Origin of the sequence: Chryseomicrobium palamuruense, assembly GCF_042649045.1 — a bacterium.
GTDB lineage: Bacteria > Bacillota > Bacilli > Bacillales_A > Planococcaceae > Chryseomicrobium > Chryseomicrobium palamuruense.
Map to the genome: position 1 here is coordinate 336,847 of NZ_JBHSEF010000009.1, position 57,671 is coordinate 394,517.

Sequence of the window (57,671 nt, forward strand, 5' to 3'; positions counted from 1 at the left end):
AGACTGCTGCAACCTATGCGGAAGCTTCACCGCCGCGTAGCTTTAATTGGTCGTGGAAAGTTCTGAAATTTATTCCAAACGCCTTTTGGATAACACTCGCCATTGTTTTGATTCTAGCAATTGTTACGCCAATCTATTTCTGGAACTTCCTCGGAGGAAGTACATTTACGGAAGAAAAAAGTGCGATTGTGGAGCGACTGAATAATCTAGAAGAGCTCGCAACGGCAGAATCGGTGACAAAAGTGATTATTGAGCGTGAAGACAATGAATTGTTCGGCCAAGAAATTGGTGTCAACTTACCCGGGACGCTTCGTAAAGTTCTTGTCGTAGTACCAGGACAAGTCCGTGCGGGAATTGATTTTGCGGGAATTACAGAAAATGATATCGAGTTAGATGAAGAAACGAAAACCGCCACGTTGACCATTCCGAAACCGCAAATTCTGGGAGACCCGACGATTATCTTTGATCAAGTAGAAATCCACTCATTTGAAGGGTTACTTCGTGGACAACCTGATATTTCAGAGGCCTATGAGCTTGCTGAAGAAGCCCAGGCATTGATGATCAAAGAATCGGAGCAGCAAGGCCTGTTGACACTGGCGGAAGCAAATGCAGGGAAGACCCTAAACGAAATGTTCCAACTCGTAGGGTATGACGTAACCATCGAATTCAAGGAGTGAGTCCATGCCAAAATGGAAAGACGTGCTGCAAGACGAATGGGAAGCACCCTATTTTCTTAAGTTGAAAGAACGACTCAACCTAGAGTATGAAAGTAAAACGATCTTCCCGGAATGGGATGACGTCTTAAATGCGCTAAAATACACAGCCTATGATGATGTGAAAGTCGTTATTCTCGGACAAGACCCATACCACGGAAAAGGGCAAGCGCATGGTCTGAGTTTCTCTGTACAACCCGGCACGCCACTTCCGCCGTCACTCAGAAATATGTATAAAGAACTGCAGAGTGACCTTGGTTGTACGCGTCAGGATGGCGACCTTCGCAGTTGGGCTGCTCAAGGCATCCTGCTACTGAATACCGTACTGACCGTTGAAGAAGGTAATGCGCATTCCCATAAAGGATGGGGCTGGGAAACGTTTACGGATGCGGTGATTCGTGCAGTATCTGAGAAAGAGGAGCCGGTGATTTTCGTATTGTGGGGACGTCCTGCCCAGACGAAGAAAGCTCTCATTGATACTGAGAAGCATCTCATCCTCGAATCGGTGCACCCTAGTCCACTCAGTGCATCGCGAGGATTTTTCGGAAGTCGCCCGTATTCGCAAATCAATGCAAAGCTGGAAGAGTGGGGAAGAGAACCCATTGATTTTTGCCGCTAAGTGAGTTAGCATAACGGTGAAAAAGGAGAGGACCGCAGATGATCAGTTATCAACAAGTGGCTGAACAGCTACATGCCTATACACAACGTCTTCAAACCGCAACAACAGACGCCGAGCGAAGAGAGTGCTTTGCGGCTATTCGTGCGTTATGTGATGTGGGACTTGCAGGTGGAACTGGAACAACTCAGATGGTCTCACCTGTAGCTCAGATGACTGCACCACCATCGCCTTCTGTGCAGACTCAAGCGACACCCGCCGTCCCCCTCAGTGGCAAACGGTTCGAAGAAGACGATGCGAACGGGGATTCACTATTTGATTTTTAACGGAAAGAAGGTCGTTTGATCATGAAGTTATTTTTAATTGCCGGAGCCATTAATGGATTCTTAGCTGTCGCACTTGGTGCTTTTGGTGCCCACGCACTGAAAGAGCGATTGACAGAACGCTACCTTGCCATTTGGGAGACCGCGGTTCAGTATCAAATGTTTCATGCAATTGCATTGATTGCAATTGGTATCTTGTTGCATCCGAATTTACTCGGCGCAAGCGGGATTTTAAACGGAGCAGGTTATGCGATTTTAATTGGAATCATCATCTTTTCTGGAAGCCTATTTGTTCTTGCTTTAAGCGGAGTCGGGATTCTCGGAGCCATCACTCCAATCGGTGGCGTGGCATTTCTGGTCGGCTGGATCTTACTGATCGTAGCCGTTGTGAAATCTGCCATCTAAATGCAAAAAAATCCGACCTCTCATGGGTCGGATTTTTATATGTAGCTAGAGAATGAAGCAGCACAAGACCGAAGACTTCTAGTGGATCAGAGTGCCTTCGAGACCCCGCACGGGGGAGCAAAGCGTAAATATAAATGTTAAAAAGGCTGCTCCAGAAACTCCGAGAAAATCAGGCGCGCCCAATGAGGCGTTCTTTGCCTCAATGGGTGCGAATGATTTTGGAGTGTGTTTCTAGCCTTTGCAACAGGATAACACTTTGGGTAACCCGGAGGAGGCTTGAGGGTGCGACCACAGAAAAGCGAAGGTCTTGTGCTGCTTCATGAATATTAAATTTCGAAGAATGCTTTACGCTTCTCTGCATCCAGATACGTTCCTACGAAGAACGAGCCGAACTCACCGTAGCGCGCACTGACTTCATCAAAACGCATTTCATAGACAAGTTTCTTAAACTGTAAGACGTCGTCTGCAAACAAAGTTACGCCCCACTCGAAATCATCAAAACCAATGGAACCGGAAATGATTTGTTTTACTTTCCCTGCGTACTGACGGCCAATCATACCGTGGCTGCGCATCATTGCTTTGCGGTCATCCATCGATAGCATGTACCAGTTGTCCTCGCCTTGACGACGCTTATCCATTGGATAGAAGCAGACGTACGGTGTGCGTGGCAATTCCGGGTATAGACGTGCACGTACATGCGGGTTTTGATAAGGATCTTCGTTCGACTCGCCTGCTAAGTAGTTTGATAACTCAACAACAGACACATACGAATATGCCGGAATGGTGTATTCCGCGATCGCTAATTTATTGAAGCGGTTTTCAATCGTGTGTAACTCGTCCATTGTCGGGCGAAGTGTCATTAGCATAAAGTCCGCTTTTTGACCGACAACCGTATAAAATGCATGGGCGCCTTCTTTTGCATCATCTACTTTTTGCATGTCCTCTAAAAAGTGCAAAAATTCATCCGTCGCGGCTTGGCGTTCTTCCGCAGAGATTTGCTTCCAAGAAGACCAGTCCATCGTACGGAAATCATGCAGGACGTACCAGCCATCTAATGTAATTGCTGCTTCGTTCATATATAAACACTCCTTTAATTACTTTCAACACCCTCAGTTTACCATATTCCCAACAGCCCTATCTATCCAAAGCACAGCGCGGCATGACAAACTGTGACTAAATCATGTATTCTTGCAGTAGTAGATGCTGAGGAGGAACAGACATGACGCATTTTATTGAGGAAGTGAAGGATACGCTGCGAGGTCATAAGAAGACAATCGTCTTACCGGAAGGAAGCGACCCACGCATTCAAGAAGCAGCACTCCGCTTAAAAGAAGAAGGTATTATTGAGCCGATTGTCATTGGGGAGGTTCCAGAACTGGCTTCAAAAGGTATTACCGTGCTTCATCCTGAAAGCTACCCGGACTTGGATGCGCTTGTCGAGGCCTTTGTAGAGCGCCGTAATGGGAAGACGTCGGCTGAAGAGGCGCGTGAGCTGCTTAAACAAGTTAACTATTTTGGCACATTGCTCGTCTATACCGGAAAAGCTGATGGCCTTGTTAGTGGCGCTGCCCATACGACAGCAGATACGGTTCGTCCTGCATTACAGATCATTAAAACCAAGCCGGGTATTAAGAAAACAAGTGGTGCGTTCATTATGGTGAAAGAGGACACTCGGTTCGTCTTTGCTGATTGTGCGATCACGATTGCACCCGATAGTGACGACCTTGCGGAAATTGCTTTAGAAGGGGCGAAGACAGCGAAATCGTTTGGCATCGATCCAAAAGTGGCTCTCTTATCTTTTTCTACAAAAGGTTCTGCTGTCTCTCCGGAAACCGAAAAAGTCGCCAAAGCACTTGAAATCGTCAAAGAAAAAAATCCAACACTTGCTGTCGATGGGGAGCTCCAGTTTGATGCGAGTCTCGTACCAGCTATTGGCGAGAAGAAAGCACCAGGCTCAGCAGTTGCAGGTCACGCGAACGTCTTTGTTTTCCCGTCCCTCGAAGCTGGAAACATTGGCTATAAAATTGCCGAACGTCTCGGTGGGTTTGAAGCGATTGGCCCGATTCTGCAAGGACTTAATCAACCTGTCAATGACCTATCCCGCGGCTGCTCAGCAGATGACGTTTACAAACTCAGCTATTTAACAGCTGCCCAAAGTCTAAAATAAGAAAGAAGTTACATTATGAATTTATTACAACGCCCCTTGTGGCGCTTCTGGGACGAGTCCCTCAGTGCTCAATCCCGTTCCGCACTTGAATCCTTCGCGGCAGATGATACCCTATGCCATTCTGTAGGCCTACTCGGTTCTCCGCCAACACTCCGGACGTGGGTGCACCGCCAGACTGTGGTACTCGGTATTCAAGACCACCGGTTGCCATTTGTGGAAGAAGGAATGGAGTACTTACGTACGCAAGGGTTTACTCCTATTGTCCGGAACTCAGGTGGCCTTGCCGTCGTGCTCGATGAGGGTGTGTTGAACCTGTCGCTCGTCTTTTCTGAGGAGGAGCAGGGAATCGATATTCCTGCAGGGTACGAAGCTATGGTCGATTTTGTGCGACTAATGCTCCCGGAAGTGGCGGACGACATAGAAGCCTACGAGATAGTGGGCTCTTATTGTCCCGGAGATTATGACCTAAGTATCCGCGGCAAGAAGTTCGCAGGCATCTCCCAGCGCCGAATCCGGAAGGGGATTGCCGTCCAGATTTATTTATGTGTCGAAGGAAGCGGTAGCGAACGCGCCGAGATGATTCGTGTCTTTTACGAGCAAGCGCTTCAAGGGGAAGAAACGAAGTTCACGTACCCACAGATTCGTCCGGAAGTGATGGCGTCTCTCGCGGAACTCACGGGCCTTCCGCTCACCGTGCAAGAGCTCGTCATCCGCAGCTACCAAGTGCTGCACGCCATCGCAGATGACGTACGCCTGCAGTCACTGTCAGAAAGCGAACTCGAACTCTATCACGGCTACTTGACCCGCGTCGTCGAACGCAACCATAAGATGCTCACAAACTAACAAAAGCGCTGCTCCTCACATATGAGGAAGCGGCGCTTTTAGTTTGGTGTGGAAGATGAAATAGATTGGGGATCCATTTGAGTGGGTTACCCGGTCCATTCCGGATAGGTCTCTCCCATCTGTATAGGAAAAGCATGATGGGTAAAAATCTTCCTAGCAAGGGATTTGGCAATCCACTAGTTCCTGTGGGTGTCCTTTGGACTGTCTAGTAAACTGTCCTATTACCTGTCTGTTAGATCTGCTCTACCCGGACCAGATTCCCGTTATGCTCCATTTGGAACTGCGTGCGGTCTGGGAGTTCTTGACCAAGCGCCACTAATTGGCGAGCCCGGTCCATCATCACCATGAACTCTTCACGTTCTTGTCGTAGAAGAAAGTTTTCGCGTTCGGCCGCTTGCAAGCGCTGCTCCAGTTCATCCGCGCGCTTCGCCGTCAACTGATGTAGCTGTTCAACACGCGTGTTCGAGCCTTCACTGCGTTGCAGGCGTGCCAGGTACGCAATGACAATATCAAGAGATAGGGAACTAAGAGGGAACGAACGGTTCTCTTCCTCTGTTGATTGAGTCAGGTAGCGTAAATTAGCCGCACGCGAAGCTTTTCCCATCAGTTTCAGTTTCTCTTTCCGAGCTTCTTTTGCTTCTTCCACTTGTTCCTCGAACTGGTGCCGCACTACTGCATTCCAGCGGAACCCACACGCAGCCGCTGTGCGTTTCATCTTGTTTCCGGCTTCCTCAAATGCATTGAGCTGGGTGCTACCTTCACGAATGTGGCGGAGCACGATGTCTGCTAGCTGAATATCAGCTTCTTCTTGCCAAGCATCTTGACGCGTTTTTGTCATGTCCATTCCTCTTTTCTCTTCGGTTCTAGTATCTAGCATAGGCAGTTTCGAAGACTTTTATTCACATAATTTTCGCTTGATAGTGAATACTTCCTGCGCTACAATAGCATCTAGTTTAAAACTATGAAGAAAAGAGTTGTGGATCCTATGGCCAATCATTTTCGTGTCTGTACTGAATGTGATGCCGTGCAATTGAAAACTTTGCTTCCAAGGTTAAAAGAACTTGATCCGGAAGCTGAAATAGAAGTCAAAGAATGCCAGTCATATTGTGGACCCGGCCGCAAAAAGACATTCACCTTTGTGAACAATCGTCCAGTCGCTGCCCTCTCCGAGGACGAGCTCATGGACAAAGTCGTAGCTAAGCTCGAATCTCAAGGCATGATGCCCACACGTTAACAGTCTGATCGGAATCTTCCGCAGGCTGTTTTATATTTTTAAAGGAAACGATGTTCGATTTGTCGAAGACAAGGGTATAGAAAAAGAGCAGTACGGAAGTCCCTTTTCATCCAAATCAAACTTCCTTATACTTAGAGAACAGCTCAAACAGGACGGTGAAAAAATGACCGCATATGCACAACAAAAGCTCGCGGAAGAAAAAGTATTTAAAGACCCTGTACACCGCTACATACATATTCGTGACCAAGTGATTTGGGACGTCATCGGGGCAAAAGAATTTCAGCGACTTCGCCGGATTCGTCAGCTGGGCACTACGTTTCTCGTGTTTCACGGTGCAGAACATAGCCGGTTCAGTCACTCGTTAGGTGTCTACGAAATCGTCCGCCGCATCGTCGATAGTAGTTTCGCCGGACGCTCGGAATGGGATGACAGCGAGCGACTTGTCGTCCTGTGCGCCGCGCTCCTTCATGACCTAGGCCATGGACCGTTTTCCCATGCGTTTGAAAATGTCTTCCTCCTTGATCATGAGAACTTTACGCAAGCCATCTTACTTGGAGATACAGAAGTCAATGCGATTCTCCGCCGTGTCAGTGACGATTTTCCACAAAAAGTAGCTGACGTCATTGCCAAGACCTATCCAAACAAACAAGTAGTCAGTTTGATTTCTAGCCAGATCGATGCCGATCGCATGGATTACTTGCAACGTGACGCCTACTTCACTGGCGTCAGCTATGGACATTTTGATATGGAACGAATTCTACGAGTGATGCGTCCACGAGAAGACCAAGTCGTCATCAAATCGAGCGGAATGCATGCAGTGGAAGACTATATCATGAGCCGTTATCAAATGTACTGGCAAGTGTACTTTCATCCCGTATCCCGAAGTGCTGAAGTGATTTTGACGAAAGCTTTGCACCGGGCAAAGAAATTGAGTGAAGATGGGTACACGTTCAAACATGAACCGACTCACTTCCTGAGTTTTTTCGATGGCAGTTTTACACTCGAAGACTATGTGGCTCTAGATGAGAGCGTTCTGCTTACGTATTTCCAGCTGTGGACAAAAGAAGAAGATGAGATTTTAGCAGATTTGTGTTCGCGTTTTATGTACCGCAAACTGTTCCAATACATTGAATTCGACCCGGCGAAAGATTTTATGAAGATGCGGGAGCTTGAGCAGCTCTTTGCGGAAGCAGGTGTCGACCCTGCGTACTATTTAGTGTTCGATTCCTCATCCGATTTACCGTACGATTTTTACCGTCCTGGTGAAGAAGGCGAACGTATCCCGATTCATTTACTAATGCCTTCTGGCGAAATTCGGGAACTGTCCCGTCAATCTGAAATCGTTGTAGCTGTCTCAGGAAAACGACGATCGGATCATAAATTGTATTTCCCCGCAGAACGCTTGCAGGGAAATTCCCCGAAACTCCAGCGTATTCGTGACTTATTAGGACTAGAGGAGGTGTAATGATGCTACAAGACCACGCAAGCATTGTGCGTTTTATTGCGGCAGCTGAGGGCATTACCGGCCGAAAGAAACTTCAAAAAATGATGTATATTGCGAAGAAGCTCGAGTATCCGGTAAAAGAAAAATACGAGTTCCACATGTACGGCCCATATTCAGAAGAACTGACGGCACGTGTGGAGGAACTGTGCAACATGGGCTTCCTTATGGAGAAAAAAGAGGACATGGGCGCGTATACACAGTATTCGTACACGACCACGACGGAAAGTGAGGCTTTCATGGATCTGGCTCCGGAACTGAATGGCCAATTCAGCGAATGCATTTCGCAAATGAAAGAGAAGTCTTCCCGTTTCTTAGAGCTGGTGGCGACGCTGTTCTACTTCGACGATTTGGAGCGCGACGCACAGATTGAGAAAGTACATATCGTCAAAGGGAAACTCAACTTCACCCCGGACGAGTTCGATGAAGCGTTCGCGTTTATGGAAAGTTTGAAGCGGAATGACTGTTAGGTAAGTTAATAAATAGTCATTTGGATATAATCATGAATCTTCCCCAAACCCTTCGCTTTCCGAAGCGAGAATCCCCAAGCCTCCTCCGGGTTACCCAAAGTGTTATCCAGTTGTAAAGGCTAGAAACACACTCCAAAATCATTCGCACCCATTGAGGCAAAGAACGCCTCATTGGGTCCGCCTGATTTTCTCGGAGTTTCTGGAGCAGCCTTTTTAACATTTATATTTGCGCTTTGCTCCACCGTGCGGGGTCTCGTGAATCCTCTGATGCTTCAGGAGTCTTCGGGTTTGTGAAAGATTCATTCTCTTGTGAGCCAAACTTTATACTATTGAACAATCCTATTGAAGAAGGTGAAGCATTACGACATGTGATGGGAGCTTGCACGATTCCTAAAGAAGGTTTGAATAAGAGAAATTGGAAAACGGAAGATATTGTTTTTAGAAAAAAAGACATAAGAATAGGGCGAGGGCATGCAACAAATATCCGCATGTCCTCGCCCTATTTTTCTTTCCTCAATTAACACAATATATATTTGAAGTTTATTTGACTCCCATATTCTATTCTTGCTTCGATTTATTGATCGCTCAAACGCTTGCCGGCAACGGCGTAGTGGTTCTTCGGCATTTCTTCGATGAACACTACGACTTTCTCAGCTGGTGCATCAACCGTTTCCGTAACAGCAGCCGTCACACGCTCGACCAACGCTTTCTTTTGCTCTTCCGTGCGACCTTCTAACATTTTCACAGTAACATATGGCATATTTCTTCCTCCTTCGTGTACTCATTCGGTATACTAAGAACTATCTTACCATAGAGGAAGGAGAGAACGATATATGGCAGATGAACAAAAACCAAAACAAAAAATTGGCTTTACGATTATTAAAAATGACCCGACCGATGGCCACAAAGGATATGGCATCGGATCGTTATCTTTAGAAAATGTATCTCCCGTCATCGTAGATGTGGAAGAAGGGGTAGCCCGTGTTGAAATTGGCGCGATGCATGCACGAAGCGATACGGAACGCGGAATCAAGTTTACGACGAACCGAGAAGACTCCGCAGGTGGAAAACCCTACTGGCTCGTTTGGGTCACAATTGATCAACTTCCGGAAGGTCCATACTACGCAGGAATGGCTTCATGCGAAATGGTTATCAATCGTGAAAAACGTCGAGGGTACAAGCTTTTAGCTGATCACGTCAATCGTATGGACAAGTCCATGAAACGCAAATTCTTACTAGAAAATTTGGATGAGCGTTCCAAGGTGATCTTGCGAGATTTCCTTCAATCGCATGACCCTATGATATGGGAGCGTAGTCCGGATGAGTTAAAAGAAGCGCTCGCAACTTCTGACTAAACTGTGACAATTTCAAATCCGGTTGAATTTCACGCGTAAAGAAAGTAAAATGATGTTAAAGCTTACGTAACTGTAATGCTGGGACACGACGCTCTTTTACCAGTATGCATTACCCGTACACACTCGTAAAAGCAGGCGTCAGACCCCCGAATGGCCGGAAACCATTCGGGGGTTTATTTATTTTAGATGCGAAACAGCATTTCGACCCACGGTCCGACCGTGCCACCGACCGTGCCGCTGTCCTACCCGCGAACCCACCCGACGTCCCTGGGTTGAACCCACGGTCCGACCGTGCCACCGACCGTGCCGCTGTCCTACCCGCGAACCCACCCGATGTCCCTGGGTTGAACCCACGGTCCGACCGTGCCACCGACCGTGCCACCGACCGTGCCACGTTCCCACCCACCACCCCACCCACACATCTAATCTAGCCAGTCGAAGGGGTTTAGAGGCCACTTATTCATATCTGCTTCTACTTTCTCTCCGCGTAGCTCCGTGCAAGATTTTGTAGGGACGTTGGCACGCGAGACATAGAGGTAGCGCTGATTCGGGCAGGCGTCATTTGCGAGGCCGCCGGTTTCGATGTCGACGAGGACGCCAGTGACGCCACTTGGAACATTGAAGGCGGTGCGAGCTTTTCCTTTATGCACGCTTTCCATAAACGTTGCCCAGATTTGTTTCGTCACGTGCGCGGCATTCGCGGTATCGACTTGCCGTCCTTCGTCAAAGCCGTTCCAGACGCCTGCGGTCACTTCCGGGCTAAAGCCAATAAAATACTGATCCGACAATGTCGTCCCGGATTTCGCAGCGTATTGCCGTCCGAGTTTCGGCGCAATCATGGAGCCTGTGACAGGAGAGTAATCGTTATAAACGGAATCAAAGACTCCGGTCATCATATGCGTCACTTGGAATGCATGCGCTTCTGAAATGGCTTGTTTTGATTTCGGTACCTCGTCCATCGCATCATAAATGACCGTGCCGTCTCGGTCTTTAATCTGCTTCACATAGCGCGCCGGTTGATAGTGGCCTAAATTCCGAATCGATGTATATGCATTGGTTAAATTAAGGAGAGACATTTCACTCGTCCCTAAGGCAGAAGCAGGGGCCTGTGTCACTTTCGCACCCGTATGGAATTGGTCCAGCACACGCTGGAAAGACGCATACCCGATTTCCTCGAGCGTTTTTACGGCATAGATATTATCAGAGATGGCGAGAGCTTGTGCCATCGAAATCGGATGGTCAGCAAACTTTCCGTTCACATTTTTCGGTGTATACGTCTTTCGTCCGTCGTCATAGGGAAACTTGGTGGCTCCCACATCTAAAAAGGTAAGCGGCGTAAATTTGTTCTCAAGTGCAGCGGCGTACAACAACGGTTTAATCGCAGAACCTGGTTGACGCTTTGCCTGTGTGACCCGGTTAAAAGGGCTTGTTGAAAAATCACGTCCACCTACTTGCGCCGTAACAAAGTGGCCATCCGCGTCCTGGCTCACAAATCCCACTTGCAGTTCGGAGACCGGCATCCACTGAGCAATCGCCTGTTCGGCTGCTTCTTGATAGGTAGGACGAAGAGCTGTTACAATCGTAAATCCACCCATCTCAAGATGATGCCCTTTTCGGTCGAGAATCTTCTCCGCTTCCTTCCGAGCCTCTTCCATATAATAAGGAGCCACTGCCGTTTCTTTTTGGGCATCCGTCAAAAATGTCACCGGTATATTTTTCGAGCGGATGTACAATTCTTCCGGAATCTTACCATCACTGCGCATTTCTGAAAGAACAAGTTGTTTCCGAGCCTCCGCCTTTTCCGGGTTAATAAAAGGAGAATACACACTCGGGCCTTTTGGAATCGCAGCTAATTGTGCCGCTTCTTCAAGGGTCAATACACTTGCGGACTTGCCGTAGTACGTCTGGCTTGCAGCTTCTACGCCGTAAGCTCCGTGCCCGAAATAAACGGTATTCAAATAGCCTTCCAAAATCGTTTTCTTGTCATACGCATGTTCAATCCGGTAGGCATACACCGCTTCTTTAATCTTGCGGCTCCAGGTCTTTTCATTGGTCAAAAATAAGGTACGAGCGTATTGCTGGGTAATGGTGCTCGCGCCTTGCACTTTTTTTCGTGCTTTCACGTCAGCCAACACCGCTCCAGCAATCCGCGTATAATCGAATCCGTTATGGTCATAAAATTCCTGATCTTCGATGGCGATAACGGCCATCGGGAGGTACGGGGACATGTCATCGAGCGTGATCCATTTGCGCCGTTCTTCGCTGTACCGTGTAGCTACCGGATTTTCCATCGTGTCCGTGTACGTATTTGCCGTAGGGACAGCGAGAATAGGAGGTCCCATAAGTAAAGTATGCCCGTGAAGTACTCCAAATCCTCCGCCTGCAATCCCGAGCAAGAAAAGGGACATAATTAATCCTTTTCGAAACCAGGACTTTCGTTTCTTTCTTCGTCGGATGTGTGCACGTTTCATGGACGTTTCCCTCCCTTTCCTCTAGTATGGAAATGGAACAGGCGAAATAAACGGAAAACAGTTGCACTTTTTGAAAAAACCTGTATAGTTTGTCTGTATTTTATTTTTTCACTAATGGAAGGAGATAGATAAATGAGCGGAAACTGGTATACAGAAAAGCAAACTGAAAACTTTGGAATTACGATGAAGATAAATAAAACGTTGCACGTTGAACAGACGGAGTGGCAATTCTTAGAGATGGCGGAAACAGCAGAATGGGGCAACATGTTGTTCCTTGACGGCATGGTCATGACATCTCAAAAAGATGAATTCGTTTACCACGAAATGGTGGCACATGTGCCATTGTTCACACACCCGAACCCAGAAAACGTACTTGTCGTTGGTGGAGGAGACGGTGGGGTTATTCGTGAAGTAATGAAACACCCGAAAGTGAAGAAAGCAACGCTAGTTGATATAGATGGAAAAGTCATCGAGTACTCAAAGAAATATCTACCGGAAATCGCTGGGGAACTCGACAACCCACGAGTAGAAGTTATCGTTGGCGACGGCTTCATGCACATTGCGAAATCGGAAAACGAATACGACGTTATTATGGTCGATTCAACAGAACCTATGGGACCTGCTGTAGACTTATTTACAAAAGGATTCTATGCGGGCATCCACAAAGCTCTTAAGGAAGACGGTCTATTCGTAGCACAGTCGGACAACCCGTGGTTCAAAGCGGACCTCATCAAACAAGTACAAAGTGATGTGAAGGAAATTTTCCCAATCACAAAATTGTACACAGCGAACATCCCAACCTACCCGTCAGGTCTATGGTGCTTCACGATTGGATCGAAAAAACATGATCCATTAGATGTTCCTGCTGAACAGTTCCATGACATCGACACAAAATACTACACAAAAGAACTTCACAGTGCCGCCTTCGTCTTGCCGAAATTTGTGAAGGACTTAGCAGGTGAATAAGATGAGATTTGATGAAGCCTATAGTGGAAACGTCTTTATTAAAAGTAAGCAGGATTACGAGAACGCGCAGGCGGTAATTTACGGCATGCCGATGGACTGGACCGTCAGTTACCGTCCGGGCTCACGCTTTGGCCCGCAGCGTATCCGTGAAGTATCAATTGGTCTTGAAGAGTACAGCCCGTACCTGGACCGCGAGTTAGACGACCTGAATTATTTCGACGCTGGAGACATCCCACTACCTTTTGGTAACGCGGAAAAGAGCCTTGAATTGATTGGGGGCTTCATTCGTCAACTTTTACAAGACGGCAAAGTGCCTGTCGGAATGGGCGGCGAGCACTTAGTGTCTTGGCCGGTCATGAAAGAAGTAGCAGCGGTTCACAAAGACCTTGCCATCATTCACATGGATGCACACACGGACCTACGCGTCGAGTATGAGGGGGAGCCTCTTTCTCACTCCACACCTATTCGTAAGATTGCCGAGCACATCGGGCCACACAACGTCTATTCATTCGGAATCCGTTCCGGAATGAAAGAAGAGTTCGAATGGGCAAAGGAAAACGGAATGGAAATCGCGAAGTTTGAAGTGTTAGAGCCACTAAAAAACGTGTTGCCAAAACTTGAAGGACGTCCGGTTTATGTAACAATTGACATTGACGTACTCGACCCAGCGCACGCGCCGGGAACAGGAACAGTGGACTGCGGCGGCATCACGAGCCGTGAACTACTGGCATCGATCCATGCAATCGCGAACTCTGGAGTCAACGTCGTCGGATTCGACCTTGTCGAAGTCGCACCAATCTACGACTCGTCCGAACAAACAGTCAACACCGCTTCCAAGCTGATTCGTGAAATGTTGTTAGGGTGGGTTAAGTAAGATTTAGATCTAGATGCGTAAGGCGTTCGTTCAGAAATATCGTGAAAACCGAGCGCACCAAATGAGGCGCTGTTTGCCTTTCTGGAGATCCCGTCTTAGTGAAGGGGTTTCTAGCGTTCGCAACTTGATTCCATCTAGATGCGGAGCAGGCTGTTCTGAAATTCTGTCAAATGCCAGCGTGGACAGGGAGGCGCCCTTTGCCTCAATGGACGCGATGGCATTTGGCATGGATTTCAAGCCTGCGCAACTCGATTACACCGAGATGTGGAGCGACCTGCTCCAGAAACGGATGGAATAGAGGGAGAGAATAGGGCGTTTCCTATTCTCTCCCTCTTTTTATATTTTGAGAAGAAGCACATGACGTCATGAATTGACCATTTCCACTTGTTTGGTATCAATCAAGCACCCATTTGGTATCATTGGAACCCGTGTTTGGGTCGATTAAGAGACCAAATCACTCTCATTCTTTTAGAAATCCTCAGGATGAGTTGGTTTTGGTATCAATAACCGCATCCTTTGGTATCAATGAGCCGCCTATTTGGGTCACTTGTCTTTTTCTACACCCTACTGAGATGACACTGCGACGACCCGGTTGGACCCAGGGGCGCCGAGTAGGAACGGGGGTAGGAAAGCGGGTGGGTTCGCGACACGGTCGAACCCAGGGTCGTCGAGTAGGAACACGGGTGGGAACGCGACAGTTCCAAGAGTTATTCTATGACTGGCAACAAACCAAGTCCCCGTTTTACTTGGCCGTTGCAGATATCGATTTCTTCAAAAAAAGTGAACGATGAGTATGGTCATCCGGTTGGAGATCTCGTACTGAAACAACTCGCATCGCGCTTGAAAGCAGAAATGAAGAGTCTTGGTGGAGTGGCTGCACGTATTGGAAGCGAAGAGTTTGCGGTGCTGCTTCCGGGGGAAGCGGAAGATGTGGTACAAGAAAATTTGGATGCGGTTCGGCATGCGATTGCCTCAAAAGACTTCACCATTTCCGATGACCTGTTGCTACCGATCACCATCAGTATTGGCGCAGCTGGTTTCCCGCGCCACAAAGAAACGCTCACAGAACTCTACAAAGCAGCAGACAACGAACTATATATCGCCAAACAGAGTGGTCGCAACTGTGTGCGCGTACGAAACGGGAATGCCCCTGTGCCATCAATTTAGAAAAGCGAAGAGTACACTTCCGGATTTTTCGCTTTTTTGAATTCCGGAATGACCGTCTCTTCACATTCACTTTAAAAAATCGTATACTTATAAGGTTATCTACAAAAAGTAAACAGAAGAAAAGAGGGCTTGAGATGACCGAACAGGCAGGGATTCCGATTCAGCTGAAGATTGTGTCAACCTTCAAGCATCCCGGTACCAAAATGACGCAAGATCGCACACGTGCTTCCGGCACGATGTATCATAGAGAACAAAAACGCTTCCTTCGCTTTGAAGAAGTCACGGAAGAAGTCACCCAGACACTCGTGAAGTTTGAAGGCTCTGGAGGATTCATACGACGGCGTGGCGTCGCGGATATGCGTATTGAATTCGAACTCGGTCGTAAGACAAAAGGACATTACACGATGCATGGCCATACGATGCCACTCGAGGTGTTCACGAATCGAATCGTCCATACAGAAGGACACGACCTGATTGAATATTCCCTATATCAAGACAACCAAAAAATGGGCGATTACACTATCGACTATCACTATACGGAGGTAACGGAATGAATGCTGTTGAACAAGTACAACAATCCATTAAAGATGCAATAAAAGCAGCGGTTGCCGCAACCGGACTCGCGGGCGACCAAGAAGTTGAGGTTCATTTAGAAGCACCTCGCGTGAAAGAGAACGGTGACTACGCAACAAACGTAGCAATGCAGTTAACCAAAATTGCGAAACAAAATCCACGTGCTATCGCAGAACAGATCTTGGCAAACCTTCAAACCGAAGGCACACCCATTGATTCTATGGAAATTGCAGGGCCTGGATTCATCAACATCCGCACAAAAAAAGACTACTTACAACAAGTCGTCAACACCGCGTTCACGGCAGGTTCTGCCTACGGACGTAGTGACGCAGGCGAAGGCGAGAAAGTTCAAGTCGAGTTCGTATCGGCCAACCCAACAGGCGACCTTCACTTAGGACACGCACGTGGGGCTTCTGTCGGAGATTCGTTATGTAACGTCCTTGATTTTGCTGGCTACGACGTGAGCCGCGAGTACTATATTAATGATGCCGGAAACCAAATTCACAACTTGGCACTATCTCTTGAAGCGCGATATTTCCAGGCACTTGGTCAAGACAAAGAGATGCCAGAAGATGGCTACCATGGTCAAGATATCATCGACATGGCAAACGCTCTAGTTGAAGCGGATGGCGACAAATATACATCTCTATCGGACGAAGCGCGCTATGACTTCTTCCGCCAGTTTGGCTTGAAGAAAGAGCTTGAAAAATTACAGACGGACCTGGCTGACTTCCGCGTGAACTTCGACGAATGGTTCTCAGAAACGTCTCTTTACGAGAACGGTAAAATTGACGTCGCACTTGATAAGTTACGTGCAAATGGTCACATCTACGAAGAAGAAGGCGCGACCTGGTTCCGCTCAACGACGTTTGGCGATGACAAAGACCGCGTGCTGATCAAGCAGGACGGCAGCTACACGTACTTGACGCCGGACCTTGCGTATCATGAAGACAAAATCAACCGTGGTTTTGAAAAACTGATCAACATCTGGGGCGCTGACCATCACGGCTACATCCCTCGTATGAAAGCAGCAATCCAAGCATTGGGTTATGACCGCGACACATTAGAAGTCAGCGTCATCCAAATGGTGCAGCTGTATAAAGACGGCGAAAAGATGAAGATGAGTAAACGGACAGGAAAAGCCGTGACAATGCGTGAATTAGTAGAAGAAGTGGGCTTAGATGCTGTTCGTTATTTCTTCGGTATGCGTTCAGGCGATTCCCACATGGACTTTGACCTGGATCTCGCCGTTTCTCAATCGAATGAAAACCCTGTGTATTACGCACAGTACGCACACGCGCGTATTTGTTCGATTCTTCGTGCAGCAGACGAACAAGGAGTTTCGGCAACTGTCGAGCACCTGAACTTGCTGACGGATGAAAAAGAAGAAGACCTAATGAAAAAAATCGGCGACTTCCCGCAAGTGGTGGCAGATGCAGCGAAACTTCGCTCGCCACACCGTGTGGCGACGTACATTCAAGAACTGGCTGCAAACTTCCACAGTTTCTATAATGCCAACAAAGTATTGGATCCGGAAGCGCCAGAATTAACATCTGCTCGTTTAGCATTAATTTCTGCGACACGCCAGACACTTGAAAACGCATTAAAATTATTAGGGGTTTCCGCTCCTGAGAAAATGTAGTACGATACACTTAATACAACAAGGTGCTCAAGTAACGGATTGCTTGAGGTAAAAGGGAAGCTGGTGAAAGTCCAGCACGGTCCCGCCACTGTAAGCGACCACGGTCGTAAGCCAGGAAACCTGCCTTGTTGAATGCGCCGTGAACCTACGAGGATGGGTTGGGGAAAATCGGATATTTCTATGCTTTCTTGCCGGTTTATACCTAGTTTTACCCGTTTTCCCTGTAGGGGAAGGCGGGTTTTTTTACATACTATATCGAGGAAGAAGGCGTACAGAAATGAAAAAGTGGTTAATCAGTTTACTCGCAGTCATGCTATTGGCAGGATGTACCGAAGAAACTCAGGAGACACAAACTCCGGAAACAGAGACAGAAGACGTAGCATCAGAAGATGTAGCATCAGGAGATAGTGAAGTCACATTCCCACTAACCGTGACAGACAGTGTAGGTAACGAAGTGACGATTGAAGAAGCTCCGGATTCGATTATTTCGATGATTCCAAGTAATACAGAAATCTTGTTTGCGCTCGGTCTAGACGAAGAAGTTGTCGGCGTGACGGATTACGACAATTATCCGGAAGCAGCTACGACAAAAGAAAAGATTGGCGCGTTTGAGTTTAATATTGAAAAAATGACGGCCCTTCAACCGGACTTGATTTTAGCACATGAATCCAGCTGGTCTACTGCTGAAGCAGGCCTTCAGCCGTTAATAGATGCTGGTGTACCAATTTATGTCGTCGACAATGCGATGAGCTTTGAAGATACTTATGGCACGATTGAAGCTATTGGTGCTGTAACAGGCAAAGCGGAAGAAGCGGCAACGATTGTGAGTGACATGCAAGCCCAAGTCGAGGAAATTACGGCGCAACTTGAAGCCGTAGAAACAAAGAAGACCGTGTTTATCGAATCGTCAGGCGACCCTGAAATCTATACGGCTGGACAAGGGACATTGATGCAGGAACTGCTTGACCGTATTAACGCGGAAAACTTAGTAGCGGACCAAGAAGGTTGGCTCCTGATGAACGGGGAAGAGATTGTATCTCGCAACCCGGACGTCATCGTATTGACGTATAATTACATTGAAAATGCTGTTGATGCTGTTAAGGCGCGTCCTGGTTTTGATCAAATCACAGCCGTTCAGCAAGACGCAGTTGTCCAAGTAAATGAAGACATCGTGACACGTCCGGGGCCACGTCTTGCAGAAGCTTTACAAGAGCTTGCGCGTGCAGTGTACCCAGAAGTCATGAATGACTAAAAGACCGCTCGGCTGGATTGTATCGCTCTTGCTGCTCGCGCTCTCGTTTTGGCTTGGCATCTCCATCGGTGCTGTCCAGATTCCACTGAGTACACTGTGGGGAGGGAGCGAGGATACAACAGCTACAACGATTGTCTGGAATATCCGGATGCCTCGCGTCTTCCTGGCAGCCCTTGTGGGAGCGGCGTTAGCAGTAGCAGGAGCCTCTTTCCAGGCACTTTTGAAAAACCCACTCGCCGACCCTTACACTTTAGGTGTTTCTTCCGGTGCCTCGGTCGGTGCTGTGGCTACCTTATTTTTTGGATTATCGATTCCGTTTGTTGGCATGTTTACACTCCCGCTTCTTAGTATGGTGGGGGCACTGGTGACACTTCTTCTCGTCTTGACATTTGCGCGTGCGATGGATAAATCGCTACGTATGGAGACGATCATTCTAACGGGAATCATCACGAGTTCCTTTTTCGGTGCGATGATTTCCTTAATGATTGCACTGACAGGAGAGGAACTGCGTCAAATTATTGGTTGGTTACTTGGAAGTGTCGCTATGCGGACGTGGGTCCATGTCCAAATGATCGCGCCTTTCGTTGTTGTTGCAGGAGGCTGGCTCTTGTTCCGGGCGCGTGATTTAAACGCGCTTCAGCTCGGAGAAGACCGTGCGCACCACTTAGGTGTGAATGTGGCCCTCGTGAAAAAGGAAGTCCTGATTGGTGGGTCGGTGTTAACCGGTGCAGCAGTTGCCGTATCAGGTACGATTGGGTTTGTTGGACTCGTCGTTCCTCACATGACTCGGCTTTTGTTTGGGGCGGACAATCGACATGTGTTGCCGCTCAGTATGATCAACGGCGCATCGTTACTTATTTTATGTGACCTGGTCGCCCGGACGATCATTGAACCGACAGAACTGCCGATTGGTGTAATGACGGCACTACTCGGTGCCCCAGTCTTTGCGTGGATCTTCTTTCGCCAACGAACGAAAGGAGCGAGATAGATGCTACATGTCGAAAACGTCAGCGGTGGGTATACGTTTCCAATCTTGAAAGACGTCTCCTTTCATTTGGCTCCCGGACAGATTCTTGGGGTCCTTGGTCCCAACGGAAGTGGGAAGTCGACTCTTCTGAAGCTCGTAAGTGGCATTTTGAAGCCGGAAGCGGGCACGGTGACTATTGCAGGAAAAGAGTTGGCTTCGTACCGTGCGAAGCAACTCGCAAAAGTAATGGCGGTGCTTCCTCAACTGCATCCGCAAGCGTTCGGGATGACGGTGAAAGAAGTCGTTGCGCTCGGTCGTTATCCGCACCAATCCGGACTGTTCTCCAGTTGGTCAAATGAAGACGAAGCGGCTGTTGTGGAGGCGATGCGTACAACGCAAGTGACACGCTATGCAGAACAAGAAATCACGTCACTATCAGGTGGAGAACAACAGCGAGTATTTGTCGCGCAGGCGCTGGCTCAAAAAGCCCCATTACTCTTACTCGATGAACCGACGAACCACTTGGATATTGCGCACCAAAAGCAACTCCTTGATACACTTCGGGGGTATGTACAAGCGGAAGGTATCGCCGTTGTCAGTGTGTTTCACGATATCAACCTCGCATCCCTTTACTGTGATCAATTGCTGTTACTGCAAGATGGGAAAGTATATGCGTGCGGGGAACCGCATGAAGTGATTGAAAAAGCGAAACTAGAACACGTCTATGAAACGCTCTTAGAAGTCGCGCCGCATCCGGTCGAACCGAAACCGCAAATGACGCTCCTTCCAAAAGAATCGGCGGACACGGCTACAACCATTCGCAAAGAAGATATACAAATAGAGGACAATACTGTCGTCTACCATTCTGAACGGCCTCTCCGCGTGGTTTCTTCTGCCGTGTTGAATCCCGGATTTGGATGGTACCGCACACTGATCAACCGTCAAGTCGATCCAACTTATGGGCATAGCGATGTAACGTCCGAGATGAAAGACTTTGTACGAAGTCGCGGATGGGTCTCAACAGAAACCGTTGCCCAAATGACGGCAGTCGATGTGCATCAAGCAGTCATTGAAGAATATAGTGGAGACTATGGGTCCCTTCTCATCATGGTGACAGCGGGGATTGGGAATGCCATGGATGTGTCACGGGCACATGAAGTGCGGTCGTTGCCATCAATTGGTACAATCAACACATGGATCCTGATCAATGGACATGTTTCAGACGAAGCGTTCATCGAAGCGATGATGACCGCAACGGAAGCGAAGACGAAAGCTCTGGCGGAAGAACACGTTCTCGATAACCGCACGGGGACACTCGCAACCGGTACACCAACGGACAGTCTTGTCATTGCGGCGACGCAACGAGGACCGTTCAGTCCGTACGGTGGACCCGTCACGGAACTCGGAAAAGCCATCGGGCGTGCCGTGGTCTCGTGCACTCGACAAGCCATTCGACAGTATCAACAGGCACATGGGGAGGAATCATCGTGAAAATTTACACGAAAACAGGGGACAAAGGCCAAACCAGTTTAATTGGCGCACGTGCAGATAAAGATGATTTACGCATTGAAACGTACGGCACGATTGATGAAGCAAATTCATTTATCGGCAAAGCAGTGACGGAGCTTGAGGAAGAGAAGTTCTCGGATATTTTGCGTGACTTGGAAGCCATCCAACACGAACTGTTTGATTGTGGAGGCGATTTGGCTGTCGTGACGAAAGTCCGGAATTACAAGTTAACCGAAGAGCCGATCACGATTCTGGAAGCCCGCATTGACGAACTGATGGAAGAAGGACCAGCACTTGAACGCTTCATCCTACCAGGAGGGACTCCAGCTGCTGCGACACTACATATCGCGCGCACCGTCGCACGCCGTGCGGAACGTCAGATGGTCTCCCTTATGAAGCAACATGATGACGTCCCAGTCATCGTTCAGAAATACTTAAACCGCCTATCCGACTACCTATTCGCCGCTGCTCGTGTCGTCAACGCCCGCTCCGGTGTATCAGATATCGAATACATCCGCGGCGCAAAGGTATTCCATACAGATAAAGAATCGAAATAATATGCAATTAATCTAGCCAGTTCTCGTTATAACAGACGAAAGCTGGTTTTTTCTATGGGACACCAACATAGACAGTCCAACAGGCACCCACCGTGCGGTTCGAATTAACTAGAGTCGGAAACGCTTCGATGGTCTCACATATTTAAAAGAACTAGTTGGGTATAATGGAAAAGACTAGTAGGGAGGTCGGTAGAGATGAAAAAATATGCATGGTTACTTGCTGCGAGCTTATTACTCGCTGCTTGTACAGACGAATCACAGCCGGTTGAAGAAGAGACACCGGTGACAAGCGATCAAGTGGAAGACACAGAAACCACTGATGACGCAGAAGCGGCTGCTGAAGACAAAGAGGAAGAAGATGCTGCTTCGGAAGAGACGACAGAAGAACTCTCTTGGGATGAGCAGATCTTATCCGAAGAAGGGAAGAATCAGCTTCTCTCCGGTCAGGTTCTTGGAACGAATCTAGAAATCGGTTCGTCACTTGCAGATGTGGAAGCAGAACTGGGCACACCAGATACTGAGGACTTCTTAGCTGGTGCTCCACTTAAATCGTACGGCAACATCCATATTGCTCACTTGATGGACGAAGAAGAAGTCGTCGCATTCCACTTGTCATTCGACGAGCCAGTGGCGATTGAAAACATTCATGAGGCATGGGGCGAACCAACTGAAATAGAGCCGATGGAGATTGACGACATCATTGAAGCGCATACGTACCAAGGGGACGGCTATGTTGCTTCATTCACATTGACTTCGGGCAGTCCAGACGAAGTTCACAGTGTGCATATCAGCAAAACGAACGAATAACTAGAATTACAAACTTGAAGTGCCCGCAGCGAAGGCTGCGGGTTTATTTCTAGTAAGGGCTTGGGCAGCTAAGATTTAGGGACTTCCCCGTCGACAGCTGGGCAGACTCAATTTTGCAGTATGGACCGGGGAATGAGCCTCTATGGACCGGGTAATATGCTCGAACGGACCTGTTGAGTTAATCAAATCGACCCCTACCATTCGAATGGACCGGTCAAGATGCTCGAATGGACCTGGTAAACCGCTACAATGGACCGGGTAGCTGCACGAAATGGACCTTACCCTCCGCCGCTCTCTTAAAAACCCCTTGACTGAACGCTCATTCATTTTTATACTAAAACTAATACTTTCTTTCTTCGAATAGCGTTGTTATGCTTACGAGTAAGATCGAATTTCATCTTAGAGGGGGAGAAGAAATTGAGTCCGCTATTAATTGCTAACTGGATCTTATTCATTGCCGTCACGGGCTATGCACTCTACCTGTTTGGTTACCTGTTGAAGACGCGGTACAGCTATATTCAGCTTGGTAAAAAAGTAGAGTTTGAAGACAACATCAAAGAACGTCTTCGCAAAATTTGGGTGTATGTATTTGGACAAAAGAAATTATTGAAGGATAAGAAAAGTGGAACGATTCACGTTATGTTCTTCTACGGGTTCCTGCTTGTACAACTTGGAGCCATCGACTTCATTTGGAAAGGTTTGAAACCGGATTCACACTTGCCACTTGGCCCGTTGTACCCGATTTTCACTTTCTTTACGGAGATTGTCACATTGGTGATCTTAGTTGCCGTGGTTTGGGCATTCTATCGCCGTTACGTTGAAAAATTAACACGCTTAAAACGTGGATGGAAGAGCGGACTTGTCCTGATCTTCATCGGCGGACTGATGGTTTCCGTACTTATCGGAAACGGGATGAACATGATCTGGCATGACCACGCTGGAACATGGACAGAACCTGTCGCATCAAGCATTGCGACAATCTTTGGATTCATCGGTCCAACAGCTGCAGCTGTCGTGTTCTTCCTCATGTGGTGGGCACACTTACTCTTCCTACTCACATTCTTAGTGTACGTGCCGCAATCGAAGCACTTCCACTTGATCACAGGTCCTGCAAACGTCTACTTCCACCGTCTAGATAACGTCGGTCGTCTCCGCCCAATCAACTTCAATATGGATGAAGAAGACGAAGACAATCCGGAAGCGGAAGAAGAAATGCCGTCATTTGGTGTCGGTCGCATTCAGGACTTTACACAAGCACAGATGATCGACTTCTATGCATGTGTGGAATGTGGGCGCTGTACAAACATGTGTCCAGCAACAGGGACAGGGAAAATGCTGTCACCGATGGACCTCATCACGAAACTTCGTGACCATTTAACGTTCACAGGCGCTGTAGAAACCAAAACAAAGCCTTGGGTACCTGCTCTTGCGTTCAACGGGACAAAAGGAAATCAATTGGCTATGGCTGCTGGAGCTGAAGGTGCTGTCATTGAAGACATCTACAGCCCGTCCTTGATTGGGGACGTCATCACAGAAGAAGAAATATGGGCATGTACAACTTGTCGTAACTGTGAAGACCAGTGTCCAGTAATGAATGAGCACGTGGATAAAATTATTGACCTTCGTCGTTACCTTGTCATGACTGAAGGACGCATGGACAAAGATGCCCAGCGCGCGATGACGAACATCGAAAAGCAGGGAAATCCATGGGGACTAAACCGTAAAGAAAAAGAAAACTGGAGAGATGCTCGTCCAGACATCGCAATCCCTACTGTAAAAGAAGCAGACAAATCAGGAGAAGGCTTCGAATACTTATTCTGGGTTGGCGCGATGGGGTCATTCGATAGCCGCTCACAAAAAATTGCTCTTGCATTCGCTCACTTGATGAACGAAGCAGGCGTCAAATTCGCTATCCTAGGAAACAAAGAAAAGAACTCCGGAGACACACCACGTCGTCTCGGAAATGAATTCTTGTTCCAAGAGCTTGCGGAAGCCAATGTGAAAGAATTTGAAAAAGCAGGCGTGACGAAGATTGTTACTATTGATCCGCACGCATATAATATCTTTAAAAATGAATACAGTGATTTCGGTTGGTCAGGCGAAGTGCTTCACCATACAGAAATGCTATTTGATTTAGTGCAACAAGGCCGTTTGAAACCGCAACACGCAGTCAATGAAACCATCACGTTCCACGATTCGTGTTACCTCGGCCGGTATAATGACGTCTACGATCCACCACGTGAAATCTTGAAATCCATTCCAGGCGTCAAGCTTGTGGAAATGGAACGTAACCGCGAAACAGGCATGTGCTGTGGAGCCGGCGGTGGAATGATGTGGATGGAAGAGCACGTGGGGAACCGCGTGAACGTTGCTCGTACAGAGCAAGCGCTTGCTGTAAATCCTTCGGTGATCTCGTCCGGATGTCCATACTGCTTAACGATGTTATCGGATGGAACGAAGGCGAAAGAAGTCGAAGAAACAGTGGGCACATACGATGTGGCAGAGCTTCTTGAGTTATCGGTATTTGGCGAAATGCAGCCACCGACAGCGGAAGAAGAAGTCGAGCCAGTACTTCAGTAAGTATTGCAATTCGTCAGACTTTTCGCTAAACTAAGGCTAACTAAAGGGAGTGTTTTTTGCACTCCCTCTCTTTATGAAAACTTGTCGAGCGAGCGTTCAGTCACCTTCTCTAGATGTGGAGCAGGCTGGTCTGAAATTCTGTCAAATGACAGCGTGGACAGCGAATCGCTCTTTGATTCAATGGCCGCGATGGCATTTGGCACGGATTTCAAGTCTGCGAAACTCGATAATTCTAAAAGTGAATCAGGCTGATCCAGAAATGCCGAAAAAATCAGGCGGACCCATTGAGGCGTCCTTTGCCTCGGTGGGAGCGAATGATTTTAGAGTGTATTTCTAGCCTGAGCAACTAGACACCAAGAAAAGTGAATCAGGCTGATCCAGGATTTCATGACTTAACGTAAATTGTAAGCGATTACACATTACACATTACACATAGAGGAGTGCTAAAGATGAGTAAAACGGTTATTTTAGCAGGGGCACGTACCGCATTTGGAAAGTTTAGTGGAGGACTTAGTTCGTTATCCGCTTCCGATTTAGGAGGTCACGCAATCAAAGCCGCACTTGACCGTGCAGGCATCCAGCCGGAGCAAGTCGATGAAGTCATTATGGGAACGGTATTACAAGCCGGACAAGGCCAGATTCCATCACGGCAAGCAGCACATAAAGCGGGCATTCCGTGGAATGTCAAAACCGAGACGATCAACAAAGTATGTGCATCAGGGATGCGCAGTATCTCACTTGGTGACCAAATCATTCGTCTTGGTGAAGAACACCTCATCGTAGCTGGCGGCATGGAGTCCATGTCGAATGCACCGTACTATCTTCCAAAAGCACGCGAAGGATTCCGTATGGGAGACGCACAAGTGGTCGACGGTATGGTCTATGACGGTCTGTCCTGTTCGTTCCACCCGAAAAATGTCCATATGGGGACTTACGGAAACGAAACAGCCGCAACCTTTGATATCTCACGTGACAAGCAAGATGAATGGGCAGCCCGCTCCCATGAACGTGCGTTAAAAGCGATAGAGAACGGTCGTTTTGCAGAAGAGATTACACCAATTGAGGTTCCGCAGCGAAAAGGCGATCCAATCACAGTCGATACCGACGAAGCACCACGCCCAGGGACGACGAAGGAAGTCCTTTCCGGGTTACGCCCTGCATTTGGCAAAGAAGGAACGATCACTGCCGGAAACGCACCAGGTGTGAATGACGGTGCATGTGCAGTTGTCCTCGCTTCAGAAGAAAAAGCAAACGAACTGGGCATCAAGCCACTCGCAACGATTATTGGTCATGCGGAAGTGGGTGTGGCACCTGAAGAATTCCCGCAAACCCCAGGGCTTGTGATCAATACGCTTCTTGAAAAGTACGGCAAGTCGATAGAAGACATCGACCTCATTGAAATCAACGAAGCGTTCGCAGCGGTAGCCCTTGTAAGTAACCAAATTGCAGGTCTGGATGAATCAAAAGTGAACGTTAACGGAGGCGCAGTGGCGCTTGGTCACCCAATCGGTGCGTCAGGTGCTCGTATTGTCTACACCCTTGCTCTTGAACTTCAAAAGCGAGGCGGTGGACTTGGGATTGCAGCCATCTGTTCAGGTGGCGGTCAAGGGGACGCCATCTTACTCGAAGTTCCAAAAAACTAATTTTTAAAACAGAAAGAGGGACCCAACTTGGTTATTCAAAAAGTACTCGTTATCGGCGCAGGACAAATGGGATCAGGAATCGCGCAAGTCTGTGCGCAAGCAGGATTTGATGTGAAACTAAACGACCGGGCGGAAGAGTTTTTCGAGCGCGGACTCGCAACCATCACAAAGAATTTATCACGTGACGTTGAAAAAGGACGTAAGACAGAAGACGAGAAATCGGAAATCTTGGGGCGCATTACAAAGTCACTGGATATTAACGATGCGAGCGACGTCGACATCGTCATTGAAGCGGCAGTCGAGAACATGGAAATCAAGCAGCAGATCTTTAAACAGCTGGACGAAATTACACCAAAACACGCGATTTTAGCGACAAACACCTCGTCCCTTCCGATTACAGAGATTGCGGCAGTGACCAATCGTCCGGAACAAGTGATTGGGATGCACTTCATGAATCCCGTCCCAGTGATGAAGCTCGTTGAAATCATTCGTGGACTCGCAACATCGGATGAAGTGTACAGAGACATTGAAGAGATGACGAAGAAGCTGAGCAAAGTGCCAGTGGAAGTGAACGACTTCCCAGGTTTCGTATCAAACCGTATTTTGATGCCGATGATCAACGAAGCGATCTACGCGTTGTATGAGGGTGTGGCAACGAAAGAAGCAATTGATGATGTCATGAAACTTGGCATGAACCACCCGATGGGGCCTCTGCAACTAGCAGACTTCATTGGTCTAGATACGTGCCTTTATATCATGGAGATCTTGCACGACGGTTTTGGCGACAGCAAGTACCGTCCATGTCCGCTCCTTCGTAAGTATGTGAAGGCTGGCTGGCTAGGGAAGAAGTCAGGACGAGGATTCTACGTATACGAGTAAGGAGCAAACACGATGGAACTAAGATTTACTGAAGAACAAATGATGATGCGCAACATGGTTCGCGACTTTGCAACGAAGAAGATTGCTCCGTTTATCGAAGAAATGGAAAAAGGTCACTTCCCGAAAGAAATCGTCAAAGAAATGGGCGACCTCGGGTTGATGGGAATTACGATTCCGGAAGAATACGGCGGCGCAGGGATGGATTTTACAAGTTATATCATCGCAATCAATGAGCTATCGAAAGTATCGGCGACGGTTGGGGTTATCTTGTCAGTGCATACGTCAGTTGGGACGAACCCAATCCTCTACTTCGGGACGGAAGAGCAGAAACAAAAGTATATACCTAAACTAGCAAGTGGAGACTACCTAGGGGCGTTCTGTCTGACAGAACCAGCAGCAGGTAGCGATGCCGGAGCATTGAAGTCCCGTGCAGTAAAAGACGGAGCTCACTACGTCATCAACGGATCAAAAGTGTTTATCACGAATGGTGGCGAAGCGGATGTGTACATCGTATTTGCCAACACGGATCCAGAAAAAGGGGCACGCGGGATATCTGCATTTATTGTCGAGAAAGACACACCAGGCTTCATCGTCGGAAAAGACGAAGAGAAGATGGGGCTTCATGGGTCACGCACGGTGCAGTTGACGTTTGAAGATATGCGCGTACCGGCAGAGAACCTTCTCGGGAATGAAGGAGAAGGGTTTAAAATTGCCCTGGCGAACCTTGAGGTGGGTCGAATTGGGATTGCGGCACAAGCGCTCGGCATTGCGGAAGCAGCACTCGACGAGTCGGTCGCTTATTCCATGGAGCGTAAACAGTTCGGGAAACCGATTGTGGCGAACCAAGGGGTAGGATTTAAGCTAGCAGATATGGCTACCGCTGTCGAAGCTTCTCGTTTACTCATCTACCGCGCTGCTAACTTGCGAACAGAAGGCAAGCCATGTGGCCAGGAAGCATCGATGGCGAAACTGTTCAGTACCAAAACAGCAGTCGATGTGACGATTGAGGCCATTCAAGTATTCGGTGGCTATGGCTATACAGAAGAGTATCCGGTGGAGCGTTTGTTCCGGGATGCCAAAGTAACAGAGATCTACGAAGGTACATCAGAAATTCAAAAAATAGTTATCAGCAAACATCTTACTAACTAAAAAGGCGGGAATGAGAATGAACTTTCAACTTTCAGAAGAACATGAAATGATTCGTAAAATGGTACGCGATTTCGCGGAAAAAGAAGTGGCACCAACAGCAGCAGAGCGCGACGAGAACGAGAGCTTTGATCGCAAAATTTTCGATCAAATGGCGGAACTGGGCCTTGCAGGGATTCCATGGCCAGAAGAGTACGGCGGAGCAGGAATGGACTATCTTGCATACGTAATCGCAGTCGAAGAGCTATCACGTGTTTGTGCGTCTACTGGGGTTACATTATCTGCGCACACGTCACTTGCAGGATGGCCTATTTATAAATTCGGAAACGAAGAGCAGAAGCAAAAATTCCTTCGACCGTTGGCGGAAGGGTCACAAATCGGAGCGTATTGCTTAACCGAGCCAGGTTCAGGTTCGGATGCGGGTGGCATGAAGACGACAGCGAAACTAGATGGCGATGAGTACGTGATCAATGGTTCGAAAATCTTCATCACAAACGGCGGCATTGCAGGCATCTACATCGTGTTTGCCGTGACGGATCCGGAATCGAAGCATAAAGGAACTTCCGCATTCATCGTAGAAGCAAGCACACCAGGCTTCTCCGTCGGAAAGAAAGAAAAAAAACTCGGCATTCGTTCATCACCAACAACGGAAGTTATTTTCGACAACTGCCGCGTACCAAAAGAAAACCTGTTAGGTGAAGAAGGTCAAGGCTTCATCATCGCGATGAAAACACTTGATGGCGGTCGTAACGGAATCGCAGCACAAGCCGTCGGTATCGCACAAGGTGCACTTGACGCAGCAGTCACGTACTCGAAAGAGCGCGTTCAGTTTGGGAAGCCGATCGTTGCGAACCAAGGGGTATCGTTCAAGCTTGCGGATATGGCAACAGCAACGGAAGCGTCTCGTCTACTGACGTACCAAGCAGCGTGGCTAGAGTCGAACAATCTTCCATACGGTCAAGCTTCTGCAATGGCGAAACTGATGGCGGGTGACACGGCAATGAAAGTATCGACTGAAGCTGTTCAAGTATTCGGTGGCTACGGCTACACGAAAGACTATCCTGTCGAGCGCTACATGCGTGATGCAAAAATTACACAAATTTACGAAGGTACGCAAGAAATCCAGCGTCTTGTGATTTCGCGTAACTTGACGAAATAAATGACGGAAGGAAAGCATCTCGTCCAGACGTCGGTGAAGGATGAGCAGCTCATCCAGAAACGCCGGCAGCAAATGATTGCAGCGGGGGTCAAGCTCTTCAAAGAGAAGGGCTTCCACCGCACCACGACACGGGAAATTGCGAAAGAAGCAGGCTTTAGCATCGGCACGTTATACGAGTACATTCGCACAAAAGAAGATGTACTGTATCTTGTCTGTGACGGCATTTATGACGAAGTGTTTGCGCGTATCGAATCGGTCGGCGCGAAAAACGGCACGATTGATGAATTGAAATCCGCCATTCGCTATTACTACAGCGTCATCCATGAAATGCAAGACGAGTTCGTTGTCATGTACCAGGAGACGAAGTCGCTTCCGAAAGAATCGCTCCAGTACGTGCTGAGGAAAGAAGAGGAGATGACAGCCATCTTCCGGGGAATCTTGAAGAGCTGTGTGGAGTCCGGTGAGCTCACCCTTTCCGGTCCGGAAGTGGAGTTGTACGCACACACGATTTTCACGCAAGGTCAGATGTGGGCGTTTCGCCGCTGGGCACTGCATAAAAACTATTCGATTGATGAGTTCACAGACCTGCAAGTGGCATTCATCTTGCGCGGTCTAGGCGTAACAAAGGGGGAGAACTAAGTGGCACAAGTAGAAATCTACCGTCCGGCCAATCCGGTTCGGTTTGTAACGGCATCGAGTCTATTTGACGGGCATGATGCATCGATCAATATCATGCGTCGTATCCTGCAAGCAAGCGGGGTCGAGGTCATACACCTTGGGCACAACCGCTCAGTGGAGGAAGTCGTCAATGCGGCGATTCAAGAAGACGTCCAGGGGATTGCGATTTCTTCGTATCAGGGAGGACACGTCGAATACTTTAAATACATGAAAGATTTGTTGAATGAAAAAGGCGCACCGCATATCCGCATTTACGGCGGCGGGGGCGGAGTTATTCTTCCGAAAGAGATCAAAGAACTTCATGCATACGGAATCAGTGGCATCTTTTCGCCAGAAGACGGACGTAAACTCGGTCTTCAAGGGATGATCAACCGGATGATTGCAGAATGTGATGTACCATCGCCTCCTGAAGGAGCCTTGGCTTTACTCGAAGAGACATCTGCTGACACCCCGGAGAAGCTCGCACTTCTCATTACGGTAGCAGAAGAGGCGGCACTGACGGGCGCGGAAGAAGCAAAACAACTCATTGAAGTGGCTCGCACAAAGTCAAAAGGTACGCCGGTTCTTGGGATTACGGGGACAGGTGGCGCAGGGAAAAGTTCATTAACCGATGAATTGATCCGCCGTTTCTTGACGGAACTTCCGGAAAAACGCGTCGCGATTCTATCGATCGACCCGACGAAACAAAAGACAGGTGGCGCACTTCTTGGTGACCGCATCCGCATGAACGCCATCTTCAACAAACGTGTATTTATGCGTTCGCTCGCAACACGCGGATCTCGTACCGAATTATCCGGCGCAATCAAAGATGTGTTAGACGTAGTGAAAACAGCTGGTTACGACTTGATCATCGTTGAGACAAGCGGAATCGGACAAGGGGACGCAGAAATCACGACGATTTCAGACTTGTCGATGTACGTCATGACAAGCGAGTTCGGTGCCCCATCTCAGCTTGAGAAAATCGATATGATTGATTTTGCAGACCTGATTGTTATCAATAAGTTTGAACGCAAAGGCTCAGAAGACGCGCTTCGCCAAGTGCAGAAGCAGTACCAGCGTAGCCGCGAGTTATGGCACGACAACCTCGATACGATGCCTGTCTACGGCACCATCGCGAGTCAGTTCAACGACAAAGGCACGAACGCGTTGTTCGCGGCACTCGTTGCGAAAATCAATGAGAAAGTTGGTTTGGATTGGACGACGTCGTATGAAGAATTTGCGAAGACGCAAAAGCAGAACGTCATCATTCCAAATGACCGTCGCTACTACTTGCGCGAACTCACCGACACGGTACGAGGTTACCATACAAAGTCTGAGAAACAAGTGGACGTCGCACGTCGCTTGTTCCAATTAGAAGGCGCACTTGCGGCAGTGAGAGAAGCGGACAGTGAAGAGCTCCTCGTTCAGGCACTCGAAACACTGATCGACAAGGCGAAAAATGAATTAACAGCGGAATCGAAACAAATCCTTGAGAACTGGGAAGCGCTAAAAGAAGCGTATTCTGGGGACGAGTTCGTAACGAAAGTCCGAGATAAAGAGATTCGTACCATCTTGCGGATAGAGAGCCTTTCCGGGCTAAAAATCCCGAAAGTGGCACTCCCGAAATTTAAAGATTACGGCGAAATCTTGCGCTGGGCGTATAAAGAAAACGTCCCAGGCTCATTCCCGTACACAGCAGGTGTATTCCCGTTCAAACGTGAAGGGGAAGATCCAAAACGTCAATTTGCTGGGGAAGGGACGCCGGAACGTACGAATCGTCGTTTCCACTACTTATCAAAAGACGACACAGCAAAGCGTCTATCGACAGCATTTGACTCTGTGACACTTTATGGAGAAGACCCAGACCACCGTCCGGATATTTACGGGAAAGTTGGGGAGTCGGGAGTAAACATCTGCACGCTAGATGACATGAAGAAGCTCTATGACGGATTCGACCTTTGTGCCCCGTCGACCTCTGTATCGATGACAATCAATGGTCCGGCCCCGATCATCTTGGCAATGTTCATGAACACAGCGATCGACCAGCAAGTGAAAAAGCGTGAGGAAGAACTCGGCCGCACCTTAACCGTAGAAGAGTTCACAGAAGTTCGCGAAGGCACGCTACAAGTCGTTCGTGGGACTGTGCAAGCAGATATCTTAAAAGAAGACCAAGGACAAAACACATGTATCTTCTCAACAGAGTTCGCTCTCCGTATGATGGGCGATATCCAGCAGTACTTCATCGACCACAAAGTACGCAACTACTATTCGGTATCGATTTCTGGCTACCACATCGCGGAAGCGGGCGCGAACCCAATTTCTCAGCTTGCCTTCACATTATCGAATGGCTTCACGTATGTGGAGTATTACCTGAGCCGCGGAATGCATATTGACGATTTCGCTCCGAACTTGTCGTTCTTCTTCTCGAACGGTCTGGATCCGGAATACACAGTCATCGGCCGCGTGGCTCGTCGCATCTGGGCAGTCGCAATGCGCGAGAAATACGGCGCAAACGAGCGTTCTCAGAAACTGAAGTACCACGTCCAGACATCGGGCCGCAGCTTGCACGCGCAGGAAATCGACTTCAACGATATCCGCACGACGCTTCAAGCGTTGATGGCCTTGCAGGATAACTGTAACTCGCTTCACACGAATGCGTATGACGAAGCGATTACGACACCAACAGAAGAATCGGTGCGCCGCGCGATGGCAATACAGATGATCATTACGAAAGAACACGGTCTATCGAAAAACGAGAACCCGCTACAAGGCGCGTTCATCATTGAAGAACTCACGGACCTTGTGGAAGAAATGGTTCTTCAAGAATTCGACCGCATGAATGACCGCGGCGGCGTGCTTGGTGCCATGGAAACGCAGTACCAACGCGGCAAGATTCAAGAAGAATCGATGCACTATGAAATGAAAAAACACACAGGCGAACTCCCAATCATCGGTGTCAACACGTATCTGAACCCGAACCCGGCATCAGAAGACGACATCGACAACATGGAAATCGCACGTGCGTCTACCGAAGAAAAAGAAATCCAAATCACGAATTTACGCAGTTTCCAAAACTCCCATGCAGATGCTGCCGAAGCAGCCCTCACGCGACTCAAAGACGTGGCGAAGACGGGTGGCAACATCTTCGAAGAGCTCATGAACACTGTTAAAGTCGCGAGCCTCGGTCAAATCACCAACGCCCTGTACGAAGTAGGCGGGCAGTATCGGAGAAATATGTAACACCTAGATGTGGAAGATGCCTGGCGACGGGCATCTTTTTTTCGTGGCACGGTAACCGACACGGTAGCCGACACGGTCGAACCCAGGGTCGCCGAGTAGGAACGGGGGTAGGACAGCGGGTGGGTACGCGACACGGTCGAACCCAGGGTCGTCGAGTAGGAACGGGGGTAGGACAGCGGGTGGGTTCGCGACACGGCCGAACCCAGGGTCGCCGAGTAGGAACGCGACACGGTCCAACCGACGGACACTGTCGACTTGCGCTCCAGTAGTCGAAATAGTACGATTAATCTAACACTAAAGGGGGATGCATCTCATGAAACAATTCATCGTTTGGCTAATCATTCTCATCCTCCTGTTCATCACGGTCTTTGTCTACAACGACCAAATCAGCAGTGTACCCCTTCTGATTCTCGCCTTTTTTCTCTTTGGTGTAGGCTTCTACATTTTGCGCACGAAAAAAAAGACAAAGTGATAGTGGAAATCTTCCGCTAATATGGGTACAATGAAAGGTATGCAAACGGAACCAGAAAGGACGTTGACCGAATGAATTTTCGTGAGATGACGAAAGAGCAATTACAAGAAGAATCCCTAATTAACCTAGCATTCGCTATTTTAACTGACCGTCGTGAAGCACTTGACTTAGGAGATCTATTTCAAGCCATTCAAGACGTAACAGGATATACAGACGCTCAAATGGAAACGAAAAAACTGCAATTCTATACAGACATGAACATCGATGGCCGCTTCCTGGCGACATCCGAATACAAATGGGGCCTTCGTGAATGGTACCCAGTCGACACGATCGAAGAAGAGTCTGCGCCAACGGTTAAAGTCCGCAAGAAGAAAGCGAAAGTAGCAGACGATGAAGACGAAGAAATCATAGAAGACGAAGATGAACTTCTCTATGATGAAGACGAAGAAATCGAAGAACTTATCGATGATGAAGACGAAGACGATGATAAGGACGAAGATGATGACGTGATCGACATTCCGGACGTAGATGTGGACGAAGAAGACATTGATGAAGATTTGATCGAAGCAGATGACGAGTTTGAGATTGATGATGAAGGTGACGTGGAAGAAGATGAGGAAGAAGAACTGTAATTCATCCTTGACTTATTTGGCAAATCGCTATACGATTTAATTGGGCTCTCTAAAAGAGACAACAACCAATGTGCATAATGCGCTCCCCTGCAATACAGCAGGAGGGCGCTTTTTTTGTTTGATGGAGATCGGACTCCATCGTTCATAGATAAAGACATTTCCTGTATTCCTATCGGAACGCAAGATATGTCTTTTCCGTTTTTCAAGAACTATTCCGGCAATTCAATCAATAGGAGGAACACACATGACAAAATATATTTTCGTAACAGGCGGCGTTGTTTCGTCACTTGGTAAAGGAATCACGGCAGCATCCCTTGGACGTCTACTCAAAAATCGCGGACTGAGCATTACTATCCAAAAGTTTGACCCCTACATCAACATCGATCCAGGTACGATGAGCCCGTACCAACACGGAGAAGTATTTGTAACGGATGACGGTGCGGAAACGGATCTTGATCTTGGGCACTACGAGCGTTTCATCGACATCAACTTGAACAAATACTCGAACATCACGACTGGGAAAGTCTACTCGTCTGTCCTTCGCAAAGAGCGTCGCGGCGATTACAACGGTGGAACAGTTCAAGTGATTCCGCACATTACCAACGAAATCAAAGAACGCCTATATCTTGCTGCGCGTGAAACACAAGCAGACATCGTCATCACAGAAATCGGTGGAACAGTAGGGGATATCGAATCTCTTCCATTCCTTGAGTCGATCCGTCAAATGAAACGTGACGTCGGTAGTGAAAACGTCATGTACATTCACGTGACGCTTCTTCCCTACATCAGTGCAGCAGGCGAAATGAAAACGAAACCGACACAACACTCAGTCAAAGAACTGCGTTCACTTGGTATCCAACCAAACGTCATTGTCGTGCGTTCAGAAGCGCCAGTGCCACAAGACATGAAAGACAAAATTGCTCTTTTCTGTGACATCAAACCGGAAGAGGTCATCGAAGCGCTCGATGCAGAATCTTTATACGAAATCCCGCTTCATTTACAAGAGCAAAATTTAGATCAAATCGTACTTGACCACTTCAAGCTGGAGAACAAAGAGGCAGACATGAGTGACTGGAAAGATCTTGTGTCACTTGTAAAAGGACTTTCGAGCAAAGTCAAAATCGGCTTAGTAGGTAAATACGTGGAGCTTCCGGACGCGTACATTTCTGTTGTGGAAGCACTGAAACACGCAGGCTATGCATTTGACTCGGACATTGAAATCAAGTGGATCAACGCAGAACATGTGAATGAAGAAAATGTCCAGGAACTGCTTTCCGATGTAGATGGTATCTTGGTTCCTGGCGGATTCGGTGATCGCGGCGTCGAAGGGAAGATTTTAGCTACAAAATATGCGCGTGAAAACAGCGTTCCGTTCTTAGGGATTTGTCTAGGAATGCAGTTGGCAACAATTGAATTTGCTCGTTCGATCTTAAAGCTTGAAGGCGCACATTCTACTGAATTAAACCCGGAAACGCCACATAGCATCATCGACTTGCTTCCGGAACAAAAAGACGTGGAAGACCTCGGCGGAACGCTTCGTCTGGGACTGTATCCATGTAAGTTGAAACCAGGCTCGAAAGCACGCGAAGCGTACGGTGAGGACCTCGTGTATGAGCGTCACCGTCACCGTTATGAGTTCAATAACGAATTCCGTGAAGCGTTTGAACAACAAGGTTTCTCTTTCTCTGGAACAAGCCCGGATGGCCGCTTGGTCGAAATCATCGAACTTCCGGAGCACCCGTTCTTCTTGGCATCTCAGTTCCACCCAGAGTTCGTCTCACGCCCAACGCGCCCTCAGCCGTTGTTCCGTGAGTTCATTCGTGCCTCTGTCGACGCACGTGAATCGAAATAAATGAAATGAATATTTAGTCTAACTAGCAACTGATTTTTCAGTTGAAATGAGGACAAAAAAAGACCCGTTGCATCTGAGGAGAACACTCAGACACCACGGGTCTTTTTATGTCATCTATTGTTGAAAACTAATTTTCGATTAAACCATAAATTCCTAAAGATTTTTCTCCGGAAGATGTTGAGCCTATTCCCAATCCTCCGTCATCTCACGTACGCTAAGAAGCACGGCTTCGTAAATGAAGAGGGCGGCGAAGGCGTACGGCAGGACGACACGGTCGCCGGTGTCGGTTGGGAGTAACCCTTTTGAGATGTCAACGGAGACGTATGTGTATGCGAGGTCAGCAAGTGGATTGGTCTCGTCGGGCTTATCAGCCGTCAATGCGCTGAAGGGGATGAACGAATCGGCGAGTGACTGCGCAAGCGATAGCGCTTCCGGGTGGGTGGCATGGGTAGTTAAAATCCATACGCGGTCTGCGGATGTAACGTCTGTGTTGCGAGTCCATTTCGCAAGGCGCGGGAAAAGTCCAGATGCCTCGGCGTTTGCATAAACGGCATCCATCTCACCGAATGTGGCGAAGTAGATAGTGCCTTCGCCAGCCGCTGCCTGGGCGAGGAGTCGGGCGGTTTCTTCGATGGATTCTTCCTGTGAACCGGCAATGCGCTGCAGGAGGCCGGATAGTTGTGTCGTTAACATTTTCATTGTAATTTCACCTCTTCGGAAAGTATACAAAAGAGCAGGGCTTTTATACAACTTTTGTATACGATTTAAGGTATTTTGGCTTATTTGTCGAAAGAAAAAGTGTGAAAAAGTATTGTTTTTCCATGGCAAACAATGGATAATTACTGTAGAGGTCTTTTAAAAATTTGGAAGACAAAGGAGAAATGACAGATGTCACACTTACTGATTGTCGATGATCAAGCGGGGATACGCATGTTGTTGCAGGAAGTCTTTGAACAATCGGGGTATGAAGTCACGGTCGCAGCAAATGGGGAGGAGGCACTAAAGGTCTTTGCTACACAAAATATTGATGGGGTATTGCTTGATATGAAAATTCCAGGGATGAACGGGATTGAGATTTTAAAACGAATGAAATTGTCGGAACGTGATGTACCGGTGATGATGATGACAGCTTACGGGGAATTAAACTTGATGGAGAAGGCGCGAGAACTTGGCGCGACGCTTTATTTCACAAAACCGTTTGATATATTTAAAGTACGTGACGCCGTACTGGAAGAAGTCGAGGTGTCGTAGAGGGAAGGTGTGGAAAACCACGCCTTTTTTTGTTACACTGATGGGTAGATAGCTTGCACGAACAAAAACTCGCTATCATCATGTAGAGGAGGTCCATTCATGGCATTAGAATCAATGAAAGACATGCTTGAAAAAGGCAAACGAGAAGGCTATGCAGTTGGGCAATTTAATATTAACAACCTTGAATATACACAAGCAATCTTACAAGCGGCAGAAGAGGAAAAATCTCCTGTCATCTTAGGTGTTTCAGAAGGCGCAGCGCGCTACATGGGCGGCTTTAACACAGTCGTACATATGGTCAAAGGTCTGATGAAGGATTATGGCACGACAGTTCCTGTAGCGATCCACTTAGATCACGGCTCAAGTTTCGATAAATGTAAAGAAGCAATTGACGCTGGATTCACATCGGTCATGATCGATGCGTCTCACCATGAGTTTGAAGAGAATGTAGAAATCACGTCTAAAGTGGTTGAATACGCACATGCTAATGGCGTTTCTGTAGAAGCAGAACTTGGCACAGTGGGCGGACAAGAAGACGATATCGTAGCAGATGGCGTCATCTACGCGGATCCAAAAGAGTGTGAAGAGCTTGTGAAGCGTACGAACATCGACTTCCTTGCACCTGCACTAGGCTCCGTTCACGGACCGTACAAAGGGGAACCAAACCTTGGTTTTGCAGAGATGGAAGAAATATCGAAACTTGCGGACCTACCACTTGTTTTACACGGTGGAACAGGAATCCCAACAAAAGACATTAAACGTGCGATCTCGCTTGGAACAGCGAAAATCAACGTCAATACAGAAAACCAAATTGCAGGGACACAAGCGGTTCGCGACTTCTTGAATGCGGACGCGAATCAGTATGACCCACGCAAATACTTAACACCAATGCGCGATGCGATCAAGCAAACTGTGCAAGGTAAAATGCGCGAATTCGGAAGTTCAGGGAAAGCGTAACGCAACCTGATCGTCCAAAGTACAGTCTACACATTTACGGGAGAAGCGGCTGCTTCTCCCATTTCACTAATTGGAGGAACCAAATCTTATGAAATTTTTCATTGATACAGCGAATTTTGACGAAATCAAAGAAGCCCACTCATGGGGCATTATCGACGGTGTCACAACGAACCCGTCTCTAGTTGCAAAGGAAAACATCTCTTTCCACGACCGTTTGCGTGAAATCACAGCACTAGTCGACGGTTCTGTTTCTGCAGAAGTAATCGCGTTAGATGCAGAAGGCATGATCAAAGAAGGTCGCGAGTTAGCTGCAATCGCACCAAATATTACTGTAAAACTTCCAATGACGCCAGAAGGCTTAAAAGCATGTTCGGTGTTCCGTGCAGAAGGTATTAAAACGAACGTGACACTTATCTTCAGTGCGAACCAAGCATTGATGGCAGCTCGTGCAGGCGCGACATATGTGTCGCCGTTCTTAGGTCGCTTAGATGATATCGGTCATGACGGGATGGAATTGATTGCGAAAATCTCAGACATCTTTACGATTCACGACATCGATACAGAAATCATTGCCGCATCGATCCGTCACCCACAACACATCACGGATGCAGCACTGAACGGTGCACACATTTCGACTACACCATTTAAAGTCTTGCAACAACTCTTCAATCACCCTCTCACTGACAAAGGGATTGAAGCATTCTTGAACGACTGGAACAACCGACAATCGAAGTAGGTGTCAATATGGATGTATATAAAATCAAAGGCGGCAATCGTTTAAAAGGGACCATCAAAGTCAGTGGTGCCAAGAACAGTGCGGTGGCATTAATTCCCGCAACCCTTTTAGCCGATTCCCCTGTTTCTATTGAAGGTCTTCCAGAAATTGCGGACGTCTACATCTTAAAAGAAATTTTAGAAGAACTCGGCGCGGAAGTGACATTTGAAGATGGCACGATGACCGTGGATCCGACAAACGTCCAGGACATGGCATTGCCAAACGGCAATATTAAAAAACTGCGTGCCTCGTATTATTTGATGGGCGCGATGCTAGGTAAATTTGGTCACGCAGCGATCGGGCTTCCAGGTGGATGTCACCTAGGACCTCGTCCGATCGATCAGCACATCAAAGGCTTTGAAGCGCTTGGTGCGAAAGTGACGAACGAACACGGAGCGATTTATTTACGTGCAGAACAACTCGAAGGTACGAAAGTGTACCTTGACGTAGTCAGCGTAGGCGCAACAATTAACATCATGCTTGCCGCGGTCCGTGCAAACGGTCGTACAATTATTGAAAACGCGGCGAAAGAACCGGAAATCATTGATGTTGCGACACTTCTATCAAATATGGGTGCGAACATCAAGGGCGCCGGTACGAATATTATCCGGATTGAAGGCGTTGATGCACTTCACGGGACAAAGCATACAATCATACCGGACCGAATCGAAGCAGGAACGTTCATGATCATGGCAGCGCTCATTGGAGACGGCATCACGATTGATAACGTCATCCCACTTCACTTAGAAGCGTTAACAGCAAAGCTTCAAGAAATGGGCGTCACGGTGGAGGAAGGCGAAGAATCGTTGTTCATTCCACGTGTGGAGAACCTGGAACCTGTCGATGTCAAAACACTCGTCTATCCAGGATTTGCGACCGATCTTCAGCAGCCGTTTACGGTGCTCATGACGCAGGCGGATGGAACGTCGGTCATTACCGATACGATCTATTCCGCGCGTTTCAAGCAAATCGATGAACTGCGCCGCATGAACGCAGACAGTCGAGTGGAAGGCAGTACGGCGATCATTAAAGGGCCGACGCCACTCGAGGCTGCTGTCGTCCGTGCAAGTGACTTACGAGCAGGCGCTGCTCTTGTCTTAGCAGGTTTACTCGCAGACGGGGAAACGGAAGTGCACGATATTTACCATATCGAGCGTGGCTACGGCAAGTTGATTGAAAAACTGACGGGTCTCGGGGCGGATATCCGACGTGTCAAGTTAGAACCTGTCGAAATTGACAATGCAGATACACGTAACTAGTGGTACAATAAAACAGGTTTATACACGGCAGGAGGAGAAACGATGGAACGAAGTTTATCAATGGAACTCGTACGTGTCACAGAAGCGGCGGCAATTGCGTCATCTCGCTGGATGGGACGCGGATTAAAAAATGAAGCAGACGACGCAGCGACAACAGCGATGCGTTCGGTCTTTGACACCATTCCTATGGAAGGCGTTGTCGTCATCGGTGAAGGTGAAATGGACGAAGCCCCAATGCTCTATATCGGAGAAAAATTGGGTCTTGGAACAGGGGGACCTCAAGTTGACGTCGCAGTGGATCCATTAGAAGGTACCAATATTGTCGCGTCTGGCGGCTGGAACGCCTTAGCGGTGCTGGCAATCGCAGACCGTGGCAACTTGCTTCACGCACCGGATATGTACATGGACAAATTAGCAGTCGGCCCGGAAGCGGTCGGACTTGTTGATATCGATGCACCGGTCATTGATAACCTACGTGCGGTCGCCCGTGCAAAAAATAAAGATATTCAAGATGTTGTAGCGACAATCTTGAACCGTCCACGTCACCAACAAATCATTGACGAGATCCGTGCGTCTGGCGCGCGTATCAAACTGATCAATGATGGGGACGTTGCAGGAGCTATCAATACAGCATTTGACGAAACAGGTGTCGACATTCTCTTCGGAATGGGCGGGGCTCCGGAAGGCGTTATCGCGGCAGTCGGCCTCAAGTGTCTTGGCGGAGAAATCCAAGGACGCTTAGTTCCTCATGAAGAAGGAGAACTTGAGCGCTGCATCAAGATGGGTATCGATGTGAACAAAGTGCTTCGTATGGAAGACCTCGTTCGCGGAGACGACGCGATCTTCACGGCAACTGGCGTTACAGACGGTGAACTTCTTCGCGGCGTGCAGTTCAAAGGTTCCTACGCAGAAACACATACAATTGTTATGCGTGCGAAATCGGGAACCGTACGATTTGTAGAAGGTCGTCACAGTTTGAAGAAAAAGCCGAATCTTGTGCTTTAATCTAGATGTGGAGCCACCTGCTCCAGAAATGCCGAGAAAATCAGGCGGATCCAATGAGGCGTACTTTGCCTCAGTGGATGCGAATGATTTTGGAGTGTATTTCTAGGTGGTACAACTCGATACCGATTAAAAACGAACGCAATATCATGAATCCTCGTGAAAATCCCTCCCTTTCCGGAGCGAGCCTCCTCGAGCCTCCTCGTGGTTACCCAAAGCTTGCGCTTTGCTCCCCACTGTGGGGTCTCGTGAATCCTCTGATGCTCCAGGAGTCTCGGGATTTTCACTCTGATTCATTCTCTTTTGTCTTACAATAAGACTTTTCTTTTGTATGAGCTAGCCACGGAAGCCAAACTCTTAGCTCAATCCTATTTGTAAAGCCAAGAATTCTACCTCCTATTATTCAGCTTCTCTTACTCTTCTTCCTTATGAAAATCCCAATTAAAATTTGATAAAGCGTGGTGCCCAAATGACCCAGCATACAATAAATGAACTGGAAAACATGACATTAAAAGAGCTCTATGAGCTTGCGAAAAAATACAAAATTTCTTCCTATAGTAAATTGACGAAAAAAGAATTGATCATCTCAATCATCAAAACACGTGCCGAACAAGAAGGCTTTTTCTTCATGGAAGGCGTACTTGAAATCATCTCATCAGAAGGGTTCGGCTTCTTACGTCCGATCAACTACTCACCGAGTTCAGAGGACATCTACATTTCGGCGTCTCAAATCCGTCGTTTTGACCTTCGTAACGGAGATAAAGTAACCGGCAAAGTACGTCCACCTAAAGAAAGTGAACGATACTACGGACTTCTACACGTGGAACTCGTGAACGGCGAAGATCCGGAAACGGCGAAAGAACGCGTCCACTTCCCAGCACTGACACCACTGTATCCGGACCGTCATATTAAACTCGAAACGACACCAAACGCGTTGTCGACACGTATTATGGATCTTGTTGCACCAGTAGGTTTCGGTCAACGTGGCCTGATCGTTGCCCCTCCTAAAGCCGGAAAGACGATGCTCTTAAAAGAAATTGCGAACGCAATTACAACGAATCACCCGGAAGCGGAGCTCATTGTACTATTGATCGATGAGCGTCCGGAAGAAGTAACGGACATCGAGCGTTCTGTAGATGCGGACGTCGTTTCTTCGACATTTGATGAAGTCCCAGAAAATCACGTCAAAGTGACGGAACTGGTACTTGAACGTGCGATGCGGCTTGTCGAACACAAGCGCGACGTCATCATCTTGATGGACTCGATCACACGTCTCGCAAGAGCGTACAACTTAGTCATTCCACCAAGCGGTCGTACACTTTCAGGTGGTATCGACCCAGCTGCATTCCACCGTCCAAAGCGTTTCTTTGGAGCAGCTCGCAACATCGAAGAAGGCGGAAGCTTGACGATTCTGGCAACTGCGTTAGTCGACACAGGCTCTCGTATGGATGAAGTGATTTACGAAGAGTTCAAAGGTACAGGGAACTTGGAGCTTCACTTAGACCGTCAACTCGCCGAACGCCGTATTTTCCCAGCCCTCGACATTCGTCGTTCAGGGACGCGAAAAGAAGACTTGCTCATTCCAAAAGAGCAGCTCGACAAGCTATGGGCGATTCGCAAAACGTTCTCAGATTCGCCAGACTTCACGGAGCGTTTCATGCGCAAGCTGAAGCAAACGAAAGACAACGATGCGTTCTTCCAACAGCTGGCTGATGAGATGAAGGCGCATAAGGCGAACAAGGCATCATTATAGAAGTTTTTTTCAAACCAACTGCTTGCCCTTGCCTGAAGAATATGGTATTCTATACGTTGTAAGTTTACCTTTATCTGCTGCATATGTAGCTGGCGAGACGGGCTATGTAAGGCATCAGTTTTGATAACCAACTCTGTTCCAGATGGTTCAGGGCGAGAGGAGAGAAATTAGATGAAATCAGGAATTCATCCAGACTACAAAGAAGCAACAGTAACTTGTTCATGTGGGAACTCATTCAAAACAGGTTCTGTAAAAGAAAACATCAACGTCGAGTTCTGCAGCGAATGTCACCCATTCTACACAGGACGTCAGAAGTTCGCAGCAGCGGATGGTCGTGTTGATCGCTTCAACAAAAAATACGGTCTTAAAGAAGAGCAACAAAACTAAGAACCTAAATACCTGTGGGGCATACGCCTTACAGGTATTTTTTTAGAGATAGATGTGGAACCGCCTGCTCCAGAAACTCCGAGAAAATCAGGCGTGTCCAAAGAGGCGTTCTTTGCCTCTATGGATGCGAATGATTTTGGAGTGTGTTTCTAGGCGGTGCAACTCGAAAATGCTAGATACAAAAAGATGTGGAACCGCCTGCTCCAGAAACTACTTCATTTAACCTATAAAAAGAGGGGTACATAGACTGAATGGCACAACTATTTTTCAAACACGGCGCAATGAACAGCGGAAAATCGATTGAAATTTTGAAAGTGGCGCATAACTACGAAGAGCAAAACAAACAAGTGATTATCTTCACACCAGCCATCGATACGCGCGATGATGTAGGTACGGTGGCTAGCCGTATCGGACTAAAGCGCAAGGCGATTCCGGTGTATAATGAGACAAATTTGTTTGACTATGTGAAAAATCAAGACGAGCGTATTTACTGTGTGCTCATTGACGAAGTGCAATTCATTAGCAAAGAACATGTGCTGCAACTCACACAGATTGTTGATGAGCTGAACATTCCGGTCATGGGCTTTGGTTTGAAAAATGACTTCATGAATGAATTGTTTGAAGGCAGCCGCTATATGTTGACCTATGCAGATAAAATTGAAGAAATGAAAACGATTTGCTGGTTCTGTCATCGAAAAGCAACGATGAATCTGCGCGTCGATGAACACAAAAAACCTGTTCGCACAGGCGCTCAAATCGTAATTGGTGGCAACGACAGCTACTACCCAGTATGCAGGAAGTGTCATGCCAATCCGCCACTCTAGCTAGATGTGAAGAACGCTCGTTCAGAAATTCCGAGAAAATCAGGCGGACTCGTGAGGCGCTCTTTGCCTCTACGAGGGCGAATGATTTTAGACCAGTCACTGTTCGCGTATACGCAACACGATTCAATATGTTTATGAAAATTGATTACGATTGTAAGAGAGTGAATTGGCCCAAAACCGAAGACTTCTAGAGGATCAGAGTGCATCGGAGACCCCACAGTGGGGAGCAAAGCGCAAGCTTTGGGTAACCACGAGGAGGCTTCGGTGTGCTCCCTCAGAAAAGCGAAGGTTTTGGGACAATTTACGATATTCCAACAACCAAAGAAACGAGGTGTCCCAATGTTTGATCGCTTGCAAGCGGTAGAAGACCGCTACGACAAATTAAATGAAATGCTATCCGATCCGGATATTGTCAACAACACAGACAAGCTTCGTCAGTATTCCAAAGAGCAATCCGACCTGCAAGAAACGGTCGATGCCTACCGAGAATACAAAGCCGCGAAAGAGCAATTAGCTGAAGCAAAAGAAATGCTTGATGATAAGCTCGACGCAGACATGCGCGAGATGGTCAAAGAAGAAGTGAATGAACTCGAAAAGCAGATCGGTGCGCTTGAAGACCGCCTACACGTCCTCCTCATTCCGAAAGACCCGAACGACGACAAGAACGTCATCATGGAGATTCGCGGAGCAGCGGGTGGCGATGAGGCAGCGTTGTTTGCCGGAAGTCTATTCCGCATGTACAGTCGTTACGCAGAGACGAATGGCTGGAAAATCGATATCATGGACTCTTCACCGACGGGCCTTGGTGGATTTAAAGAGATCGTCTTTATGATTGCCGGAAACGGCGCCTTCTCGAAATTGAAGTATGAAAACGGGGCGCACCGCGTACAACGTGTTCCAGAAACTGAGTCAGGTGGTCGCATTCATACCTCGACGGCAACCGTTGCGTGTCTTCCGGAAGTGGAAGAAGTGGACGTTGAGATTCATGACAAAGACATTCGCTTTGATGCATATGCCTCTTCAGGGGCCGGTGGGCAATCTGTAAATACAACGATGTCTGCGGTTCGTTTGACGCACATTCCTACAAACACCGTAGTGACATGTCAGGACGAAAAATCGCAGATCAAGAACAAAGAGAAAGCGATGAAAGTTCTTCGTGCACGTGTGGCGGACAAGTACCGTCAAGAAGCACAAGCAGAATACGACGCAGTTCGTAAGTCTGCAGTGGGTACAGGTGACCGTTCTGAGCGTATTCGTACGTACAATTTCCCGCAAAACCGTGTCACAGATCACCGCATCGGCTTGACGATTCAAAAACTCGACCAGATCATGGAAGGGAAACTCGATGAAGTCATCGAGGCATTGATCATCGAAGACCAAGCGGAAAAGATGGACAAGATGAATGAAAGCACACTTTAATTCCTATCAAGAAGCCCTCGCGTGGGCTTCTTCGTATTTACAGACACGCGGTCGCGAGGAACTGGCGGCACGATTTTTCCTGCAGGACATAAGTGAGCTGAATTATACAGACCTCATGATGTGTCTGCAGGACGAGATGCCGGAAGTCATCCAAACCCGTTTCATAGAAGGAATCGAGGCCATTGGGGAAGGCATGCCCTATCAATATATCGTAGGTAAAGCAGAATTCTACGGACGGCACTTTTTCGTGACGCCCGCAACGCTTATTCCTCGTCCGGAAACGGAAGAACTGATCGAGCAGGTGGTGGCGCGCAAGAAAGCGTTGTTTGGTCAGGCACCTGTGAACCTCGCGGATGTCGGGACAGGAACGGGCTGTATCGCCGTGACGTTAAAGCTGGAGATGCATGAAGCCGATGTGGTGGCGGTGGACATTTCCGGGGAAGCTTTAGAAGTGGCAACTAAAAATGCAGTGAACTTAGGTGCCGACGTGACATTTTTACAAGGGGATTTGACGGCTCCTATAGAAGCGCGCAGTTTGGATGTTTTCGTCTCAAACCCCCCATATATCGCGGAATCGGAAAAGGTGGACATGACCGATACCGTACTCGCGCATGAACCGCATCTCGCGCTGTTCGCAGAGGATGAAGGGCTGTATTTCTATAAACGCATCATCCAGCGCCTTCCGGTCGTGATGAAAGAGAAAGGACTCATCGCCTTTGAAATTGGCTATTTACAAGGTCCGGCGGTGGCTCGTTTGTTACAAGATGCCTTTCCGGAAGCGGTGGTGGACGTCGTGGCAGACTTAAATGGACGAGACCGAATGGTTTTTGCAACTCTTTGAATAGAATAAAAGATTTGGGGTCATGCTGAGGTCAAGGGGGAATCGGCATGACTCGTTTTTATGACACAGTAAAGCGTTTTGAAGCGGTGGAAAGTTTTTTATGGGGACTGCTCGCAGTTGTAGGCGTGCTTGTCTGGCTTGGCGGAAGCGTTGCCGATGAACCACGTGTACGTGTGGTGGCGGATAATAATAGCAGGGCGGCACAAGAAGTGAAACAGGAGACCGCGCAGGCACTTGATCTTGCGAAAGTGGAGACGTTAGAAGAAGTTTTGTATCCACCGAAACGAGTGGGGGGCGTGGTGACTCCTCAAGGCGTTTATCTCGGACATGACGTGCGGCTCGGGGATGGACGTGGGGATAACTTTTGGTGTATCCTCGTAAAAAACAGTTGTTACGATGAGCAAGATGTTGAAGAACCAAAATCGTTCTTTGTGATGCTCTGGAAACGGTGGTTTTCCACAGACGACGTAGCAACTCATCCACAAGATGGGGATAAGGTAAGTAAAGAAGAAGGATGACGCAAAATGACAAAGATTTTAGTTGTGGACAGTGCTGGGGATAACATAGAAAGTTATGCACGAGTTGTGGACAAGTGGCTGGCGGGGGACGTTGTTGCCTTCCCAACAGAGACGGTTTACGGACTTGGAGCAGACGCACGCAATGCGGAAGCCGTTGCGAAAATTTTCGAAGCGAAGAGTCGCCCAGCAGACAACCCACTCATTGTACATATCGCAGAAACCAAGCAACTGCAAGGGATTGCGGCATCGGTGCCTAAAAAAGCAAAGCGTGCCATGGATGCATTCTGGCCAGGACCATTTACTGCGATTCTCCCTGTAGTGTCAGGTGCTGTTGCGGAAAATGTCACGGCTGGGTTATCCACAGTCGGTGTTCGCATGCCGTCACATCCAGTGGCGCGAGAGCTCTTGAAGCAAGCCGGAATTCCGATTGCTGCGCCCAGTGCGAACCGCAGCGGCAAGCCAAGCCCAACCTCGGCAAGCCATGTAGCGGAAGATCTCGACGGGCGCATTCCATTGATTGTGGACGGCGGCCCCGCGACAGCGGGTCTCGAGTCCACCGTGGTGGACTTCTCCGTCGAGCCCCCAGCGCTACTGCGCCCGGGCTCGGTGACGGAAGAGATGCTCATCGCCGTCGTCGGCGAAGTGCAAGGCGCCGGCCGTCTGCGTGAAGAGCAGGCGCCGAAAGCGCCGGGAATGAAGTACACGCACTATGCGCCAGATGCGCCCGTGCGGCTCGCGTTCCTCGAAGAGGACGGCGTGGCCGAGAAGCTTGCGCGGCTCCGCGAAGCGGGCCGGCGCGTGGCGCTTGTGGCGGTGGAGGAGCACCGCGGCTTACCGCATGACGCGTTCCTGTCGCTCGGCAAGGCCGGCGACTGGGCTGGCATCAGTCGCGAGCTGTTTGCTGCGCTGCGCGCGTGCAACCAGCTGGATGTCGACGTCATCGTCGCGGGCGCCTACCCGAGGGAAGGCCTTGGCCAAGCGCTGATGAACCGCCTCGAGAAGGCGGCGGGCGGCGAGTACTTATGATGACTCGAAAGGAGGGAATGGGATGAAAATCGTATTTGTATGTACAGGAAACACGTGCCGTAGCCCGATGGCCGCTGCCATTTGGCGAGAGCAAGGCATCGAAGTGCAGTCGGCAGGCGTCCACGCAGCGCACGGCGCACCGATGTCACACTTTGCGCAACAGGCGCTTGCGGAAAAAGGATTACCTGCGGAGCACTCGTCACAACCGGTAACGGCAGAGTTACTAGAGTGGGCAGACGTGGTGCTCACCATGACTTCTTCCCATAAAGAAGCAATTCTTTATCGCTTCCCTCACGTGGAAGACAAAGTCTACACTTACGCAGAGTATGCAGCCCCCGATAATCCGTTCGAAATCGCGGACCCGTTCGGTGGTACATTGCAAGACTACCAGTTCACTCTTTATCAATTAGAAGAATTACAGAAACAGATGCTCATGCGTCTCGAAAAAAACTCCGACTGAGGATTTTCCTCGGGTCGGAGTTTTTTGAGTTAAAAGATTTAGCAACACCCCTGAAAAAGAGCGAGGTCCATTCTAGACGTTTACCCGGTCCATTTGAGCATGTTCCCCGGTCCAATTTCAGCATATTAATCATTCAACCATGTTCGTGGGTCCATTTTCGGCATCTACCCGGTCTAATCAGGCTTGTTACCCGGTCCATTCCAGAACACTACCCGGTCCATTGAATAATAATAAACAAAAATTTAACCCCTAATGTTTCAACCCCTATTTAGCAAAACCCACAACTCGAGTTGCGGGCAAATTAAACAGCTTCTTCCCCACCCCCAAACGTCCGACCTTTATCCAATATATTTTAAGAACTCCGAAATAATGATATGATAAATAAGAACACACGAATAGAAATGAGGGAAACAACGTGAACATTGCGATATCATCGGATCACGGCGGCAATAACTTGCGCAAAGAAATCATGGGGCTGCTCACAGAAATGGGGCATCAAGTGACTGACTTTGGTCCACAAACCCTTGACTCTGTCGATTACCCAGACTATGCAAAGCCAGTATGTGAAGGCGTCGCAGGTGGCGACTTTGAAGCCGGCATTCTGATTTGTGGAACAGGTATTGGTATGTCCATTGCAGCAAACAAATATAAAGGGATTCGCTGTGCGCTTGTGCATGACGTCTTCTCTGCCAAAATGACGAAATGTCACAATAACTCAAACGTACTCGCAATGGGTGAGCGCGTTATCGGACCTGGTCTCGCACGAGAAATCGTCGCAACATGGTTGACGAACGAATTCGAAGGCGGCCGTCACGAGACACGCGTCAATAAAGTTGCAGCCATTGAATCATCTAGGTAAACCACTTCTTTCAGAGGAGGAATTCGAATGACCGTAACGAAGGAATGGCAAGCTCAGCTCGAACAGCTACTCGCAGAACTGGAAGAACTCATCGAAATCAAACCGTGCACACTCTTTGTGGTCGGTTGCTCCACCTCCGAAGTGATTGGCAAAAAAATAGGAACAGCCGGGGCGCGAGAAGTTGCAGAAGCACTATTCGGGCCACTCGAAGAATTCGCTCGAAGAAAGAGCGTCTACCTCGCATTCCAGGGCTGTGAACATATTAATCGTGCATTGACGATGGGGCGTGAGACAGCTGAAAAATTTCAACTGGAAGAGGTCGCCGTGATACCTGTCGCTTCTGCGGGAGGATCGATGTCTGCCTACGCGTATGAACAATTCCATGACCCTGTGGTAGTGGAACACGTTCGCGCGCATGCAGGTATTGATATTGGACAGACACTTATCGGGATGCACCTAAAAGAAGTGGCCGTCCCGGTTCGAACGTCAATCAAATTCATTGGTGACGCCATCGTCACAACAGCAACAACACGACCTAAGCTCATTGGTGGCCGGCGTGCATTTTACGGAAATTAGGAGGAACAACACGTGAAGAACATTCAAGCCCAAGATTCAGCAGTATTTGAAGCAATGGAAAACGAGAAAAAGCGTCAACAGGCAAACATCGAATTGATTGCCTCTGAAAACTTTGTATCGGAAGCAGTAATGGAAGCACAAGGCTCTGTCCTGACTAATAAATATGCCGAAGGGTATCCAGCGAAACGGTACTACGGCGGCTGTGAACATGTCGACATTGTGGAAAATATTGCGCGTGATCGCTTAAAAGAACTGTTCGGTGCAGAACATGCGAACGTTCAGCCACACTCGGGCTCTCAAGCAAACATGGCGGTTTACATGACGGCCTTGCAACAAGGCGACACGATTCTTGGGATGAACTTATCTCACGGTGGCCATTTGACACACGGATCACCTGTTAACTTCAGTGGTATTCAGTACAATTTCGTAGAGTACGGCGTAAGCAATGGGAACGAATTGATCGATTATGAAGATGTTCGTCAAAAAGCACTGGCGCACAAACCGAAAATGATCGTTGCAGGGGCAAGTGCTTACTCACGTACAATCGACTTCGCAAAATTCCGTGAAATCGCGGACGAGGTTGGTGCGTACTTGATGGTTGATATGGCTCACATCGCAGGACTTGTCGCTGCAGGCCTTCATCCGAATCCAGTTCCGCATGCGCAATTCGTCACATCGACAACGCACAAAACGCTTCGCGGTCCACGTGGTGGATTGATTTTAACGACAGAAGAGTGGGCAAAGAAAATCGATAAGACAATCTTCCCTGGAATCCAAGGTGGCCCGCTAATGCACGTCATCGCTGCGAAAGCTGTCGCATTTGGAGAAGCACTTCAAGAAGACTTCAAAGTGTATCAGCAACAAGTTATCAACAACGCCAAAGCTTTAGCTGATGCCTTGTCATCTGAAGGCATCCGTATCGTTTCAGGTGGAACTGACAATCACGTCTTCTTGATTGACGTGAAGGGCATCGGTCTAACCGGAAAAGTGGCAGAACACGTGCTGGATGAAGTCGGCATCACTGTCAATAAAAACACGATTCCGTTCGATCAAGAAAGCCCGTTCGTCACGTCTGGAATTCGCATCGGAACTCCTGCTGTCACATCTCGTGGCTTTAAAGAAGAAGAGATGCGAGAAATCGCTTCAATCATTGCGGATCTTTTGAAGAACCATGAAGATGAAGCAACGCGTAAAAATGCCGCAGAGCGCGTGAAAGCTTTAACAGACAAGTATCCGCTATACGCATAATCCATACAAAGAGTCACATTCTATTGCCTAAATAGATGTGGCTTTTTTTGGGAGTTTTCCGTAAACTAAGTGTTACATCGGAAGTTCGCTAAATAAGGAGGAAAGACGACATGGGGCAGCAAGTAGATTACAAGATTCGTACAGAATTATTGCACTGGATCAAGAAGATCGGAAGTCAGTTCGACACGAGTTATATTGTCCGTGATCCGTCGATTCCTGAAAAACCGATTGTTTATGTCAACGAAGCATTTACAAAAATAACAGGCTTTGCAGCGAATGAAGTCATTGGCGAGTCCATCACGATTTTGCATGGTGAACGCCGTTTCGATAGCATGGAAAAACGGATTGATGAAGATTTGGAGATGGCTGGTTCCACGAGACTGGAAGTCTTGAACTTTCATAAAGACGGAACACCGATCTGGTTTAATGTCATAGCGCAAACATTCCGAAATCCACAAGGGGATCCAATATATGAAGTCGCTTTCCAGACCGACATTACCGTTCAAAAACAACAAGAAGCTATTATTGAGATGCAAGCAGTGATTTATGAGGGCATTGAAAATGGCTATGATATTAGCGTTCTCCTCCAAGAGATTTGTAATAAAGTGGAACAGTTTTTTATCGAAGGAACGATGTGCACTATTATGGCCGTTCGTGATAATAAACTCCATAATATGGCAGGAAAGTCGCTTCCTTTTGCGTATCGCGAATCAATTGAAGGACTCGATATCGGTCCCTTCGTTGGATCGTGCGGAGCTGCCGCATATCTCCAGCAAATTGTGATCACAGAAAATCTAGAAACGTCCCCAAATTGGCTTCCTTACCTTGGCGAAGGGCCGAACGAGTTTGGACTTAAATCATGTTGGAGCTTCCCAATCATCAATCATGCGAAAGAAACGATTGCTACGTTCGGCATTTATTTTACACAAGTCAATCAACCTGCCCAAAACGATTTAACCTTTATCCAGAAGATTGTGCCGCTTGTTTTACTTGCTCTGCGGAACGCGGAAGATCAGAAAAAGATACTGCACCTTGCTTACCGTGATCAAGAGACCGAACTGCCGAACATGAACTACTTTTATAATGATGTAAAAGAACTTGATGAAAATGGAGAGAACAGATTCATAGCCGTCATCTCGTCGTTCAATTATCCTGAAATTGTCGATATGTTTGGGCGGGAAATCGCTTCGCTTGTGTTACGGGAAATCGGGAATCGATTAAACGATATTCTCGTGGATTACGACTACGTGTTAAGTCGCTTCACAAGTAGCGCCTTAATCATTGCCGGAAACACGAAGCGTGACGACTACCGTGAAATAGTGAAACTCCTCTTACGTGTTGGACATTTTCCAATCAGGATCGACCGGATGGAAATCTATTTGCCGATACAAATGGGAGTCATTCCATACATAAAAGGGGCAGACGTCCATCAGCTGATTCGCCAGGCGGACCTTGCGTTATCCGAAGCGCGGAAGCGAAACGGCGAGCAGGTGTATTACTATGCACCAGAGATGGAGGAGTCCATCAAGCACAATATGGAGCTGCAAAGTGCGATTGAGACCGGCCTCCGGAACCAGGAGTTCACAGTCCATCTTCAGCCAAAAGTAGATATGGAGAGTGGGCGAATTATCAGTTTCGAAGCCCTTGCCCGCTTGAATTCGAGCAAACTTGGCTGGGTATCTCCGATTGATTTTATTGATGCGACGGAAAAGGCTGGAAAGATTGAGCAGCTCGAACACCTGATTATTCGTCAAGTGCTCGCATGGATTTCAAAACGAATTCATATGAATCAGCGCGTGTATCAAGTTGCCATTAACATTTCACCGAACCACTTTTATTCCGCGTATTTTGTGAAGGGATTGCTAGGTTTAATAGAAGAATACGGAGTTTCACCATCCTCTATTGTGATTGAACTGACGGAGAGTATTGGTCTAGGGGACCTTGACAAAGCAAAGACGATTATTCGGGAACTGAAGAAAGCTGGTATCGAGTGTTCCATCGATGACTTTGGAATTGGCTACTCGTCCTTAAGTTATCTGCAGGAACTTCCGATTTCGGAAATCAAGATTGACCGCAGCTTTATTAATCAAATTCAGCAAAGTGGCACACGGGTCATCTTACAAGCCATCATCGACATCGCGGACAAGCTTGACATCCGGGCCGTTGCGGAAGGTATTGAGACTTATGAGCAGATGATCTTGCTTCGCGGCATGAGTTGTTCGATAGGTCAGGGCTACTATTTTCATAAGCCGATGTCTCTAGAACAAATAGACGAAATAATCAAAACCGAGGAGACCTAGAAAGTCTCCTCTTTTATTTGCTATAATAGGTCAGAATGAAACCAAGAGGAGTGAAGAGGATGTCAAAAGTATTTGTTTTTGATCACCCGCTGATTCAGCATAAATTAACGTATATTCGCAGCATCGAGACGGGAACGAAAGAATTCCGCGAGCTGGTGGATGAAGTCGCTACACTGATGGCGTTTGAAATCACACGTGATATGCCGCTCGTCGAAACGGAAGTCGAAACGCCTGTGACAAAAACAAAATCGATGGTTCTTGCAGGGAAGAAAATGGGCATCGTGCCAATCCTGCGTGCCGGTATCGGGATGGTAGATGGCATCTTGAAGTTGATTCCAGCTGCCAAAGTAGGACACATCGGTCTTTACCGAGACCCACAGACACTCCAGCCTGTTGAATATTATGTAAAATTGCCAGCAGACGTCGAAGAGCGCGACTTCATCGTTGTCGATCCAATGCTTGCAACAGGTGGTTCCGCTATCGAAGCCATCAACTCTCTAAAAAAACGTGGCGCAACCAGCATTAAATTCATGTGCCTCATCGCGGCTCCTGAAGGCGTCGAGCTTCTTCAAAAAGCGCACCCGGACGTAGATGTCTACATTGCAGCGCTTGATGAGAAACTTAACGACCACGGTTACATCGTGCCAGGTCTAGGCGATGCAGGGGATCGTTTGTTTGGAACGAAGTAAAATCTAGATGTGGAGAACGCTCGTTCAGAAACCGTGAGCTAAGACGGGGGCTCCAAAAATGCGCCCTTTGCATTTCTGGAGGTCACGGCTTAGTGAAGGGGTTTCTAGCGTTCGTAACTCGATACTATCTAGATGTGGAGCCACCTGCTCCAGAAACGCCGAGAAAATCAGGCGGAGCCAATGAGGCGCTCTATGCCTCAATGGATGCGAATGATTTTGGAGTGTGTTTCTAGGTGGCGCAACTCGATACTATCTAGATGTGGAGCAGGCTCGCTCTGAAATTCGATATCATGAATCCTCGTGAAAATCCCTCCCTTTCCGGAGCGAGAATCCCCGAGCCTCCTCGTGGTTACCCAAAGCTTGCGCTTTGCTCCCCACTGTGGGGTCTCGTGAATCCTCTGATGCTCCCGGAGTCTCGGAATTTTCACTCGAATTCATTCTCTAGATGTGGAGCCACCCGCTCTCCTGCAAGCAACCGTTCATTAGCCATGATTCTTAATTTATTTGCCATGACCGTAAAGTTATTAGCCATGAATCCAGAGTCATTAACCAAGTTCAACAATCCATTAGCCACAGACCGAATGACGGAAACCATTTCATCATCAACAACAAAGAGACCTGTCCAGAAACAGGTCTTGTTTCATAAAAGGAGAACCTCATGAAAAAGTGGAAAGTAATGACCATCTTTGGCACACGCCCGGAAGCCATCAAAATGGCACCGCTTGTGCTCGAACTACAAAAGCAAGACGACATGGAATCCATCGTGGCTGTCACTGCACAGCACCGTCAAATGCTTGATCAAGTATTGACGACTTTCAACATCACACCCGATTATGACCTGAACGTCATGAAAGACCGTCAGACATTATTTGATATCACAACGAATGTCCTCCACGGGCTGAACGATGTGATGCAAGAAGCGAAACCGGACATCGTGCTAGTCCATGGTGACACATCTACAACATTTGTCGGAAGCTTAGCCGCTTTCTACAACCAGATCGCTATCGGTCACGTGGAAGCTGGTCTTCGTACAGGCAACAAATACTCGCCGTACCCGGAAGAGATGAACCGTCAACTGACAGGTGTTCTTGCGGACATCCATTTCGCACCAACAGAAAAGTCAGCTGACAACCTTCGTGCGGAAAACAAACCGGAAGAGTGGATCGTAGTAACTGGGAACACGGCGATCGATGCACTAAACACAACAGTTCGTGACGAGTACACGCATCCGATCCTCGACACAGTGGGCAACGACCGCATGATCTTACTCACAGCACATCGTCGTGAGAACCTAGGCGAGCCGATGCGCAACTTCTTCCGCGCCATCAATCGTTTGCTGGAAGCGCATGAGGATGTTCAAGTCGTTTATCCGGTTCACATGAATCCAGTCGTGCGCGAGATTGCGAACGAAGTACTTGGCAACAACAAGCGTGTTCACTTGATCGAACCGCTTGAAGTTATTGACTTCCACAACATCGCTGCACGTTCGCACATCATCTTAACGGATTCCGGTGGTGTACAAGAAGAAGCACCATCACTAGGGAAGCCAGTGATTGTGTTACGTGACACAACGGAGCGTCCGGAGGGGATTGAAGCAGGTACACTGAAGCTGGCCGGTCTCGACGAAGACCGCATCTTCGACCTTACGAATGAACTGCTTTCTAGTCCGGAAGCATACGAAGCGATGTCGAAAGCATCCAATCCATATGGTGACGGAACCGCATCAAGCCAAATCGTTGAAGCGCTCCGTAAATTCCTAAGTAAATAAGAAGAAACTCCATTCCGGCTGAATTTGGTTCATGCCGGAATTTTATTATGTATCGTCATGAACATTCTCTACTTTTAAAGAAGGAAAGTTCGTGAACATAGGCATCCGTACCAAAGGGCCTCTTCATTGATACCAAACGGTCTGTTCATTCATACCAAATGACGTGAAGGGAGTACTTTCTGGAAGGATTCATACCAATACAGGGGCTGATCCGTACCAAACTGCCTTTTCATTGATACCAAAACAGCCGCCTATCCATACCAAATTACGCACTCCGCGAAGAAACTGCCCCTCGTAAAGAAATACGTTGAAGTGGGGAAGGGCTTTCTAGAAAGTGATTCCACCTACAAGGGGTTTGTCTCGTTGGAATAAATCCTCTAGGAGGCGACTTGAAAACTCAGAATCACATCTTTTTTAGGCCTCATAAAACATAACTTATGAATTATGTCCGGAATTTGTCGGTACCTGGTACTATGTGATGTTTTTCACAGGAGGCAATTGACATGAAATAGGCGCTATTGTATGCTTACAAAGGATAATCATGATAGGGGTTTCATACTGAAATCCGACTGTCTATTCCACTTTCTGCAAGCTAGCGTCTTCATTTGAGAAGCACCCCAGAACCAGCGAAAAATCTCGCTTCCATTCGAATCTAAATTCAGGAGAATTCCAATGCTCAATTTGTTACATATTTACCAGCGGCAGAAAAAGTACATACTCTTTTTGCTCGCAGCCTGTGTCCTCGGTGCAGCGTTTACGCCGTTTTTGACTATTTTTGCGGGCATCGGTCTTGGAGCAGTCTTTGGACTTTACAACTTCTGGATCTTACAGCGTCGAATGCTGAAGTTTGACCGTGCTTTTGATCAAGGAAAAAAGCGCGTCAGTCTCGGTACTGGATTACGCTTTGCTTCAGGAATTGCGGCAGTGGCCATCGCCCTATCGCTACCTGAATATTTCCACTTGATCAGTACGGTAATTGGTCTAATGATACCGTATGTTCTACTGGTCATAGAACAGCTAGTATTTGCGATACGCAAACAAAATGAAGATGCGAAAGAGAGGTGAACTACTAGTGGATCATTTAGCT

Annotated in this window: 58 protein-coding genes and 1 riboswitch (2 of these 59 only partly in view); of the genes, 53 read left to right on the forward strand and 5 right to left on the reverse strand. The window is 47.9% G+C overall.

What is annotated here, in order from left to right:
- The 4 genes in view from ACFO0S_RS03175 to ACFO0S_RS03190 are tightly spaced (at most 38 nt apart) and all read left to right on the forward strand, a layout consistent with a single transcriptional unit that may run on beyond the window.
- Positions 1-677 carry the 3' portion of a DUF4230 domain-containing protein gene (locus ACFO0S_RS03175; protein WP_378140098.1) on the forward strand. Its footprint begins 61 nt before the window's first position, so the window shows 677 of its 738 coding nt (coding positions 62-738); its start codon lies off the left edge, out of view; its stop codon occupies positions 675-677.
- Between the two features lie 4 nt (positions 678-681).
- Positions 682-1,332 (forward strand): uracil-DNA glycosylase, encoded by a 651-nt coding sequence (locus tag ACFO0S_RS03180; protein ID WP_378140100.1) that lies wholly within the window; start codon positions 682-684, stop codon positions 1,330-1,332.
- 38 nt (positions 1,333-1,370) lie between these two features.
- A complete protein-coding gene (locus ACFO0S_RS03185; RefSeq protein ID WP_378140102.1) occupies positions 1,371-1,655 on the forward strand; it encodes a YwdI family protein in 285 nt (94 codons plus the stop codon).
- Between the two features lie 21 nt (positions 1,656-1,676).
- Positions 1,677-2,057: a DUF423 domain-containing protein gene (locus ACFO0S_RS03190; RefSeq protein WP_378140104.1), complete on the forward strand. Its 381-nt coding sequence runs from the start codon at positions 1,677-1,679 to the stop codon at positions 2,055-2,057.
- Between the two features lie 326 nt (positions 2,058-2,383).
- Here the strand turns inward: ACFO0S_RS03190 and hemQ are convergent, their stop codons facing one another.
- Entirely contained in the window at positions 2,384-3,133 is a 750-nt protein-coding gene (gene hemQ / locus ACFO0S_RS03195) for a hydrogen peroxide-dependent heme synthase (protein WP_378140106.1), read from the reverse strand.
- 143 nt (positions 3,134-3,276) lie between these two features.
- Between hemQ and pta the strand changes: the two genes are divergently transcribed.
- Both pta and lipL read left to right on the forward strand, forming a co-directional pair.
- On the forward strand, positions 3,277-4,224 hold the full coding sequence (gene pta, locus ACFO0S_RS03200) for a phosphate acetyltransferase (RefSeq protein WP_378140108.1): 948 nt from the start codon (positions 3,277-3,279) through the stop codon (positions 4,222-4,224).
- Between the two features lie 15 nt (positions 4,225-4,239).
- On the forward strand, positions 4,240-5,067 hold the full coding sequence (lipL, locus tag ACFO0S_RS03205) for an octanoyl-[GcvH]:protein N-octanoyltransferase (protein WP_378140110.1): 828 nt from the start codon (positions 4,240-4,242) through the stop codon (positions 5,065-5,067).
- Between the two features lie 232 nt (positions 5,068-5,299).
- On the opposite strand, the gene ACFO0S_RS03210 is transcribed toward lipL, so the two are convergent.
- Entirely contained in the window at positions 5,300-5,905 is a 606-nt protein-coding gene (locus ACFO0S_RS03210) for an RsfA family transcriptional regulator (RefSeq protein ID WP_378140112.1), read from the reverse strand.
- Between the two features lie 147 nt (positions 5,906-6,052).
- Here ACFO0S_RS03210 and ACFO0S_RS03215 point away from each other — a divergent pair, with 147 nt between their 5' ends.
- From ACFO0S_RS03215 to ACFO0S_RS03230, 4 genes are all read left to right on the forward strand, one after another.
- Positions 6,053-6,301: a YuzB family protein gene (locus ACFO0S_RS03215; protein WP_378140114.1), complete on the forward strand. Its 249-nt coding sequence runs from the start codon at positions 6,053-6,055 to the stop codon at positions 6,299-6,301.
- A 163-nt stretch (positions 6,302-6,464) separates the two neighbouring features.
- Positions 6,465-7,766, forward strand: coding sequence for an HD domain-containing protein (locus ACFO0S_RS03220; protein WP_378140116.1), 1,302 nt, complete (start codon positions 6,465-6,467; stop codon positions 7,764-7,766).
- A 2-nt stretch (positions 7,767-7,768) separates the two neighbouring features.
- Positions 7,769-8,272 carry a YwgA family protein gene (locus tag ACFO0S_RS03225; RefSeq protein WP_378140118.1) on the forward strand — a complete coding sequence of 168 codons (504 nt, stop codon included), beginning with the start codon at positions 7,769-7,771 and terminating at the stop codon, positions 8,270-8,272.
- 290 nt (positions 8,273-8,562) lie between these two features.
- Positions 8,563-8,793, forward strand: coding sequence for a hypothetical protein (locus tag ACFO0S_RS03230; RefSeq protein ID WP_378140120.1), 231 nt, complete (start codon positions 8,563-8,565; stop codon positions 8,791-8,793).
- Positions 8,794-8,846: 53 nt separating this feature from the next.
- On the opposite strand, the gene ACFO0S_RS03235 is transcribed toward ACFO0S_RS03230, so the two are convergent.
- A complete protein-coding gene (locus tag ACFO0S_RS03235; RefSeq protein ID WP_204589822.1) occupies positions 8,847-9,032 on the reverse strand; it encodes a 2-hydroxymuconate tautomerase in 186 nt (61 codons plus the stop codon).
- 73 nt (positions 9,033-9,105) lie between these two features.
- Between ACFO0S_RS03235 and ACFO0S_RS03240 the strand changes: the two genes are divergently transcribed.
- Positions 9,106-9,627 (forward strand): YwhD family protein, encoded by a 522-nt coding sequence (locus ACFO0S_RS03240; RefSeq protein WP_378140122.1) that lies wholly within the window; start codon positions 9,106-9,108, stop codon positions 9,625-9,627.
- A 104-nt stretch (positions 9,628-9,731) separates the two neighbouring features.
- Positions 9,732-10,058, forward strand: a complete 327-nt coding sequence (locus ACFO0S_RS03245; protein ID WP_378140124.1) for a hypothetical protein — start codon at positions 9,732-9,734, stop codon at positions 10,056-10,058.
- Here ACFO0S_RS03245 and ACFO0S_RS03250 read toward each other — a convergent pair.
- Entirely contained in the window at positions 10,050-12,098 is a 2,049-nt protein-coding gene (locus tag ACFO0S_RS03250; RefSeq protein WP_378140126.1) for a transglycosylase domain-containing protein, read from the reverse strand. The genes ACFO0S_RS03245 and ACFO0S_RS03250 overlap by 9 nt on opposite strands.
- 132 nt (positions 12,099-12,230) lie before the next feature.
- Between ACFO0S_RS03250 and speE the strand changes: the two genes are divergently transcribed.
- The 20 genes from speE (at position 12,231) to ACFO0S_RS03350 (ending at position 36,672) form a co-directional block, all read left to right on the forward strand.
- Entirely contained in the window at positions 12,231-13,064 is an 834-nt protein-coding gene (gene speE, locus ACFO0S_RS03255) for a polyamine aminopropyltransferase (RefSeq protein WP_378140128.1), read from the forward strand.
- Between the two features lies 1 nt (position 13,065).
- On the forward strand, positions 13,066-13,938 hold the full coding sequence (speB, locus tag ACFO0S_RS03260; protein ID WP_378140131.1) for an agmatinase: 873 nt from the start codon (positions 13,066-13,068) through the stop codon (positions 13,936-13,938).
- Between the two features lie 714 nt (positions 13,939-14,652).
- The gene (locus tag ACFO0S_RS03265) at positions 14,653-15,105 is read left to right on the forward strand and encodes a GGDEF domain-containing protein (RefSeq protein ID WP_378140133.1); all 453 of its coding nucleotides are present in this window, start codon (positions 14,653-14,655) and stop codon (positions 15,103-15,105) included.
- A 134-nt stretch (positions 15,106-15,239) separates the two neighbouring features.
- Positions 15,240-15,659 carry a YwiB family protein gene (locus ACFO0S_RS03270; RefSeq protein ID WP_378140135.1) on the forward strand — a complete coding sequence of 140 codons (420 nt, stop codon included), beginning with the start codon at positions 15,240-15,242 and terminating at the stop codon, positions 15,657-15,659.
- A complete protein-coding gene (gene argS / locus ACFO0S_RS03275) occupies positions 15,656-17,320 on the forward strand; it encodes an arginine--tRNA ligase (RefSeq protein ID WP_378140137.1) in 1,665 nt (554 codons plus the stop codon). Before ACFO0S_RS03270 ends, argS begins: the two co-directional genes overlap by 4 nt.
- A gap of 4 nt (positions 17,321-17,324) precedes the next feature.
- Positions 17,325-17,462, forward strand: a riboswitch (cobalamin riboswitch).
- Positions 17,463-17,597: 135 nt separating this feature from the next.
- Entirely contained in the window at positions 17,598-18,572 is a 975-nt protein-coding gene (locus ACFO0S_RS03280) for an ABC transporter substrate-binding protein (RefSeq protein WP_378140139.1), read from the forward strand.
- Positions 18,565-19,560 (forward strand): FecCD family ABC transporter permease, encoded by a 996-nt coding sequence (locus ACFO0S_RS03285; RefSeq protein WP_378140141.1) that lies wholly within the window; start codon positions 18,565-18,567, stop codon positions 19,558-19,560. Before ACFO0S_RS03280 ends, ACFO0S_RS03285 begins: the two co-directional genes overlap by 8 nt.
- Positions 19,561-21,030 carry an adenosylcobinamide amidohydrolase gene (locus ACFO0S_RS03290; RefSeq protein WP_378140143.1) on the forward strand — a complete coding sequence of 490 codons (1,470 nt, stop codon included), beginning with the start codon at positions 19,561-19,563 and terminating at the stop codon, positions 21,028-21,030.
- Positions 21,027-21,605, forward strand: coding sequence for a cob(I)yrinic acid a,c-diamide adenosyltransferase (locus ACFO0S_RS03295; protein WP_378140145.1), 579 nt, complete (start codon positions 21,027-21,029; stop codon positions 21,603-21,605). Before ACFO0S_RS03290 ends, ACFO0S_RS03295 begins: the two co-directional genes overlap by 4 nt.
- A gap of 195 nt (positions 21,606-21,800) precedes the next feature.
- The gene (locus tag ACFO0S_RS03300) at positions 21,801-22,412 is read left to right on the forward strand and encodes a hypothetical protein (protein WP_378140147.1); all 612 of its coding nucleotides are present in this window, start codon (positions 21,801-21,803) and stop codon (positions 22,410-22,412) included.
- 417 nt (positions 22,413-22,829) lie between these two features.
- Positions 22,830-24,992: a heterodisulfide reductase-related iron-sulfur binding cluster gene (locus tag ACFO0S_RS03305; RefSeq protein WP_378140149.1), complete on the forward strand. Its 2,163-nt coding sequence runs from the start codon at positions 22,830-22,832 to the stop codon at positions 24,990-24,992.
- 449 nt (positions 24,993-25,441) lie between these two features.
- The gene (locus ACFO0S_RS03310) at positions 25,442-26,635 is read left to right on the forward strand and encodes an acetyl-CoA C-acetyltransferase (protein WP_378140151.1); all 1,194 of its coding nucleotides are present in this window, start codon (positions 25,442-25,444) and stop codon (positions 26,633-26,635) included.
- A 27-nt stretch (positions 26,636-26,662) separates the two neighbouring features.
- Positions 26,663-27,514 (forward strand): 3-hydroxybutyryl-CoA dehydrogenase, encoded by an 852-nt coding sequence (locus ACFO0S_RS03315; RefSeq protein ID WP_378140153.1) that lies wholly within the window; start codon positions 26,663-26,665, stop codon positions 27,512-27,514.
- Between the two features lie 12 nt (positions 27,515-27,526).
- Entirely contained in the window at positions 27,527-28,663 is a 1,137-nt protein-coding gene (locus ACFO0S_RS03320; protein ID WP_378140155.1) for an acyl-CoA dehydrogenase, read from the forward strand.
- A 16-nt stretch (positions 28,664-28,679) separates the two neighbouring features.
- On the forward strand, positions 28,680-29,819 hold the full coding sequence (locus ACFO0S_RS03325) for an acyl-CoA dehydrogenase (protein WP_378140157.1): 1,140 nt from the start codon (positions 28,680-28,682) through the stop codon (positions 29,817-29,819).
- Entirely contained in the window at positions 29,820-30,458 is a 639-nt protein-coding gene (locus tag ACFO0S_RS03330) for a TetR/AcrR family transcriptional regulator (RefSeq protein ID WP_378140159.1), read from the forward strand.
- Positions 30,459-33,716 (forward strand): fused isobutyryl-CoA mutase/GTPase IcmF, encoded by a 3,258-nt coding sequence (gene icmF / locus ACFO0S_RS03335; protein WP_378140161.1) that lies wholly within the window; start codon positions 30,459-30,461, stop codon positions 33,714-33,716.
- A 313-nt stretch (positions 33,717-34,029) separates the two neighbouring features.
- Complete coding sequence (locus tag ACFO0S_RS03340; protein ID WP_378140163.1) at positions 34,030-34,188, forward strand: hypothetical protein; 159 nt, start codon at positions 34,030-34,032, stop codon at positions 34,186-34,188.
- Between the two features lie 71 nt (positions 34,189-34,259).
- Entirely contained in the window at positions 34,260-34,820 is a 561-nt protein-coding gene (rpoE, locus tag ACFO0S_RS03345; protein ID WP_378140165.1) for a DNA-directed RNA polymerase subunit delta, read from the forward strand.
- Between the two features lie 244 nt (positions 34,821-35,064).
- The gene (locus ACFO0S_RS03350) at positions 35,065-36,672 is read left to right on the forward strand and encodes a CTP synthase (protein WP_378140167.1); all 1,608 of its coding nucleotides are present in this window, start codon (positions 35,065-35,067) and stop codon (positions 36,670-36,672) included.
- Between the two features lie 183 nt (positions 36,673-36,855).
- Here the strand turns inward: ACFO0S_RS03350 and ACFO0S_RS03355 are convergent, their stop codons facing one another.
- Entirely contained in the window at positions 36,856-37,401 is a 546-nt protein-coding gene (locus ACFO0S_RS03355) for a DUF2529 family protein (protein ID WP_378140169.1), read from the reverse strand.
- Between the two features lie 159 nt (positions 37,402-37,560).
- Between ACFO0S_RS03355 and ACFO0S_RS03360 the strand changes: the two genes are divergently transcribed.
- The 21 genes from ACFO0S_RS03360 to atpB form a co-directional block, all read left to right on the forward strand.
- Positions 37,561-37,923 carry a response regulator gene (locus tag ACFO0S_RS03360; RefSeq protein WP_378140171.1) on the forward strand — a complete coding sequence of 121 codons (363 nt, stop codon included), beginning with the start codon at positions 37,561-37,563 and terminating at the stop codon, positions 37,921-37,923.
- Between the two features lie 99 nt (positions 37,924-38,022).
- Complete coding sequence (locus ACFO0S_RS03365; RefSeq protein ID WP_378140173.1) at positions 38,023-38,880, forward strand: class II fructose-bisphosphate aldolase; 858 nt, start codon at positions 38,023-38,025, stop codon at positions 38,878-38,880.
- 88 nt (positions 38,881-38,968) lie between these two features.
- On the forward strand, positions 38,969-39,616 hold the full coding sequence (fsa, locus tag ACFO0S_RS03370; RefSeq protein WP_378140175.1) for a fructose-6-phosphate aldolase: 648 nt from the start codon (positions 38,969-38,971) through the stop codon (positions 39,614-39,616).
- An 8-nt stretch (positions 39,617-39,624) separates the two neighbouring features.
- Positions 39,625-40,914, forward strand: coding sequence for a UDP-N-acetylglucosamine 1-carboxyvinyltransferase (locus ACFO0S_RS03375; RefSeq protein ID WP_378140177.1), 1,290 nt, complete (start codon positions 39,625-39,627; stop codon positions 40,912-40,914).
- A gap of 42 nt (positions 40,915-40,956) precedes the next feature.
- Complete coding sequence (glpX, locus tag ACFO0S_RS03380) at positions 40,957-41,919, forward strand: class II fructose-bisphosphatase (RefSeq protein ID WP_378140179.1); 963 nt, start codon at positions 40,957-40,959, stop codon at positions 41,917-41,919.
- Between the two features lie 466 nt (positions 41,920-42,385).
- Entirely contained in the window at positions 42,386-43,669 is a 1,284-nt protein-coding gene (rho, locus tag ACFO0S_RS03385; protein WP_378140181.1) for a transcription termination factor Rho, read from the forward strand.
- Between the two features lie 171 nt (positions 43,670-43,840).
- Positions 43,841-44,056: a 50S ribosomal protein L31 gene (gene rpmE / locus ACFO0S_RS03390; RefSeq protein ID WP_094943609.1), complete on the forward strand. Its 216-nt coding sequence runs from the start codon at positions 43,841-43,843 to the stop codon at positions 44,054-44,056.
- Between the two features lie 251 nt (positions 44,057-44,307).
- Positions 44,308-44,880, forward strand: a complete 573-nt coding sequence (locus ACFO0S_RS03395; protein WP_378140184.1) for a thymidine kinase — start codon at positions 44,308-44,310, stop codon at positions 44,878-44,880.
- Between the two features lie 339 nt (positions 44,881-45,219).
- Positions 45,220-46,299, forward strand: a complete 1,080-nt coding sequence (gene prfA, locus ACFO0S_RS03400) for a peptide chain release factor 1 (protein ID WP_378140186.1) — start codon at positions 45,220-45,222, stop codon at positions 46,297-46,299.
- The gene (gene prmC / locus ACFO0S_RS03405; protein ID WP_378140188.1) at positions 46,283-47,140 is read left to right on the forward strand and encodes a peptide chain release factor N(5)-glutamine methyltransferase; all 858 of its coding nucleotides are present in this window, start codon (positions 46,283-46,285) and stop codon (positions 47,138-47,140) included. The genes prfA and prmC overlap by 17 nt, the downstream gene beginning before the upstream one ends.
- Positions 47,141-47,187: 47 nt before the next feature.
- Positions 47,188-47,658, forward strand: a complete 471-nt coding sequence (locus tag ACFO0S_RS03410; RefSeq protein ID WP_378140190.1) for a stage II sporulation protein R — start codon at positions 47,188-47,190, stop codon at positions 47,656-47,658.
- 6 nt (positions 47,659-47,664) lie between these two features.
- Positions 47,665-48,684 (forward strand): L-threonylcarbamoyladenylate synthase, encoded by a 1,020-nt coding sequence (locus ACFO0S_RS03415; RefSeq protein WP_378140192.1) that lies wholly within the window; start codon positions 47,665-47,667, stop codon positions 48,682-48,684.
- Between the two features lie 22 nt (positions 48,685-48,706).
- On the forward strand, positions 48,707-49,144 hold the full coding sequence (locus ACFO0S_RS03420) for a low molecular weight protein arginine phosphatase (RefSeq protein ID WP_378140194.1): 438 nt from the start codon (positions 48,707-48,709) through the stop codon (positions 49,142-49,144).
- A 415-nt stretch (positions 49,145-49,559) separates the two neighbouring features.
- Positions 49,560-50,003: a ribose 5-phosphate isomerase B gene (gene rpiB, locus ACFO0S_RS03425; RefSeq protein ID WP_378140196.1), complete on the forward strand. Its 444-nt coding sequence runs from the start codon at positions 49,560-49,562 to the stop codon at positions 50,001-50,003.
- A gap of 27 nt (positions 50,004-50,030) precedes the next feature.
- Positions 50,031-50,579 carry a TIGR01440 family protein gene (locus ACFO0S_RS03430; protein WP_378140198.1) on the forward strand — a complete coding sequence of 183 codons (549 nt, stop codon included), beginning with the start codon at positions 50,031-50,033 and terminating at the stop codon, positions 50,577-50,579.
- 12 nt (positions 50,580-50,591) lie between these two features.
- Positions 50,592-51,827 carry a serine hydroxymethyltransferase gene (gene glyA, locus ACFO0S_RS03435; protein WP_378140200.1) on the forward strand — a complete coding sequence of 412 codons (1,236 nt, stop codon included), beginning with the start codon at positions 50,592-50,594 and terminating at the stop codon, positions 51,825-51,827.
- A gap of 110 nt (positions 51,828-51,937) precedes the next feature.
- Complete coding sequence (locus tag ACFO0S_RS03440; protein WP_378140202.1) at positions 51,938-54,127, forward strand: bifunctional diguanylate cyclase/phosphodiesterase; 2,190 nt, start codon at positions 51,938-51,940, stop codon at positions 54,125-54,127.
- Positions 54,128-54,186: 59 nt separating this feature from the next.
- Positions 54,187-54,816, forward strand: a complete 630-nt coding sequence (upp, locus tag ACFO0S_RS03445) for a uracil phosphoribosyltransferase (protein WP_378140204.1) — start codon at positions 54,187-54,189, stop codon at positions 54,814-54,816.
- A gap of 658 nt (positions 54,817-55,474) precedes the next feature.
- Positions 55,475-56,584, forward strand: a complete 1,110-nt coding sequence (gene wecB / locus ACFO0S_RS03450; protein ID WP_378140206.1) for a non-hydrolyzing UDP-N-acetylglucosamine 2-epimerase — start codon at positions 55,475-55,477, stop codon at positions 56,582-56,584.
- Between the two features lie 672 nt (positions 56,585-57,256).
- Positions 57,257-57,649, forward strand: a complete 393-nt coding sequence (locus ACFO0S_RS03455) for an ATP synthase subunit I (RefSeq protein ID WP_378140208.1) — start codon at positions 57,257-57,259, stop codon at positions 57,647-57,649.
- A gap of 7 nt (positions 57,650-57,656) precedes the next feature.
- Positions 57,657-57,671 carry the beginning of a F0F1 ATP synthase subunit A gene (gene atpB / locus ACFO0S_RS03460; protein WP_378140210.1) on the forward strand. Its footprint extends 696 nt past the window's final position, so only the first 15 of its 711 coding nucleotides appear in the window; the start codon lies at positions 57,657-57,659; its stop codon lies beyond the right edge, outside the window.

What these genes read in the sequence shown, in the direction of transcription:
- ACFO0S_RS03180 (WP_378140100.1), top strand. Translation starts at nt 682, where the DNA reads ATGCCAAAATGGAAAGACGTGCTGCAAGACGAATGGGAAGCACCCTAT.
- ACFO0S_RS03185 (WP_378140102.1), top strand. Translation starts at nt 1,371, where the DNA reads ATGATCAGTTATCAACAAGTGGCTGAACAGCTACATGCCTATACACAA.
- ACFO0S_RS03190 (WP_378140104.1), top strand. Translation starts at nt 1,677, where the DNA reads ATGAAGTTATTTTTAATTGCCGGAGCCATTAATGGATTCTTAGCTGTC.
- hemQ (WP_378140106.1), bottom strand. Translation starts at nt 3,133, where the DNA reads ATGAACGAAGCAGCAATTACATTAGATGGCTGGTACGTCCTGCATGAT.
- pta (WP_378140108.1), top strand. Translation starts at nt 3,277, where the DNA reads ATGACGCATTTTATTGAGGAAGTGAAGGATACGCTGCGAGGTCATAAG.
- lipL (WP_378140110.1), top strand. Translation starts at nt 4,240, where the DNA reads ATGAATTTATTACAACGCCCCTTGTGGCGCTTCTGGGACGAGTCCCTC.
- ACFO0S_RS03210 (WP_378140112.1), bottom strand. Translation starts at nt 5,905, where the DNA reads ATGACAAAAACGCGTCAAGATGCTTGGCAAGAAGAAGCTGATATTCAG.
- ACFO0S_RS03215 (WP_378140114.1), top strand. Translation starts at nt 6,053, where the DNA reads ATGGCCAATCATTTTCGTGTCTGTACTGAATGTGATGCCGTGCAATTG.
- ACFO0S_RS03220 (WP_378140116.1), top strand. Translation starts at nt 6,465, where the DNA reads ATGACCGCATATGCACAACAAAAGCTCGCGGAAGAAAAAGTATTTAAA.
- ACFO0S_RS03225 (WP_378140118.1), top strand. Translation starts at nt 7,769, where the DNA reads ATGCTACAAGACCACGCAAGCATTGTGCGTTTTATTGCGGCAGCTGAG.
- ACFO0S_RS03235 (WP_204589822.1), bottom strand. Translation starts at nt 9,032, where the DNA reads ATGCCATATGTTACTGTGAAAATGTTAGAAGGTCGCACGGAAGAGCAA.
- ACFO0S_RS03240 (WP_378140122.1), top strand. Translation starts at nt 9,106, where the DNA reads ATGGCAGATGAACAAAAACCAAAACAAAAAATTGGCTTTACGATTATT.
- ACFO0S_RS03245 (WP_378140124.1), top strand. Translation starts at nt 9,732, where the DNA reads ATGCATTACCCGTACACACTCGTAAAAGCAGGCGTCAGACCCCCGAAT.
- ACFO0S_RS03250 (WP_378140126.1), bottom strand. Translation starts at nt 12,098, where the DNA reads ATGAAACGTGCACACATCCGACGAAGAAAGAAACGAAAGTCCTGGTTT.
- speE (WP_378140128.1), top strand. Translation starts at nt 12,231, where the DNA reads ATGAGCGGAAACTGGTATACAGAAAAGCAAACTGAAAACTTTGGAATT.
- speB (WP_378140131.1), top strand. Translation starts at nt 13,066, where the DNA reads ATGAGATTTGATGAAGCCTATAGTGGAAACGTCTTTATTAAAAGTAAG.
- ACFO0S_RS03265 (WP_378140133.1), top strand. Translation starts at nt 14,653, where the DNA reads ATGACTGGCAACAAACCAAGTCCCCGTTTTACTTGGCCGTTGCAGATA.
- ACFO0S_RS03270 (WP_378140135.1), top strand. Translation starts at nt 15,240, where the DNA reads ATGACCGAACAGGCAGGGATTCCGATTCAGCTGAAGATTGTGTCAACC.
- argS (WP_378140137.1), top strand. Translation starts at nt 15,656, where the DNA reads ATGAATGCTGTTGAACAAGTACAACAATCCATTAAAGATGCAATAAAA.
- ACFO0S_RS03280 (WP_378140139.1), top strand. Translation starts at nt 17,598, where the DNA reads ATGAAAAAGTGGTTAATCAGTTTACTCGCAGTCATGCTATTGGCAGGA.
- ACFO0S_RS03285 (WP_378140141.1), top strand. Translation starts at nt 18,565, where the DNA reads ATGACTAAAAGACCGCTCGGCTGGATTGTATCGCTCTTGCTGCTCGCG.
- ACFO0S_RS03290 (WP_378140143.1), top strand. Translation starts at nt 19,561, where the DNA reads ATGCTACATGTCGAAAACGTCAGCGGTGGGTATACGTTTCCAATCTTG.
- ACFO0S_RS03300 (WP_378140147.1), top strand. Translation starts at nt 21,801, where the DNA reads ATGAAAAAATATGCATGGTTACTTGCTGCGAGCTTATTACTCGCTGCT.
- ACFO0S_RS03310 (WP_378140151.1), top strand. Translation starts at nt 25,442, where the DNA reads ATGAGTAAAACGGTTATTTTAGCAGGGGCACGTACCGCATTTGGAAAG.
- ACFO0S_RS03320 (WP_378140155.1), top strand. Translation starts at nt 27,527, where the DNA reads ATGGAACTAAGATTTACTGAAGAACAAATGATGATGCGCAACATGGTT.
- ACFO0S_RS03325 (WP_378140157.1), top strand. Translation starts at nt 28,680, where the DNA reads ATGAACTTTCAACTTTCAGAAGAACATGAAATGATTCGTAAAATGGTA.
- ACFO0S_RS03330 (WP_378140159.1), top strand. Translation starts at nt 29,820, where the DNA reads ATGACGGAAGGAAAGCATCTCGTCCAGACGTCGGTGAAGGATGAGCAG.
- ACFO0S_RS03340 (WP_378140163.1), top strand. Translation starts at nt 34,030, where the DNA reads ATGAAACAATTCATCGTTTGGCTAATCATTCTCATCCTCCTGTTCATC.
- rpoE (WP_378140165.1), top strand. Translation starts at nt 34,260, where the DNA reads ATGAATTTTCGTGAGATGACGAAAGAGCAATTACAAGAAGAATCCCTA.
- ACFO0S_RS03350 (WP_378140167.1), top strand. Translation starts at nt 35,065, where the DNA reads ATGACAAAATATATTTTCGTAACAGGCGGCGTTGTTTCGTCACTTGGT.
- ACFO0S_RS03360 (WP_378140171.1), top strand. Translation starts at nt 37,561, where the DNA reads ATGTCACACTTACTGATTGTCGATGATCAAGCGGGGATACGCATGTTG.
- ACFO0S_RS03365 (WP_378140173.1), top strand. Translation starts at nt 38,023, where the DNA reads ATGGCATTAGAATCAATGAAAGACATGCTTGAAAAAGGCAAACGAGAA.
- fsa (WP_378140175.1), top strand. Translation starts at nt 38,969, where the DNA reads ATGAAATTTTTCATTGATACAGCGAATTTTGACGAAATCAAAGAAGCC.
- ACFO0S_RS03375 (WP_378140177.1), top strand. Translation starts at nt 39,625, where the DNA reads ATGGATGTATATAAAATCAAAGGCGGCAATCGTTTAAAAGGGACCATC.
- glpX (WP_378140179.1), top strand. Translation starts at nt 40,957, where the DNA reads ATGGAACGAAGTTTATCAATGGAACTCGTACGTGTCACAGAAGCGGCG.
- rho (WP_378140181.1), top strand. Translation starts at nt 42,386, where the DNA reads ATGACCCAGCATACAATAAATGAACTGGAAAACATGACATTAAAAGAG.
- rpmE (WP_094943609.1), top strand. Translation starts at nt 43,841, where the DNA reads ATGAAATCAGGAATTCATCCAGACTACAAAGAAGCAACAGTAACTTGT.
- ACFO0S_RS03395 (WP_378140184.1), top strand. Translation starts at nt 44,308, where the DNA reads ATGGCACAACTATTTTTCAAACACGGCGCAATGAACAGCGGAAAATCG.
- prfA (WP_378140186.1), top strand. Translation starts at nt 45,220, where the DNA reads ATGTTTGATCGCTTGCAAGCGGTAGAAGACCGCTACGACAAATTAAAT.
- prmC (WP_378140188.1), top strand. Translation starts at nt 46,283, where the DNA reads ATGAAAGCACACTTTAATTCCTATCAAGAAGCCCTCGCGTGGGCTTCT.
- ACFO0S_RS03410 (WP_378140190.1), top strand. Translation starts at nt 47,188, where the DNA reads ATGACTCGTTTTTATGACACAGTAAAGCGTTTTGAAGCGGTGGAAAGT.
- ACFO0S_RS03415 (WP_378140192.1), top strand. Translation starts at nt 47,665, where the DNA reads ATGACAAAGATTTTAGTTGTGGACAGTGCTGGGGATAACATAGAAAGT.
- ACFO0S_RS03420 (WP_378140194.1), top strand. Translation starts at nt 48,707, where the DNA reads ATGAAAATCGTATTTGTATGTACAGGAAACACGTGCCGTAGCCCGATG.
- ACFO0S_RS03430 (WP_378140198.1), top strand. Translation starts at nt 50,031, where the DNA reads ATGACCGTAACGAAGGAATGGCAAGCTCAGCTCGAACAGCTACTCGCA.
- ACFO0S_RS03440 (WP_378140202.1), top strand. Translation starts at nt 51,938, where the DNA reads ATGGGGCAGCAAGTAGATTACAAGATTCGTACAGAATTATTGCACTGG.
- upp (WP_378140204.1), top strand. Translation starts at nt 54,187, where the DNA reads ATGTCAAAAGTATTTGTTTTTGATCACCCGCTGATTCAGCATAAATTA.
- wecB (WP_378140206.1), top strand. Translation starts at nt 55,475, where the DNA reads ATGAAAAAGTGGAAAGTAATGACCATCTTTGGCACACGCCCGGAAGCC.
- ACFO0S_RS03455 (WP_378140208.1), top strand. Translation starts at nt 57,257, where the DNA reads ATGCTCAATTTGTTACATATTTACCAGCGGCAGAAAAAGTACATACTC.